The organism is Sanguibacteroides sp. AM78-02pH3A (assembly GCF_027666085.1).
GTDB lineage: Bacteria > Bacteroidota > Bacteroidia > Bacteroidales > Marinifilaceae > Gabonibacter > Gabonibacter massiliensis.
Window position 1 is genome coordinate 115,747 of the sequence record NZ_JAQEHX010000001.1, and the last position, 57,671, is coordinate 173,417.

Annotated in this window: 48 protein-coding genes (2 of these 48 only partly in view); 36 read left to right on the forward strand and 12 right to left on the reverse strand. The window is 42.8% G+C overall.

Features of this window, described 5'->3' with window-relative positions; translation table 11 throughout:
* The 3 genes from proS to PGR74_RS00455 form a co-directional block, all read left to right on the forward strand.
* Window positions 1-1,377, forward strand: the 3' portion of a protein-coding gene (gene proS / locus PGR74_RS00445; RefSeq protein WP_041503942.1) for a proline--tRNA ligase. Its footprint begins 99 nt before the window's first position; 1,377 of the gene's 1,476 nt are visible here — the last part of the coding sequence; its start codon lies off the left edge, out of view; it ends in the stop codon at window positions 1,375-1,377.
* A 104-nt stretch (window positions 1,378-1,481) separates the two neighbouring features.
* On the forward strand, window positions 1,482-2,705 hold the full coding sequence (gene pepT / locus PGR74_RS00450) for a peptidase T (protein ID WP_041503941.1): 1,224 nt from the start codon (window positions 1,482-1,484) through the stop codon (window positions 2,703-2,705).
* 154 nt (window positions 2,706-2,859) lie between these two features.
* Complete coding sequence (locus PGR74_RS00455; RefSeq protein ID WP_041503940.1) at window positions 2,860-3,738, forward strand: DUF3078 domain-containing protein; 879 nt, start codon at window positions 2,860-2,862, stop codon at window positions 3,736-3,738.
* Between the two features lie 66 nt (window positions 3,739-3,804).
* Here PGR74_RS00455 and PGR74_RS00460 read toward each other — a convergent pair whose 3' ends face one another.
* The 3 genes from PGR74_RS00460 to PGR74_RS00470 form a co-directional block, all read right to left on the reverse strand.
* The gene (locus tag PGR74_RS00460) at window positions 3,805-4,653 is read right to left on the reverse strand and encodes an energy transducer TonB (RefSeq protein ID WP_041503939.1); all 849 of its coding nucleotides are present in this window, start codon (window positions 4,651-4,653) and stop codon (window positions 3,805-3,807) included.
* Between the two features lie 240 nt (window positions 4,654-4,893).
* On the reverse strand, window positions 4,894-6,633 hold the full coding sequence (locus PGR74_RS00465; RefSeq protein ID WP_041503937.1) for a peptide MFS transporter: 1,740 nt from the start codon (window positions 6,631-6,633) through the stop codon (window positions 4,894-4,896).
* A gap of 94 nt (window positions 6,634-6,727) precedes the next feature.
* A complete protein-coding gene (locus PGR74_RS00470) occupies window positions 6,728-8,287 on the reverse strand; it encodes a peptide MFS transporter (protein WP_041503936.1) in 1,560 nt (519 codons plus the stop codon).
* Window positions 8,288-8,398: 111 nt separating this feature from the next.
* On the opposite strand from PGR74_RS00470, the gene PGR74_RS00475 reads away from it, so the two are divergent.
* The 14 genes from PGR74_RS00475 to PGR74_RS00540 all read left to right on the forward strand — a co-directional run bounded on the left by PGR74_RS00475 (window position 8,399) and on the right by PGR74_RS00540 (window position 25,491).
* Window positions 8,399-9,922: an NAD(P)H-hydrate dehydratase gene (locus tag PGR74_RS00475; RefSeq protein WP_041503935.1), complete on the forward strand. Its 1,524-nt coding sequence runs from the start codon at window positions 8,399-8,401 to the stop codon at window positions 9,920-9,922.
* A 55-nt stretch (window positions 9,923-9,977) separates the two neighbouring features.
* Window positions 9,978-11,099, forward strand: coding sequence for a DUF4831 family protein (locus PGR74_RS00480; RefSeq protein ID WP_041503934.1), 1,122 nt, complete (start codon window positions 9,978-9,980; stop codon window positions 11,097-11,099).
* 13 nt (window positions 11,100-11,112) lie between these two features.
* Window positions 11,113-12,903: a chloride channel protein gene (locus tag PGR74_RS00485; protein ID WP_041503933.1), complete on the forward strand. Its 1,791-nt coding sequence runs from the start codon at window positions 11,113-11,115 to the stop codon at window positions 12,901-12,903.
* Window positions 12,904-13,059: 156 nt separating this feature from the next.
* Window positions 13,060-13,281: a DUF2795 domain-containing protein gene (locus PGR74_RS00490; protein WP_009135471.1), complete on the forward strand. Its 222-nt coding sequence runs from the start codon at window positions 13,060-13,062 to the stop codon at window positions 13,279-13,281.
* 401 nt (window positions 13,282-13,682) lie between these two features.
* Entirely contained in the window at window positions 13,683-13,883 is a 201-nt protein-coding gene (locus PGR74_RS00495) for a hypothetical protein (RefSeq protein ID WP_041503931.1), read from the forward strand.
* A gap of 183 nt (window positions 13,884-14,066) precedes the next feature.
* Window positions 14,067-14,606 carry an RNA polymerase sigma-70 factor gene (locus tag PGR74_RS00500; protein ID WP_160289148.1) on the forward strand — a complete coding sequence of 180 codons (540 nt, stop codon included), beginning with the start codon at window positions 14,067-14,069 and terminating at the stop codon, window positions 14,604-14,606.
* Between the two features lie 57 nt (window positions 14,607-14,663).
* On the forward strand, window positions 14,664-15,833 hold the full coding sequence (locus PGR74_RS00505; protein ID WP_270516583.1) for a FecR family protein: 1,170 nt from the start codon (window positions 14,664-14,666) through the stop codon (window positions 15,831-15,833).
* A 28-nt stretch (window positions 15,834-15,861) separates the two neighbouring features.
* Window positions 15,862-19,170 carry a SusC/RagA family TonB-linked outer membrane protein gene (locus PGR74_RS00510; RefSeq protein WP_052634725.1) on the forward strand — a complete coding sequence of 1,103 codons (3,309 nt, stop codon included), beginning with the start codon at window positions 15,862-15,864 and terminating at the stop codon, window positions 19,168-19,170.
* A gap of 26 nt (window positions 19,171-19,196) precedes the next feature.
* Window positions 19,197-20,624 (forward strand): RagB/SusD family nutrient uptake outer membrane protein, encoded by a 1,428-nt coding sequence (locus tag PGR74_RS00515; protein ID WP_041504980.1) that lies wholly within the window; start codon window positions 19,197-19,199, stop codon window positions 20,622-20,624.
* A gap of 24 nt (window positions 20,625-20,648) precedes the next feature.
* Window positions 20,649-21,413, forward strand: coding sequence for a DUF4843 domain-containing protein (locus PGR74_RS00520; RefSeq protein WP_041504979.1), 765 nt, complete (start codon window positions 20,649-20,651; stop codon window positions 21,411-21,413).
* 19 nt (window positions 21,414-21,432) lie between these two features.
* The gene (locus PGR74_RS00525) at window positions 21,433-22,956 is read left to right on the forward strand and encodes a PKD-like family lipoprotein (protein WP_041504978.1); all 1,524 of its coding nucleotides are present in this window, start codon (window positions 21,433-21,435) and stop codon (window positions 22,954-22,956) included.
* A gap of 34 nt (window positions 22,957-22,990) precedes the next feature.
* Window positions 22,991-23,545, forward strand: a complete 555-nt coding sequence (locus PGR74_RS00530) for a TlpA family protein disulfide reductase (protein WP_235375086.1) — start codon at window positions 22,991-22,993, stop codon at window positions 23,543-23,545.
* A 162-nt stretch (window positions 23,546-23,707) separates the two neighbouring features.
* Complete coding sequence (locus PGR74_RS00535) at window positions 23,708-25,261, forward strand: hypothetical protein (protein ID WP_270516584.1); 1,554 nt, start codon at window positions 23,708-23,710, stop codon at window positions 25,259-25,261.
* Between the two features lie 14 nt (window positions 25,262-25,275).
* Window positions 25,276-25,491 carry a hypothetical protein gene (locus PGR74_RS00540; RefSeq protein WP_052634720.1) on the forward strand — a complete coding sequence of 72 codons (216 nt, stop codon included), beginning with the start codon at window positions 25,276-25,278 and terminating at the stop codon, window positions 25,489-25,491.
* A gap of 112 nt (window positions 25,492-25,603) precedes the next feature.
* Here PGR74_RS00540 and PGR74_RS00545 read toward each other — a convergent pair whose 3' ends face one another.
* From PGR74_RS00545 to nadB, 8 genes are all read right to left on the reverse strand, one after another.
* Complete coding sequence (locus PGR74_RS00545) at window positions 25,604-28,291, reverse strand: hypothetical protein (protein WP_041504977.1); 2,688 nt, start codon at window positions 28,289-28,291, stop codon at window positions 25,604-25,606.
* 15 nt (window positions 28,292-28,306) lie between these two features.
* A complete protein-coding gene (locus PGR74_RS00550) occupies window positions 28,307-28,990 on the reverse strand; it encodes a hypothetical protein (RefSeq protein WP_110688362.1) in 684 nt (227 codons plus the stop codon).
* 89 nt (window positions 28,991-29,079) lie between these two features.
* Window positions 29,080-29,415: a carboxypeptidase-like regulatory domain-containing protein gene (locus tag PGR74_RS00555; protein ID WP_041503923.1), complete on the reverse strand. Its 336-nt coding sequence runs from the start codon at window positions 29,413-29,415 to the stop codon at window positions 29,080-29,082.
* A 591-nt stretch (window positions 29,416-30,006) separates the two neighbouring features.
* Window positions 30,007-30,528: an NUDIX hydrolase gene (locus PGR74_RS00560; RefSeq protein WP_041504093.1), complete on the reverse strand. Its 522-nt coding sequence runs from the start codon at window positions 30,526-30,528 to the stop codon at window positions 30,007-30,009.
* A gap of 583 nt (window positions 30,529-31,111) precedes the next feature.
* The gene (pheT, locus tag PGR74_RS00565) at window positions 31,112-33,562 is read right to left on the reverse strand and encodes a phenylalanine--tRNA ligase subunit beta (RefSeq protein ID WP_110688363.1); all 2,451 of its coding nucleotides are present in this window, start codon (window positions 33,560-33,562) and stop codon (window positions 31,112-31,114) included.
* 67 nt (window positions 33,563-33,629) lie between these two features.
* Window positions 33,630-34,556 (reverse strand): quinolinate synthase NadA, encoded by a 927-nt coding sequence (gene nadA, locus PGR74_RS00570; protein ID WP_041503921.1) that lies wholly within the window; start codon window positions 34,554-34,556, stop codon window positions 33,630-33,632.
* 33 nt (window positions 34,557-34,589) lie between these two features.
* Window positions 34,590-35,435, reverse strand: a complete 846-nt coding sequence (nadC, locus tag PGR74_RS00575; protein WP_041503920.1) for a carboxylating nicotinate-nucleotide diphosphorylase — start codon at window positions 35,433-35,435, stop codon at window positions 34,590-34,592.
* Window positions 35,436-35,443: 8 nt separating this feature from the next.
* Window positions 35,444-37,018, reverse strand: a complete 1,575-nt coding sequence (gene nadB, locus PGR74_RS00580) for an L-aspartate oxidase (protein ID WP_041503919.1) — start codon at window positions 37,016-37,018, stop codon at window positions 35,444-35,446.
* Between the two features lie 362 nt (window positions 37,019-37,380).
* On the opposite strand from nadB, the gene PGR74_RS00585 reads away from it, so the two are divergent.
* The 9 genes from PGR74_RS00585 (at window position 37,381) to PGR74_RS00625 (ending at window position 45,713) form a co-directional block, all read left to right on the forward strand.
* On the forward strand, window positions 37,381-38,577 hold the full coding sequence (locus PGR74_RS00585) for an OmpA family protein (protein WP_041503918.1): 1,197 nt from the start codon (window positions 37,381-37,383) through the stop codon (window positions 38,575-38,577).
* Between the two features lie 189 nt (window positions 38,578-38,766).
* The gene (locus PGR74_RS00590; RefSeq protein WP_041503917.1) at window positions 38,767-39,315 is read left to right on the forward strand and encodes an FKBP-type peptidyl-prolyl cis-trans isomerase; all 549 of its coding nucleotides are present in this window, start codon (window positions 38,767-38,769) and stop codon (window positions 39,313-39,315) included.
* A gap of 82 nt (window positions 39,316-39,397) precedes the next feature.
* Window positions 39,398-40,486, forward strand: coding sequence for a chorismate synthase (gene aroC / locus PGR74_RS00595; protein WP_041503916.1), 1,089 nt, complete (start codon window positions 39,398-39,400; stop codon window positions 40,484-40,486).
* A 56-nt stretch (window positions 40,487-40,542) separates the two neighbouring features.
* A complete protein-coding gene (locus tag PGR74_RS00600; protein ID WP_041503915.1) occupies window positions 40,543-40,830 on the forward strand; it encodes a hypothetical protein in 288 nt (95 codons plus the stop codon).
* 86 nt (window positions 40,831-40,916) lie between these two features.
* Window positions 40,917-41,627 (forward strand): M48 family metallopeptidase, encoded by a 711-nt coding sequence (locus tag PGR74_RS00605; protein WP_041503914.1) that lies wholly within the window; start codon window positions 40,917-40,919, stop codon window positions 41,625-41,627.
* 6 nt (window positions 41,628-41,633) lie between these two features.
* Entirely contained in the window at window positions 41,634-42,653 is a 1,020-nt protein-coding gene (aroB, locus tag PGR74_RS00610) for a 3-dehydroquinate synthase (protein ID WP_041503913.1), read from the forward strand.
* Window positions 42,654-42,657: 4 nt separating this feature from the next.
* Window positions 42,658-43,950 carry a shikimate kinase gene (locus PGR74_RS00615; protein WP_041503912.1) on the forward strand — a complete coding sequence of 431 codons (1,293 nt, stop codon included), beginning with the start codon at window positions 42,658-42,660 and terminating at the stop codon, window positions 43,948-43,950.
* On the forward strand, window positions 43,925-45,178 hold the full coding sequence (gene aroA / locus PGR74_RS00620) for a 3-phosphoshikimate 1-carboxyvinyltransferase (protein ID WP_041503911.1): 1,254 nt from the start codon (window positions 43,925-43,927) through the stop codon (window positions 45,176-45,178). The genes PGR74_RS00615 and aroA overlap by 26 nt, the downstream gene beginning before the upstream one ends.
* Window positions 45,179-45,401: 223 nt before the next feature.
* Window positions 45,402-45,713 carry a hypothetical protein gene (locus tag PGR74_RS00625; protein ID WP_041503910.1) on the forward strand — a complete coding sequence of 104 codons (312 nt, stop codon included), beginning with the start codon at window positions 45,402-45,404 and terminating at the stop codon, window positions 45,711-45,713.
* A gap of 34 nt (window positions 45,714-45,747) precedes the next feature.
* Here PGR74_RS00625 and PGR74_RS00630 read toward each other — a convergent pair whose 3' ends face one another.
* Window positions 45,748-46,284 carry a hypothetical protein gene (locus PGR74_RS00630; protein WP_041503909.1) on the reverse strand — a complete coding sequence of 179 codons (537 nt, stop codon included), beginning with the start codon at window positions 46,282-46,284 and terminating at the stop codon, window positions 45,748-45,750.
* A 237-nt stretch (window positions 46,285-46,521) separates the two neighbouring features.
* On the opposite strand from PGR74_RS00630, the gene PGR74_RS00635 reads away from it, so the two are divergent.
* The 10 genes from PGR74_RS00635 to PGR74_RS00680 all read left to right on the forward strand — a co-directional run.
* Window positions 46,522-47,073, forward strand: coding sequence for an NUDIX domain-containing protein (locus PGR74_RS00635; RefSeq protein WP_041503908.1), 552 nt, complete (start codon window positions 46,522-46,524; stop codon window positions 47,071-47,073).
* A gap of 6 nt (window positions 47,074-47,079) precedes the next feature.
* A complete protein-coding gene (locus tag PGR74_RS00640) occupies window positions 47,080-47,583 on the forward strand; it encodes an O-acetyl-ADP-ribose deacetylase (protein ID WP_041503907.1) in 504 nt (167 codons plus the stop codon).
* Between the two features lie 206 nt (window positions 47,584-47,789).
* Entirely contained in the window at window positions 47,790-48,872 is a 1,083-nt protein-coding gene (locus PGR74_RS00645) for an Mrp/NBP35 family ATP-binding protein (protein WP_110688364.1), read from the forward strand.
* Window positions 48,873-48,934: 62 nt separating this feature from the next.
* Window positions 48,935-49,354: a tRNA (adenosine(37)-N6)-threonylcarbamoyltransferase complex ATPase subunit type 1 TsaE gene (gene tsaE, locus PGR74_RS00650; RefSeq protein WP_041504092.1), complete on the forward strand. Its 420-nt coding sequence runs from the start codon at window positions 48,935-48,937 to the stop codon at window positions 49,352-49,354.
* Window positions 49,355-49,373: 19 nt separating this feature from the next.
* On the forward strand, window positions 49,374-50,594 hold the full coding sequence (locus tag PGR74_RS00655; RefSeq protein ID WP_041503905.1) for an alanine dehydrogenase: 1,221 nt from the start codon (window positions 49,374-49,376) through the stop codon (window positions 50,592-50,594).
* Window positions 50,595-51,050: 456 nt separating this feature from the next.
* The gene (locus PGR74_RS00660; RefSeq protein ID WP_082027488.1) at window positions 51,051-54,464 is read left to right on the forward strand and encodes a SusC/RagA family TonB-linked outer membrane protein; all 3,414 of its coding nucleotides are present in this window, start codon (window positions 51,051-51,053) and stop codon (window positions 54,462-54,464) included.
* Between the two features lie 18 nt (window positions 54,465-54,482).
* Window positions 54,483-55,856 carry a RagB/SusD family nutrient uptake outer membrane protein gene (locus tag PGR74_RS00665; RefSeq protein WP_041503903.1) on the forward strand — a complete coding sequence of 458 codons (1,374 nt, stop codon included), beginning with the start codon at window positions 54,483-54,485 and terminating at the stop codon, window positions 55,854-55,856.
* A 16-nt stretch (window positions 55,857-55,872) separates the two neighbouring features.
* On the forward strand, window positions 55,873-56,076 hold the full coding sequence (locus PGR74_RS00670) for a hypothetical protein (RefSeq protein WP_041503902.1): 204 nt from the start codon (window positions 55,873-55,875) through the stop codon (window positions 56,074-56,076).
* A gap of 21 nt (window positions 56,077-56,097) precedes the next feature.
* Window positions 56,098-57,381, forward strand: a complete 1,284-nt coding sequence (locus PGR74_RS00675) for a hypothetical protein (protein WP_041503901.1) — start codon at window positions 56,098-56,100, stop codon at window positions 57,379-57,381.
* Window positions 57,382-57,569: 188 nt separating this feature from the next.
* Window positions 57,570-57,671, forward strand: partial view of an IS1182 family transposase gene (locus PGR74_RS00680; protein ID WP_235375085.1) — the 5' end (the start) only. It continues 1,518 nt past the right edge of the window; the window shows 102 of its 1,620 coding nt (coding positions 1-102); it begins with the start codon at window positions 57,570-57,572; its stop codon lies beyond the right edge, outside the window.

Below are 57,671 nucleotides of genomic sequence, written 5' to 3' on the forward strand. Positions count from 1 at the left end.
TGTATGGTGATCAAACCTTACGGTTATGCCATATGGGAGAAGATGCAGCAACAATTGGATAAGATGTTTAAAGATACGGGACATTATAATGCTTATTTCCCATTATTGATTCCCAAGTCTTTTTTTTCAAAAGAGGCTGATCATGTGGAGGGGTTTGCGAAAGAGTGTGCAGTTGTAACTCATTATCGTTTAAAGAACGATCCGGACGGGAACGGCATTGTCGTTGATCCGGATGCGAAATTGGAGGAAGAATTTATTATTCGGCCCACTTCGGAGACCATTATATGGAATACTTATAAGAATTGGATTCAATCCTACAGGGATCTTCCGATTTTATGTAATCAATGGGCTAACGTGATGCGTTGGGAGATGAGGACCCGTATGTTTTTGCGTACGGCTGAGTTTTTGTGGCAGGAAGGTCATACGGCCCACGCGACGAAAGAGGAAGCCATGGAGGAAGCGGATAAGATGGTTCGGGTATATGCCGAATTTGCGGAAAAATGGATGGCTGTACCCGTAATTATGGGACATAAGAGCGAAACGGAACGTTTCGCGGGAGCTTTGGATACCTTGACTATCGAAGCCTTGATGCAAGACGGTAAGGCTTTGCAAGCAGGGACATCTCATTTTCTGGGGCAAAATTTTGCGAAAGCTTTTGATGTGACATTTGCTTCGAAAGAGGGTAAGCAGGAGTATGTTTGGGCTACTTCGTGGGGAGTTTCCACTCGCTTGATGGGTGCTTTGATTATGTGTCATTCGGATGATAACGGATTGGTGTTGCCTCCGAGATTAGCTCCTTTGCAGGTGGTTATTGTGCCGATATACAAGGGAAAGGAGGGCCTTGAAAAGATCAGGGAGAAAGTTAACGGAATAATAGGCAAGCTTCAACAATTGGGTATCAGTGTGAAATTTGACGATCGTGATACGCAAAAACCGGGATGGAAATTTGCCGATTACGAGCTGAAAGGAGTTCCGGTGCGTTTAGCAATGGGAGAGAGGGACTTGGAAAACGGTACCATTGAAGTAGCCCGTCGCGATACACTGACGAAAGAGACTCTACCTTTGGAGGGAATAGAACAATATATTATCAGGTTATTGGATGATATTCAAGAAAACGTGTATAAGAAAGCCTTGGATTTCCGGAGTAAAATGATCACGAAGGTAGATTCGTACGAGGAGTTCAAAACGCTTTTGGATGAGAAGGGAGGATTTTTCCTTTGTCATTGGGATGGAACTCCAGAAACGGAGGCCCGCATTAAGGAAGAAACGAAAGCGACGATACGTTGTATTCCCTTCGATGCTGAAGAAGAAGAGGGAAAATGTATGGTGACGGGAAAGCCTTCTCATCGTAGAGTATTAATTGCAAGAGCTTATTAATTTAAATAGAGAAGATTCTGTGATTAGGTAATGAGTGATCGTGCGATTTTTATCGCGAAAACCGAATCTCTTAATCGAAAACCTTTGAATCATAAATTGAATATATGTTGCCAGTTGTCGAGCGTTTTATTAAATACGCAAAAATACATACCCAGTCTGACCGGGAAACCGGATTGAATCCCAGCACACCGGGGCAATTAGAATTTGCCTATCTTCTTTGTGATGAGATGAGGGAGATCGGTATGGAGAATGTATCGGTAGATGAGAATGGCTATGTGATGGGATTTGTTCCTTCTAATATGGAGAGGGAGAGTGTTTCTATTGGATTTATTGCCCATATGGATACGAGTCCGGATATGAGTGGTAAACATGTGAAACCGCAGATCATTGAGAAATATACTGGCGTGGATATCTTATTAAGCAAAGAGAAAGGGTATACTTTATCCCCGGATGATTTTCCGGAGCTTATGAATTATGTGGGAAGCGATCTGATCGTGACGGATGGAAACACATTATTGGGGGCAGACGATAAAGCCGGTATAGCCGAGATTTTAACGGCGATGGAATACCTGATTCAACACCCGGAAGTAAAACACGGGACCATTGCTGTCTGTTTTACTCCGGATGAGGAGATCGGCGAGGGGCCCGATCATTTCGATTTGAAGAAATTCGGGGCAAAGTTCGCGTATACTTTGGACGGAGGGGAGGTCGGTGAGTTGGAGTATGAAAATTTCAATGCCGCGATGGTTAGATTGGTTTTTAAAGGAAGGAATTTTCATCCTGGATATGCCAAAAATAAAATGGTCAATTCAATGAAAGTCGCCTATGAATTCATATCCAGTTTGCCCAAACGGGAAGTTCCGGAGTTGACATCGGGCTACGAGGGCTTTTTCCATCTTTACTCTATAAAAGGGACAGTGGAAGAGACGACGGTAGAGATTTTGATACGTGACTTTGACCGGGAAAATTTTGAGTGGAGAAAAGGGGTGATAGAGAATGGCGTGCGAGATTTCTCCCGGAAATATGAATTACCGATTTTATTGGAGTTAAAAGATCAATACGCGAATATGCGGGAAAAACTGGAACCGCTTCACTATATTGTAGATATTGCCAAACAGGCCATGAATGAGTTGGAAATAAAGCCTTTGATTGTCCCTATTCGGGGAGGTACAAACGGTTCACGCTTGTCTTTCATGGGACTGCCGACTCCGAATCTTTCCAATGGAGCACATAATTCGCATGGACGTTACGAGTATATTCCCGTTTCCTCCATGATAAAAGTGGTAAATCTGCTTGTTCGGATATCGGAACTTTGTACAAAAATTTGAAATTGATATGGTTGATGTGGAAATTTATCGGGATTCATCTCTATAATTTCCACATCAACCATAACTGTTTGTCCTGTTTTTTCGTTTCACATGGAAATGATTACTTTTGTAAAAAAATAAATACCTGTAATTACGAATAATAAAAAATTAGAAAATGGTAAAAGGATATGTATTTTTGATTTTCCTATTGCTTATAGGAGGATCTTTGCATGCAGCAGAGGGACCTGTTCGTGACTCTTCCTGGAAGAATGCCGGTTTTTTTGGACTAAAGATGACACAGGTCAGTTTAAGTAATTGGGCCGCCGGAGGTGAGTCTGCATTAGCTTTCGATGCCCAGCTCACGTATAGTGCCGATTATAAAAAAGATCGGAATTTATGGCAAAATCGGTTGGAGTTGGGATACGGGTTAACCAAGAACGATGGGAAAAGTGCCAGGAAAACCAATGATAAAATCTATTTGGCTTCAACTTATGGTTATCAGTTGTATAAGTCTTTGTATTGGAGTATGTTGCTGAATTTTAACACCCAATTTGCCAAAGGATATGATTACTCCGACGAGGATGCAAGTTTTATTTCTAAATTTATGGCTCCTGCTTATATCGTGGTCGGTACCGGTTTGACGTGGACTCCCAAATCTTATTTTACGGCCACGCTGACTCCGGTTTCATGGAGAGGAACTGTTGTTGCCGATTCCCGTTTGTCCGATGAAGGGGCCTTCGGTGTTAAGGAGGGAAAGCATCTTTTATCGGAATTCGGTGCTAATTTAAGGGCTGAGGTAACTTATGAATTTTGGGAGAATATGAAAATATATTCCCGTTTGGAGTTGTTTTCCGATTATTTAAGAAAGCCGCAAAATGTGGATGTACGTTGGGAGGTTCAATTGAATATGACCGTCAATAAATGGATTTCAGCTACAATTTCTACCAATATGTTGTATGACGATGACGTGAAGGTTGCTCAAAAAGACGGAACCGCGGGCCCTCGTTTGCAATTTAAGGAGGTATTGGGAGTCGGTTTGCAATTTAGTTTTTGATTACGGGGGAGCGTGTTTATTATAGCTCATGATTAAAAAAACGAGACCTTCTGAAGGTCTCGTTTTTTAATCGTGAATCAGATAACAGTCGTATTCGTAAACTTTTTTATCGAAATCGATAGTTGTCATAATTTTTATGCTTACAGGACGATTGGCAAGCCTGCCCGGTTCCCATCGGGTATCTTTAGATGATAAACCGTTGTTAGGGAAGCGGAGAGCGGAGGATAAACCGTGTTTTTCCTCCAAAAGGGTAAAATGCCCGTTTTTATCGATGACAAAACTCAACTCGAGTTTTCCGTGAGTACTGTCGTTTTTGTGTGAATGCAGGGTGGTGGCTACATCGTAAATGTAATTGGAAATAGTGGCTCCTTTCCCCGGATTGTTTCGAGAAATACTCTTGAAGTATAGTGGGTTTTTATCTAATTTTACGGGACTCCCTTTTAAATCGAAGATAAGGGAAGTTCTGATACGGGTGTCCACTTTGCGTTTGTCATGGTATCCGGCGTTCCACTTCGGAGATTGGGTTAATACTCTGGCTACTTCTTCTTCAAGGAGCGGGTAATTTGTTTTCTCTATATCTATATCGCCTACTTTTCCGTTGCTCTTTACCGTAAATGTGACTTCTATTTTGTGATATATCCCTGAAGAATCATTAAATATGAAAAGATTGTACGGGGATGCTCCTTCTGAAGGTTTACCTTGGAAAGATAGTTCTCTGTGGGTAATTTGATTGACTATCCATTGGGAGAAGGAAATGTTTTGCTCGGTCTTTAATGACGGTTTGACGTCTACTTCTTTGTAGGAAAACAGATTGTTTTTGGAAAAATCCTGTGAAAAAAGAGGATGGGTAAAACTTGTCATAAACACAAACGGGGTAGTTAGTAACCATTTGAACAACGTGTTGCTTCGTGCCATATTTGTCTTGTTTTATTTAATAATAACCATATAAACCATCGAATGATTTACATGGTTATAATAATTGAATCTCTCTATTCGAAATATAAAAGCCAAGTACAATCGAAAAAACTGTTTTCGGATAATTGCCGGACGCTTTCTATATCTTACAAATATAGTTAATATTTTGGGAAATACGATTCCGGATTTGAATAAAAAAGCGAGGTCGGAAAACCTCGCTTTATTTTATGTGGAAAAAGATTAATTTTCTTTTTGTTTGGCAGCGGCCTCGGCAGCGGCTAATTGTTCCTCTGATTCGCGGGTTACTTTTTCGAGACGTCCCATGATAGAGAAGATAAAGATCGCAGAGAGGGCACAACAACCGATAAGGATGCCCCAAAGAGCGACTAAGCTTACTTTTTCCCAGAAATATCCGATGATACCTACTAAGTAATTACCGATAGCAGTGGCGGCAAACCATCCTCCCTGCATTAAACCTTTGTACTTTGGAGGAGCGACTTTCGACACGAAGGAGATACCCATCGGGCTTAAAAACAGCTCGGCACAAGTTAAAACAAGGTATGTATTGATCAACCAGTAGGGAGAAACCATATCGCTTTCCGACATCGGGTTGGCTTGTAGATCGGCAGGAGCCGTTAATCCGAACGAACCGAACATGAGTACTAAGAAACCTAATGCCGCGATGATCATACCGATTCCGATTTTACGAGGGGCGGACGGCTCTTTTTTCTTGCTGTTTAACCAGCTGAACAGGCCCACGAACACGGGTGTCAATATGATGATGAACATCGGGTTAAATTGCTGGAAGATTTGCGGAGTGATCGGTGTTTCGACACCGGCAAATTTGGTTTGGTAAACGAAATAGAGTACTAAAATAAACACGACGGACATAATTCCTCCAATGGGTTTCACTTTTTTCTCTCCGGTAATAACCATGAATAGTCCGTAGAATAATAATATGATAGGTACTAAACCGTAAAGAGAGAACAGAAGACTGGAGTAACCGGTTACATGCGAAACCGTGTAATCACGAGCAAAAAGTGTCATGGTCAAACCGTTCTGGTGGAATGACATCCAGAAGAAAATAACCACGGCGAAAACCAATCCTAAAGCAATCAAACGTTCTTTAGTTTGTTTGGGGGTCAGTTCTATGACAACAGCGTCTTTAGCTCCTTTACCCTGCGCTTTTTCTTTTTCGGTAGCATCAGCAGATTTATAAAATTTACGGAAGCCTAAAAATATGGCTAATGATACGATCAAACTGATACAAGCCACACCGAAACCGTAGTTATAGGATTGGCATAGCACGTCGATGTAGTTTTGAGCAAAAGCCTTTAATCCGTCTAAGCTGCTAATGGTTTGTCCCTGAGAGGCAGCGAAGTTAACCAATTCGGTATATCCGGCAGAAGCCTGATTAATGGTTCCGTCGATTAACTGATGTGCTAATGCCGGTATTTTCCCTGAATATTCCAGACCGGATTTTCCCATGATGGAGTTCGTGATGGCCTCGGCCATACTGGGAGCGAAGAAAGCACCGATGTTAATGCACATGTAAAAAATACTGAACGCTAAATCCCGGTTTTTGCTGTATTTGGGCGAATCATAGAGATTACCCACCAGAACTTGTAAGTTCCCCTTAAAGAATCCGGTACCGAGAGCTATAAGGCCTAACGATACGAACATACTGGCCAGACCGCTTCCGAATGCGAGTAAAGCATAACCGAAAAACATGATGACTGTACCGAGTGTAATCGTTTTACCGTAGCCTAAATATTTATCGGCGATAAATCCTCCGAATACGGGTAGAAAATAAACAGCAGCGAGGAAGCCACCGAAAACTTGTCCTGTGGCTGCAGATGTCCAACCATAGCGAGCTTGAAGATACAATGTAAAGATAGCCAACATGGTGTAGTAACCGAAGCGTTCTCCCATATTAGCAAATGCCAATACAAATAATCCTCTTGGATGATCTTTTAACATACAACGTTATTTTAAAATTAATATTATAGTTTGCTGTCGCAAAGATATAAAAAAAGCGAGGCTTTCACCTCGCTTTTGAAATATTATGCTTTATTTATTTTGCGACTCTTTCAAGCCATTTCACCATAGAGAGCATGACAATCATGGAAGCCGCCGTTGCACAAACAAATACTAACCAACAAGCCCATATGGGTACGGAGGTATAAAGGAGTCCTCCGATGAATAACAGTGAGTTTCCTACAGCCGTGGCCGCTAACCAACAACCTTGCATTAAGCCTTGTAAATGCGGAGGTGCTACTTTGGAAACGAAAGACAATCCGAGAGGAGAGATGAATAACTCTGCAACGGTAAGGATGAAATAGAGTCCCACCATGATCCAGGGAGTAACGCGAATGGCACTGATTTGTGCTTCCGTCATCGTGCTTAAGGTCTCTTTTGCCGGTAACACGAAAGAGAAGATCATTAGGAAAATGTAGGCAAGTGCCGCGATTCCCATACCGATAGCAATTTTCATCGGGGTGGAAGGTTCTCTTCTTTGTCTCTTCAAATATCCGAATAACCACATGATCAGCGGTGTTAAGGTTACCACGAAGAAAGGATTCACGCATTGGAATATTTCGGCTCCTTTGATTCTGGTGAATCCCAAGTTGATATCGATGACGCTCAAATCCACGTAATCGCGGGCGAAATACGTCAGGGAGTAACCGTTTTGATGGAACGAGAGCCAGAAAAAGATAACGACGCCGAATACGGCGAACAGGGCGTATATGCGTTGTCTGATCTCTTGCGCATTCATGGTAATCTCTTCCCTGCTTATTTGGGGAGCGCCTTTGACGTTCGATACGGCTTTTTTGGCAGGATCCGGGAATTTTTGTTTGTTGACGATGTAGATCACCAGTGAGATCAACATGGCCACGATTGCAGCCATAAAGGCATATTGGAAACCGCGATTGAAAACATCCAGGTAGCTGTTTACAAAAGTGGGTAGATCTGACATGGAACCGCTCAGGTAAGCGGTATTGGCATACTCCGTCAAACGGGTTAAAGATTCCGCGGGCATGGAACTACCTTGTTCGAGGTATTGGTGGCATAATTCCGGTAGGCCGGCATTGTAATCGAAGTTATTCACTTTCAACCACCAGTTTCTGACGCCGATTGCGATCCAGGGAGCGAAGAATCCTCCGATATTGATAAACATATAGAATATCTGGAAACCGGAATCCCTTTTATCGGAATATTCTTTGTTGTCGTACATCTGACCGACTAAAGCCTGTAAATTTCCTTTGAATAAACCGTTACCGAAAGCAATAACCAAAAGTCCAACGCAGGTAATCGTTAGATAAAGTCCCATACTTGGAACGGGAGTCGGGGTCGGTATGGCTATGATCAGATAGCCGACGGCCATCAGAACCAACCCGATAAGTATTGTACCTTTATAATTTTTTGTTTTATCGGCAATGACTCCTCCGACTAATGCCAGTAGATAAATAGAAGCATAAAAAGCCGAGTAGACATATCCGGTTGTGGTCTCGGATAGACCGAATTTTGCAGAGATGAACAACGTAAGAATTGCCATCATAATGTAAAAACCAAAGCGTTCTCCCATATTAGCAAGGGCAGCCGCCAATAGTCCTTTGGGGTGTTTTTTAAACATGATTTTGATATTTATAAATTAATAATGATTTAACTTTGTTCGCACTCCAACCTCGCAAATATAGGATAATTTTTTATCTTTAAAACACGAAAACGTTTGAACTTAGAACCTATGAAAAAGTATAATAAGATTTTTAAAACATCTGATTTAAAAGAAATTGATAGATATACCGTTGAGCATGAGCCGATAAGTTCGTCTCTATTAATGAAGAGAGCGGCTGAAGCTATTGCCTGTCGGCTTTTGAAAATTTTTCCGAATAATTCTATTTTTAACATAGTTTCAGGAGTCGGGAATAATGGGGGAGACGGTTTTGCCCTTGCCGGAATCTTATTGGAAAAAGGGTACGAGGTTGTGGTGTATCACGTGTGGACGGGAGCGTGTTTGTCCGCTGACTGCAAGAAGTATCGGGAAGATTATCTGGCTCGTTCCGGAAGTTGTGTTGATGTTCGGGAGATTTCCGACTTCGATGCGGAATCCGTGGAGGGAATATGGATCGATGCTTTGTTCGGAGCCGGATTGAGTCGTCCGGTAACAGGATGGTGTGCCGGAGTGATAGATAGGATAAATCGCTCCGTTTTGCCCGTTGTTGCGGTGGATATTCCTTCCGGTTTATTGGGAGAGGATAACGCGAAAAATACCGGAAGTATAATGGAAGCCGATTACACGCTTACTTTCCAGTTTCCCAAATTGTCTTTTATGTTCCCCGAAAATTATCGTTATGTGGGAGATTTTGAAGTTTTGGACATAGGTTTGCATCCGGAAATATTACGGGATCTGTTTTCCTCTTATTTTTATTTGACGCCGGATGTGCTTGCAGCCCGTTTGCCGAAGGTCGGAAAGTTCACTCATAAAGGGGAGATGGGGCATGCTTTGTTGATAGCCGGCTCTTATGGGATGATGGGAGCTGCGATACTGGCAGCCGAAGGGGCTTTGCATTCGGGAGTGGGTTTGCTGACCCTTCACCTCCCTCGTTCTTTGAAAAAAATAGTACATCTTGCCGTACCGGAGGTTTTGATCGAAGAAGACGTGAATGAAAATTGCTTTTCCCGTATTTTCGATTGCTCAAAATACCGGGTCGTGGGTATCGGGCCGGGAATAGGAACGTCGACGGAAACAGCTTTCGGGTTGGAGCGTTTGTTGAAAGATTGGAAAGGAAGAATGTTACTGGATGCGGATGCCTTGAATTTACTTGCCGCTGATGCCCGTTTATTGAAATTATTACCTGAAAGTGCGGTTTTGACACCCCATCCCAAAGAATTTGAAAGATTAGCAGGAAAAAGTGAAAATGATTTTGATAGATTAAATAAATTGAGCATTTTTGCAGAAAAATACAATGTATATGTTGTGTTAAAAGGTGCTCATTCTGTGGTAGCTACACCGGAGGGGAAATGTTATTTTAACATGAGTGGTAATCCGGGAATGGCCAAAGGCGGAGCGGGAGATGTTTTGACGGGGATTATTACAGGACTGTTGGCAAGCGGTATGCCTGTACCGGATGCGGTATTAACGGGAGTTTTTGTTCATGGAATGGCCGGCGATTTGGCGAGAGAGGAGATGGGAGTACGCGGTATGAAATCCGGAGATATTATTGCTTTTCTTGGAAAAGCATGGAGAAAATTGGAAACGTTGGTTTAAAGGGTAGGAAAAGAGTGTGTAAGGATTCTTTTTAAAATAATTTAGGAAAAAGATCATGAAAAAGATTTGTTTTATATGGATATTGATCGGATGTCTCTCCTTGTCGGTTTTAGGACAGAAGAAGAGAGAGTTGTCCACCCCGGTTTCGGTGAGTTATATGCTCCCTAAAATAAGCTTTAAAGTGGAAGTAACCATGGAGCGTGTGAAATTAATACCGGGTCCTTTCCGTCAGTATGCCGAACAGCAGTTGGGGATCGGACCGGATATAAATGCGGCGGGGGAAGAGTGGGAACTTAAGGATATACGTATTATTCCCCAGGCTCTTCCCGATACTAAAAATATCTATTCAGTGACAACCACGGGAGAGTATGCCGGAATTTGTTTAAACTTGACGCCGGAGGGTTTTTTGTCCGGGGTGAACGGTAGCCAAAATAGTGCGGATGCGGAAAAAGAGGTGTTCTATATCGTACCTAAAGATAATAAGGAGCAGAAGATTGATTACGTTCGTTTCGGGGTACGTTCTACTTTAAAAGAGGTATTGGATTCTAATTTTTCCATGATAGAGGTCGAGGGGGAGATGCGTCGGGTATGGGACCCGATTGAACGGTACGTGTTGAAAGAGGAGAAGGATTATGTAAAGGAGATCACGGACGAAATTTTTAATATCCGTAAAAAAAGATTGGATTTATTGTCCGGTGTAAGTAGCTCCGGACCTGCTACTCGGGAAGCATTGAAAGAGTTGGACGCTTTGGAAAAAGATTATCTGAGTCTTTTTATGGGTAAAAAGGTGAAAGAGCGGGTGAAACGAGAGTTTGTCTATGTTCCGCAAAAAGAGGATGAATCGGTAACGCTCTTCCGTTTTTCGAAGACAAGCGGTATTACCGCTAAAAATAACGTATCAGCCGAACCCTATGTGATTGAAGTGAAGAATGTAATTTTACCTCCGAAAGAGAACGATTCTGCACATAAACCCGTAATTGGGGTGACTTATCGGGTTCCGGCCGTTGCCGATTTGGTTTTAACTTGCGGCAATAAAAGTGTGATAACGGAACGGTGTATTATTCCTCAATTAGGGTATACGAAGATATTTCCTTTGGATGTGATCAATAACGAGGGAATAAGTATAGACTTTTATCCCCGGTACGGTTCGTTAAAAAGCGTGAAGAAGAACCGATAAAAGGAATTGAAATATGGCTGAGTCAACTGGAGAGAAGGGGTTTCTTGGAAAATTTTTAATGTGGCGTGTGCGTAATATCAAGGAGAAGCAATTTATCGTGATATTAAGTATATTAGTCGGGATTGTGACGGGACTTGCGGGAGTTTTGTTGAAAAATATGGTACATTATACGCATGTGTTTTTCACGGAGAGAATGCAGGTCGATAGCGGGAGTCTCCTTTTTTTTGTATATCCTTTTATCGGTATATTGTTGACCACCTTATTCGTGAAATATTTTGTCAAAGAGGATATCAGTCATGGGGTAACTAAGGTCTTGTATGCCATATCCCGGAGGAATAGTATGATTAAACCTCATAATAACTATTCTTCGATGATTGCCAGTACGCTCACCATCGGTTTCGGAGGTTCGGTGGGAACGGAGGCCACGATTGTTTTAACGGGAGCTTCCATCGGTTCTAACTTAGCCCGTCTCTTCCGTATGAACTACAAGGTCATGACGTTGATGATCGGATGCGGTGCGGCGGGAGCCATTGCGGGAATTTTTAAAGCTCCCATTGCCGGCATCGTTTTCACGATGGAGGTGTTGATGTTGGATTTGACGATGGCTTCGCTCGTCCCCTTGATGTTTACGGCTATTACTTCTTACGTGATCGCTTTCTTTTTTATGGGTGACGGTTTTCTGTTTTCTTACCAGATTACGGATAAGTTCGCCATGGGGAATTTTCCTTATTATGTGTTATTGGGAGTAGGTACGGGACTTCTTTCCGTCTATTTTATCCGGATGAATCTCCGGGTGGAACATTTTCTGAATAAGATCAAACACCCGTTTAAGAAGATGGCTATCGGAGGAGCGTTGTTGGGTGTTATTATTTTTATTTTTCCTCCTTTGTACGGTGAGGGATATACAGCTTTGGATACGATGATGGGAGGGCAGCCGGATAAGTTGTTGAATAATACTTATTTCTTCGATTTTAGGGACAAGATATGGATACTGCCGCTTTTTGTTATCGGTATGGTGTTTATAAAAGTTATAGCCACGGCATTGACTAATGGTAGCGGCGGTGTCGGCGGTGTTTTTGCTCCGAGTCTGTTTACGGGAGGGGTTGCAGGTTACCTGTTAGCCATGTTGATCAATTTGAGCGGTATTCGCGAGGTGCCGGAGAGTCATTTCGTTTTGGCAGGCATGGCCGGGGTAATGTCCGGAGTAATGAATGCCCCCTTGACAGCCATGTTCCTGATCGCTGAAATATCGGGCGGTTACGCGTTACTTCTGCCGTTGATGTTGACATCGGTTATGGCTTATCTGACGAGCCGGGGAATGGAGCCTTACTCGATCTATGCCCGTCGGTTGGCGATGCAGGGCGATCTGTTGACTCATAATAAAGACAAGGCCGTTCTGACGTTGATGAAATTGAATAAAGTGGTGGAAACGGATTTCAAAACCATCGGGATCGATTCGACCTTGGGCGATTTGGTTAAAATCGTTTCCAAATCGAGTCGTAATCTCTTTCCCGTATTGGATAACGACGGCCATTTATTGGGAATCGTTTTGTTGGATGATATCCGTAAAATAATGTTCAATCAGGAAATGTATTCCAAAACCTATGTCCGAGATTTTATGATAGCTCCTTCCGTCGTTATAGATATAGAAGATTCGATGGAAAAAGTGATGAAGAAATTTGAAGAGTCGGGTGCATGGAATCTGCCTGTTATTCAGGATCATAAATACTTGGGATTCGTGTCTAAGGCAAAGATATTCAATACTTATCGTAAAGTGTTGATCCATTTCTCGGATGATGAGTAACGAAAATAGAAACTTTAGTGCTATTTGGTTAGGAATAAGGAGTATTTTATTTGTATTAATTCTAAATAACTTCTTATTCCGCGAATAGAGTTGTATTTTTAGAAATAAAACATATATTCGCGGCAAAATATAGAATTTACTCTAAAACGATATATCATGTATTGGACACTGGAACTTGCCTCTAAATTGGAAGATGCACCTTGGCCTGCATCAAAAGATGAGTTGATAGACTATGCCATTCGTTCAGGGGCGCCTATGGAAGTTATTGAGAATCTTCAGGATATTGAAGACGACGAAGAGATATTCGAAAGTATCGAGGATATTTGGCCGGATTATCCGAGTAAAGATGATTTCTTCTTCAACGAAGATGAGTATTAGTTGATATAATGATTTAAGTAATTAAATACCAGTGCGATAAGCAATTTTTCATTGTTTATCGCACTGGTGTTTTATGGTCTTTGATGGTGTAGTTTGTTTGTCTAAAATCTCTATTTTGGCGTATTCTCATGGATAACGACAAATACGCGAGCGATACAATAGGAGGAATAAAGAGGTTTATCCGATTCGTCAGAAAGAGGAGTAAAGATGTGAATGATATATCATTGATATCCATAATTATATATAATAAACTTATTGATATTGGGAAGTTACTCAAAAAGGTGGCAGATCACAAGAAACATCTCTGTAAAGGTGAATATTTGAATAAAATTCGTTTTTCTAAAAGTGTTATCTGAATAATGCCGATTGGATGTATACACTCTTCGTAAATCTCGGAAGGGATGATGCGTGAAACATTCTTCGTTAATCAATTTGGAGCAGTTACGACTCTGACAATGTCCGAGCAAAGTAATTTCATGGCCGACGGTAAATATTTGTTTGAAGTAGGCGGAAACCGCAAGACGTTCAATCAGATTGCAAATCTGCCGAGCAGCTATTTTGCTATCGACGACATTGTAATCAGCAATAGAATACCGTTTTGAATGTTTGGGTGTTTGTATTAAAGCAACACGAAAAGTATTGCCATGATTATGACGCAAGCGAAAATTATTTGCTAATTATAAGTTCACGATATTCAATGTTCCATTATTGTTATATTTTTCTGTCGTTATCGTGTATTTATTGAAAAAATAAGTATGTTTGTTTGCGATAAAGAAGTTTGTATCGTGAATAAGAAAAATAGGATAGAGACGTTTGAATCGTTATTTAATGCTCATTATGTTGGCCTTTATAGTCATGCGTTAAGTTTTGTTCGTGACGAGGAGGAGGCTAAAGATATCGTTATGGATACTTACGAGTACCTTTGGAATAATTTATACAAAATTGATCTATCCGATACCCTCCGTCCTTTTCTGTATACTTTGGTATACAATCGTTGTATTGATTTTTTACGCCGGAAGAAGAGTAGAGAACGTTATCTGCGGTATTCTTACGAGTCGGTAAAAACAACGGAGGATTATAGAGGATACGAGGAGTTGATACAGAAGGTGATGTCGGCGATAGATCAGTTGGCGCCGCAGACATCCGTGGTATTTAAGAAATGTTTTATTGAACGGAAAAAGTACAGAGAAGTAAGCGAAGAGTTGAATATCTCTGTAAATACCGTTAAATGGCATATCGTCAAAGGACTCGGTGAATTGAGGAATCGATTGTCGGATACGGAATTGTTTTTGCTTTTAATTCTTTTCAAAAAAAATGCTGTTTAATACCTACCCGTTTTTAGCTTTATTACGTGTTTATAACAAAAAACGCTGAATAGAGTTATGGAGGTAAAAGATCGATTGGATTTCGTACTGGAAATAGTGAATCATCCCGAATTACAACAGGATGATTCCGTGCGGAAATGGTTAAAAGATAAGGAAAATCGAAGATTGTACGATTCTTGTCGTTTGTATATAGAAGTCGGAATACGAAGAGGCAATCGTTTTTCTAACGGTCCGAAAGTGGCGTTTCGGGAATTTAAAGAGAGGATGAGACGTAAAGGCAGGCGAAGATTTTTATTGCGTTTTTCGGTAGCGGCTTCAGTCTTTGTGATTACCGGATTGTTCGGATTGTGGCAATACGGGAGGGATGTTTATGAAAAGGATGGAGGTGTGCGTGGGCACGATGTAAGCGTGTTGCCTTCATTCTTACCCGGAAAAGCGTGTGCCGTACTCGTAACGGAGTCTGGAAAAAGTATCGTTTTGGATCGGCAGAGGGCGAAGAACATACAAGTGGGGGAAGGTATTGAGATCGGTTACGATAGTTTGCAGCGTATGCATTATACTCTGTCAGGAAAGGAAGAGGTACACTATCACGTGTTACGGGTGCCTAAGGGAGGAGAGTATAAATTGGTCTTGGACGACGGAACAGTCGTGTGGTTGAATTCCGAATCGGAATTCCGTTATCCTACAGTTTTTCGGGATAGTGTGCGTGGGGTCGAATTGAAAGGCGAAGGGTATTTTTCTGTTGTGAAAAATTCAAGGCTTCCATTTGTTGTCTCTTCTTCCGGAATAAGAACAAAGGTGTATGGCACGGAGTTTAACGTGCGATCTTATAGCGGAGAACCTGTTAATGTCACGCTTGTAAAGGGAAGTATTTCGGTGACGAATGAAAAAGAGGGAGAGGAATACGGGTTGGTCCCGGGTGAGAATGCCTGTTTCGAAAAGGAACGACCGAAAATTTCCCGGATAGACGTGCGTCGTTTTACGGCTTGGAAATCGGGAAGTTTCTATTACAAAAACGAAAGTTTAGAGAAGATCATGAGTGACTTGCAACGGTGGTATAATTTTAAGACCGTGTATGTGGATAAGGAATTGAAAAATTTTCGGTTTGAGTTATGGGTCGATCGGAATTGCGATTTTCGGACCATTGTCGATCTGTTAATGGCAACGAATAAGATTGCGATAAAGATGGAAGAACGAGAGATTATAGTATCAGAGATAAAGAAGTAACTAATTACTCGACCTAAATTTAAAGTGTATGATGACAAATTATGGAGGTGTCGGTACGACTCCCCCCGGGGATTGTTGTATCGTAAAAAAAATCGGATGTTTCTGTTTTCTGTGTTGCGTATTCTTTTTTGCGGGTATGCATACCGGGATTTCACAGGTGAAAGTCGAAAACTTGGTGTTTAAGGATACTCCTTTGGGAGAGGCTTTAACCCGGTTGAGCGAACGGACGAACAGTAAGTTCATATTCAATTATGACGATCTGAATCGCTACAAGGTAACCGTGACCTTGAAAGATAAGACGGTGGAGGAAAGTTTGGATGTTTTGTTGGCGGACAAGCCGTTTAAGTACGAGTTGAAAGGAGATTCGTACGTGATTTCTTTTCGGGACAAAAGGGTACTTAATCTGTACGAGCAGACGGGAACAGTCCGGGATAAAAATGGGGATGTTTTACCGGGAATAACGGTCGTGTTGAGAACGAATAAAGGGGAGATCCCTATAGGGACAACTACGGATAAAAACGGAAAATTCAGATTGATGTTGCCTAAAGCTCCGGGAAACGTGTTGATCTTTTCGTTTATAGGTATGAAAAAGCAGGAAATTGCACTGAAGGATGAAAAGCCGTTGAACGTGGTTATGGAAGAGAAGGTGGAGTTGATAGAGGAGGTGGTGGTCAACGGTATGTTTACCCAGAGTCGGAATAGTTATACGGGAGCCGTGACGACCATCAGATCGGAAGATATTCTGAAGATGTCTCAGACCAATTTGGTACAGGCTTTGGCTACATTGGTTCCGGGTATGCGTATCGTGGAAAATAACGAACAAGGTGCCAATCCGAACCATATTCCGGAGATTATTATTCGAGGAACCTCCTCACTTTCGGCCAGTGGGCAGATAGGGTTGAATCGCCCGCTGATCATGTTGGACGGAGTGGAGATCTCTCTGGAGCAATTGTACGACATGGACATGTTTGAGATTGATCGGGTGGATGTTTTGAAAGATGCCTCTGCCACGGCGATGTACGGGGATAGGGCTGCCAACGGAGTAATCGTGGTAAACAGGAAAAAGGTAACAGACAGTAGATTGAGGGTGCGGTATAATTTTGTTCCGAACGTACAATTCCCGGATGTTTCTTCTTTCAACCTCTGTAATTCGGCACAAAAACTGGAGTTGGAAAAACGATACGGATTATATAAATCTGTGACGGGAGAATACGATGAAATCTATTACGAGAGATTGAAACGAGTGAATGCGGGCGTGAATACGGACTGGATTTCCAAACCTCTGCGCAATAGTTGGTCTTTCAATCATTCTTTAAATATGACCGGGCGCGGGGGAGGCATCGATTATAGCGTGAATCTTCGTTACGGGGATACTCGGGGGGTGATGAGAGGAGATTTCCGGCAGAATTATAGCCTCGGTTTTTATTTTTCGTATCGTTACAATGATAAATTATCGGTAAGTTTCCGTTCGGACTGGTCGAAAATGGATTCGAAGACCTCCCCGTACGGGAGTTTCTCCGATTTTGCTGTCATAAATCCTTACGATGTACCGAAAGACGAGTACGGGGAATGGAATAAATTGTTGTCGTATGATAGACGAAATCCGTTGTACGATGCGACAACCAATAGTTTTGCCAATGAGATGTCGAAACGTTTCAGTAATAGCGTGAGTGTAAGATGGGACGTATTTAAAGGATTATATTTGAACGGGACTTTCTCTTATGATTGGACAGATTCGCAAAACGAAAAATTTGACTCTCCGGAATTATCGATGTTTTATAAAGAGTTCGACCCTTTACGTAAAGGAAGTTATGCAATCAGCGGAAGTCGGGGGCAAAACTGGAATTTCAACGGGACGGTCAATTACAATTTGTCTTTGAACGAGGAGGGTTCTTCACTTTTAACGGTGAATCTGGGAGCCAATATTTCTAAAAACCGGACGAATAATTTCTCTTTTGTCGGTATCGGATTTTTGCGTCCGGCATTGAATGACATTAATTTTGCCGCCCGCTATCCGGACGGAGCGCCTTCGGGAGGCGAGCAGATCAATGCCAATCTCGGTTTGTATGGAAACATGACCCTTACCGTGAAAAACCGCTATTTTGTGAACGGTTTGTACCGGATTACGGGGAATTCCAATTACGGGGCGAAAGATTTGTACGCTCCCTACTGGAGCGTCGGAGCCGGGTGGAATGTGCATAACGAGAATTTTTTGAAAGACTCCTGGGTAAATCTGTTTCGGATACGGGGAAGTCTCGGTTACCTTGGGAACGGCAATTTTGCGAATATCAGACCTTATAATATGTATAAATACTCCATTGAGTACGCGTATTACGGAACGATGGGAGCTCACGTGGTCTCCATGGGAAACGACCAGCTGAAGGCGGAACGGGTGCTGGACTGGAACCTGGGAACGGATATTTCTTTGTTCAACGAGCGTCTGGATATCTCACTTAACCTGTACCGGCAGAACACGAAGGACATGATGCTCTCCATCAATCTTCCCCCTTCCGTCGGCATGGAAAACACGATGGACAACCTGGGAGAGAAGGTAAACCAAGGGTATGAAGTATCGGTTTCCGCACAAATAATCCGCACGAACGATGTGGCCTGGCGGGTTTCCGTCAACAATAGTCGTACCTGGGATAAGATCAAGAAGATCAGTAATGCTTTGAAACGGAATAACGACGTTAATAGGGATTCTACGGGCCTCGTGGCTCCTAAAATTCAATTGGAAGAGGGAGAATCGTCGGAAGCTATTTATGCGGTACGTTCATTGGGTATAGATCCGGCAACCGGTCAGGAGATCTTTATCAAAAAGGACGGAACCCGTACCTTTGAATACGACCCGCGGGACAAGGTGGCGCTGGGAAGTGCGATTCCAAAATTCGAGGGAAGTCTCAGTACTTACTTCACCTATAAACGGGTCTCCTTGAACATGGCGATGAATTTTACCTTCGGCGGATACATATACAATACAACCCGGGCAGGTAAAATCGAGAATATCGATCCGAGAGGAAACGTCGATAAACGAACTTTCACCCTGCGGTGGGAACAGCCGGGTGATATCGTGGATTATGCAAGAATTGACGATGTATCCCGGAATACGTTCATACACTCGGAACGGTTCGTGGAGAAGAAAAATGAAGTTTATATCTCTTCTTTGGGAATTATGTATGATATCAATCCGAAATGGGTAAAAAGAGTCGGGTTGCAAAAACTATTGGTCGGGGTAACGTTTTCCGATGTTTTGCGAATTTCCAGCGTGAAATATGAACGGGGAACCGCCTATCCTTATATGCGGGGATTCAATTTCACGATCAGCCCGACGTTTTAATGAATGTAACAATAAAAAAGATGATCATGAAAAGATATATAGTATTGTTTTGGACGACATGTCTGTTCCTTTGCGGATGTGAAGATTTTCTGACCGTGAAACCCAAATCGGATATCAAAGATGTCGATCTGTTTTCTACTGCCGAGGGATGCGAGGATGCCTTGTACGGTTCTTATGCCGAAATCGGGGGACAAAATATGTACGGGAGGCAGATGCGTTACTTTGTCCCGGAGTTATTGACTCATGCCTGGCAAGTAAACCAAACCGATCTGAATTCGGGTTCCGGGCAAATCAACAACTACATGCACGAAGGTAAAGGAGCGCGGGATGAGTATGCTGTTATTTGGAAATCCACCTATGCCGCAATTGCACAAATTAATGATATTTTGACGAATCTGCAAAAAGCGGCTCCCGGAAAATATCGCTATTTCGATTATTACCGGGGAGAAGCCTTAGGCATACGCGCTTTCCTTCATTTCGACCTATTGCGTTTGTTTGCCCCGCATATCGGGTCGAAGCCGGAGGCACGGGCAATACCGTACGTGACGACCTGGGGAAACCGGGTGACACCTTTCAGTACCGTGGGACAGGTATACAAAGCCGTTCTTTCGGATTTGAAAAAAGCGGAACTTTCGTTAGAAAAGGCGGAGAAATTGGAGGATGACGGTAAAACAACTTTTTTAAAAAATAGACAACTGCATTTCAATTTGGATGCGGCACGGGCGACACTCGCACGCGTGTACTGGATGAGGGGAGACCTTGATAGTGCTTGTCTTTACGCGGAGAAAGTGATTGAAACGAAAAAATACAAGGTAGTTTCCCAAATGAATGTAAAGAACATGTTGGCGAGTATCGTGGCGCAAGATGAGACAATATGGGGTATATACCAAAGAATGCCTTTCGGAAGTATGGGAGAGGATTTTTACAAGAACTCGGGTTTGTTGCCTCGTGCGGATGCTTTGGATTTTTACGAATCGAGCGGTAGTGTTATGGACTTGAGGCGAAATTGGTTTCGAGAGAAAAAATACAGGCCAAGTTGGGAGACTCCCAATACTTACTTTCTGAAATTTCTTGACGAGGATGCATACAACAATCAAGGAGCTCCCGAATTCGGAGGAATAACCGGATTCTCTTTGATCCGGATGCCGGAAATGTACTATATCGCCGCAGAAGCTTTGCTGGAGAAAGATCCGGAAAAAGCGAGAGCCTATTTCAATCTGGTGATCGAGAATCGCGGAAGAGTAGGCTTGCAGGCCGGACAACGATTGACCCTTCAAGAGCTGAATGAAGAGCGGTTCCGGGAGTTTTTCGGCGAAGGATACGAGTGGTACAACATGAAGCGTCAGAACCGGGACCTTTATCTGCCTGCCAGCGCCGAAACGGTAAAAGGATCGGACGAGCGGTATACGCTTACGATACCGAACGAGGAGTTTGATTACCGGCAAGAAGAGTAGTAAAAATAATAAATAATAAAGATTATGAATACAAACAGATTATGGGGCAAGCTTAAATGGTTGGGGATACTGTGGATACTCTGGCATTGTGCGGGGTGCGACCGGGAGTATTTGCAATACGACACGGGAAAGAAAGACAACATCTACATGAATAGCGGAGATTCCGCCTACTATAGTTTTATCTCCGGGGCTCCCGAGGAGAAGTACGATTATCCGCTCTACCTACAGGTGATGGGAATGCCGAAACCCTACGTGCGTTCTTACCGGATAGAGGTTATCGACAGTCTGACGACTGCCCGTGTTGACATTCACTATCGATTGAGAGAAATCGATACATTCCCTCGGGATGAGATCAGGAGTACACGTTATATCACTTTGTTTAAAAACAAAGATCCCGAACTACGGGAACGTCCGGTCGTGTTGGCATTCAAGTTGGTGGAAACGGATGATTTCAGTGTTGTTCCCATTGAAAAACGCTACACGAAAATGTTGCTTTTCATCAGTATCACGGCAACTCCGAAACCCTGGTGGTGGAGCGATAGTGATTTGGGAAATTACACGGAACAGGCAGCTTATATGTTTATGCATTTTTTTCATGAAGTGAAACAGAAGAATCCTGTCATGTACGAGCGTTTGACAACGCAATTCGGACCAAATCTTGAATGGAGTGGCTATCAGTTTTGGTATAATAACAAAATTGCAATTCACAAATATATTATCCGTCCTTTGTACGATTATTATCAGGAGCATCCGGATGCCGATGTAAATATACCCGAACCTCAATATTAATTAAAAAGATTTTAAGCGTATGAAATATATATTACAATGTTTATCGTTATCCGTTTTGTCCATTTATCTGTTAAACGGGTGTATCGACGACAAGTCCGAGGGGGCTTATATTCCCTTATCGGAGATTAATTTTGAGGTGGGTCAGGACTCTTTTTACACGGATTACGGTTCGCAAACCGTAATTCCGGCACCCAAGATTACACAGACCATGGGTGAAAAAGAGTTGACCTACGAATGGAGGGCGTCTCTTCAGAAAGGTAGTAATGAAGATTCCCTGAAATACATCTCTTACGATCCCGAATTACAATATACTTTCCGCGAGTTGGGCGAGTACCGGGTTCGACTGCGGGTGAGTAACGGTGACGTCAGCAAGATGTATAATTATCGGGTTTTCGTGAGAACTGCGTTTATCGAGGGATTATTTGTATTGAGTGCCGACGAGCACGGAAAAGGAAGGACTTCATTCTTGCGTACGAGCCAGGAGAGTGATGTTTGGCAAGGAGTGGAATCGGAATTTAAAACGCGAGCAGTAGAGGCTGTCAATCCTGAGATCGAGCTCGACGATCCGACTGATGCTACTTCGGGGAATATGAGGAGCGGATCCGTATTGTATTTAACTTGTCGCAAAAGTCAAAAGATATACCAGTTCGACAACAAAACATTCGACTTGCTTTACATATTCGATGTCAAGCAAGAACTTCCCCGGATAAAACCGGTGGCTGTTGTAACGGGATTCAAGGGGCCCTATCCGGGGGATCCTGCAACACTTTATGTGATGCCGGATTGCGGAAATGCAGCAGGACTTAATCCTTTGAATTACTTTCTCTACGAGGATTCTCAGATTTTTCCTGCCGAGGCGGTTTATGACAAATGGGCAATAGCGCTACCTCCGGGAAACTTGAATGCATTTTTATACTTTATGGATAATCGGCGTGAGCGAATGGATTGTATATTTTCGATGTTCTTTGGGATGATGACGTTTACGTCAAATTCCAGAGATATTTTCAAAGGATATCACGTCTTGAATCTGACCGGAAGGACTTCTGAGGAACGTGGCGGTATGTCTGAGTTGTGGACGGTTGCGACGGATAAAACCAATGTTTCACGGGTCAGAATTACAAAATTTATGGAAAGCGGGATGAGTTTTACCGCTTTCGACGATCCGAAAGAAAAATCGTATGAGATATCAGATCCGTTGACTCTGACGGGGCAGTCGACAATGGTTATGGCACATAATAATTTAGGCGTATGTTTTTACAATAACGGTTCGAAATTATATCGGTGGAAATACGTCGAGGGGAATGCGGAAGTTCAACCGTTGCCAGTAGAAGCGGATGCAGTGTTATCTGTAGAAGGAGAGATAACTTCACTTGAAGCAAGTACGAACCGACTTTACCTCTATATCGGCGTGTGGAACCCCCGGGCTATCGGAGAATTGAAAGGGAGTGTGCTGGTATATGATATCGTGAATCAAAAAGTAGTGAAAAGTTACCCGAATGTGGCAGATAGACCCGTGAAGGTTTTTTATAAATCAGCCGGATGATGTTGATTGTATTGTATGTAAATTTAAATGGTATATGATGAAAATGAAAAATGTATTCATGTTGATTTGTTGTCTGACGATGGGTGTACAAGCATACGTTATGGCAGGAAAGGGTACTGTGTCCTCAGGACAGGAAAATAGAAAAGCGGAGATCTCGGGAAAATTGAAACCGGGAGATCCTTCTCCGGAGTTCAGGGCAATAGATGTAAATGGGAAACCGCTCTCGTTGAAGAGCCTGAAAGGAAAATATGTCTATATTGATCTGTGGGCGACTTGGTGCGGCCCTTGCTTGGGAGAAGTTCCCCACTTGCAGGCGTTGGAGAAAAAAATGCACGGGAAAAAAATTGTTTTCGTGAGTATCTCCACGGATACGGATTTCAAATTATGGAAGGAATTCGTGAAAAAGAGCGGCATGACCGGAATACAGTTGAATTTTGATGGCAACAAGCGTTTTTTGGAATTATACGGGGTGACTTCTATTCCCCGATTTATCCTGTTGGATAAAAAAGGGCACATTATCAATATGAATATGACACGTCCTTCCGATCCGGAAACGGAAAAAACGCTAAAATCATTGAAAGGAATATGAGAGTGTCCTATCGGATTACCGGATTTATAAAGTGAATAGTCATGCTTCACAAGTGGATTCGGTTATCGATGAAAAGAGAAAAGTATACCGTGTTCCGGAAATATATCAATCGGAGTACATGGATAATGTGGTTAAAATAAAGAGGATATAAACGTATTGAATATGAAAAGAGTTGTGTATATTATTGTTTCTTTTGTGATATTATCGTTGGGGCATGATTTATCGATCGCTCAAACAAAGCAGGCAAGTCCGAATGAATATGCCGTGGTGGTCAACCGTGCATTGGCACAAGATAGTGAATGGATGAATGTTATTAATGAATTAAAAGAGAAACACCATGCGGAAGTTGTTATTTTCGAAGAACATCCGGAAGAGGTGGCGGAACAATTGAAAATGATTTTTCCCCGGTACGTGGCGTTGGTGGAGAAACCGGAAAAGATTACCCGGGAATATGTTCAAAGAATGCATAAATTGAGTCGTGGGATGGATGATGATGTGTTTCAGGATTTTTTGTGGGGGATTGTTACCGGCTATGATGCGGAAGGTGCTTTGCAATTAATTCGGAATGCGGAGAAGCCTTTGACCGTTAAGACAGCCATGAGTATCGGGGCGAAAATTGAAAAGTATTCCTGTTTTGAACGTAGCGTATATATTGACGATTTCTTCTGGGGAAAGTTGATAAAGGATGAGTATGGTCGTGAAAAAGCAGGGACTTTTTATTCTACATGGACGGATAGACAAAGAGAGAATACGATAAAGATTGATACCGTACCTTTTGAGGATGTTTCATGTAAATTTGCGGAGAAATATCGGAATTTGAATCCGGGTTTTATTGTTAGTACCTCAAATTTTCAAAACGGAGATTTGAGGTTTTGTTATCATTATTTGAGAGGGAGTGAAGGGCGTCTCTATGTCGGATTTGAAAAACAGAGAGAGAAGGATATCCGCCTTTCGGATTTAAAGGCTTGTCGGGTGTTTTTAGGAATGGGCTCTTATAGCGGAGCGATGTCTGAAGCTGCTGATGTAATATTGGCTTGCTTAAAAGACGGAGATGTGAGTGGTTGGGCCGGTTATGTCTATTCCCGTTGGCACGGTCAGGCTGCTTGGGGAACTTGGAAACTCTGGATGGCCAATCCGGGAAGATTCTCTTTTAGCGAAGCTGTCTATCTGAACCAACAATTTATCTTGAGTAGTTTGCGGGATAACACGCCTAAACTTGTAGAGATCGACTATCCTTTGACGGAAAATGTGACGAAGGATTATTTGGAACAAAAAGAGCAGGTGATGCGGGAGATCGGACAGGGAATCAGTTTGGATCAGATGGGCTACCTGAATGAACGGGATATCTTCGTCTATTACGGGGATCCGAAATGGGAAGCCAAACTGGATGGAAAACCGGAAGACGTGCACTACACGGTGAATACCGTGAAAAAGGGTAAAAGATATATTATTACCGTACGGACGGATGAACATTACAAACGACAGGAGATGGAGGGGGCTCGTTTCCAAGAGGATCCGGGTATGTTTAATAAACAAATAGTCGGACGTTTACCGTTTATTTATTTCTTCCCCAAACGGTTGAAAAATCCCCGTTTGGCTAAAGAGTTGGATTTTGACGGAGATATCGAATTGGATGAAAATTTCATCTTTATTTATAGGACCTATTGGGAGCCGGATCAAACGTATACGATCGTGCTTTCTACGGATAAAGATTAAAAGAAGATTGCAGTATGAAGAATTTTATTTTTATGGTTAGCTTTTTGGTGGGTGGAGTTGTTGCTTTCGGGCAGGGAGTGAACTTCGAGCATTTGACTTTTGATGAGGTTATGGCAAAAGCGAAGGTGGAGAAGAAAGTGGTGTTTATGGACTGTTATACCTTCTGGTGTGGTCCGTGTAAGTATATGACAGATAATATTTTCCGCTGGAAAAAATGGGAGATTTTTTAATTCTAAATTTGTTTGCGTGAAGTACGATATGGAGAAAGGGGAGGGGCTGGCGTTAAAAAAAATTAGGCGTACGGGTTTATCTTACTTTTGTACTCGTGAATCCGGAGAGGACCTATTCTATAAAAACATATTTGAATGAAAATATCAGGTAGCGTCCCGCACGATAGTCGTCCGTACGCGAAATATAATCGTTGTACATTCTCAGGCCGAGTTTTGATCCGGAATCCAAAAGATTGTATGCGCCTATAACGATAGATCCTTTTTTACCGAGCTTGCGGGTTAAAGTGGCATTCAGTTCCTGGTAATCTATTTTTTGTCCGTATCCTTTTTTGTCTTTCTGGTAGGAGTAATTATAGAGGGCTGTAAGACGATACTTTTTAGTTATGTCTGCCCGTATGCTGTTTTGAGTGTTCCATCCTACCAGTTTGCTATTATTGCCCGTAGAATTTTCTTGTAAGTTTAAAGAACCGCCGCCTCCTATTGTGATTTCTACGCGTCGGGAAAAATTGGATTTTAGGGAAATGTTCAGTCTGCCCGATTTGGTTTCTATGTCATTGCGTTTTTCTTGACTTATTTGGGGTATATTTAAGTATTCACAGTTTAATGATACATTTAAGTTTGATTGCAGTAATTTGAGAAGTTTGTTGTAAAAAGCCCTTAGGTAAAGACGTGATTCCGTACCGACATTAGTCGGGGTGTAAAGTGTAGCTCCTTTGAGAGCCGTGTAGTCGTATTTCGGGAGATAGGTGTTCTCCGTGAAGTATTGGCTCGATGATGTGATGGGGTTGTGGGTAACATTGCTTTCTATTTGTAAACTTATCGAACTTGCTGCCCGAATGTTCATACTATTCAAGGTAAATCTAACGGAATGGGCTGTCGGTGTTTTCAAATTAGGATCGCCTGCCTGAAGAATTAAAGGATTTGCATTGTCGATAGTACCTCGTATGTTTTCGATGGATGGCATATTGTGGTTTAAGAAATATTCTATTTTCACGTTGGTCGTGTTGGAGAAACGATAGCTAAAGTGAAATTGGGGTTCGAAAAAACAGTAATTCTGGGGTGTTTCAATTGTTTGAGGGAAATGTTCGTTGTGTGTACGATGAAAGAATGAGACGCCTGGCGATAAGGAAACCGATGTCTTTTTTCCTTGATAAGTAAGAAATGTCGCTATATTTTGTTTTAGCGTGTGTATCGTGTAGTCAAAGGTGTTTGTGGAATCGATATTTTCGGTGAATAAATCTATTGCGGTACGGCATGCACTGATATCGGTATAACGAATGGAATAATTCAATTGTGTATTTATAAGAGGGAAAAGTCGTCCCATAATCATAATACTTCCGTTAACGTGGGTATTGCGTTCTTTACCGTAATTGTCGATGTAAATTCGGTTCGTTGATGATAGTAAAGTATCCATTCGCCAGCCGTTTGCGTCTTTGGGAAAGAGGTCGAATTGTAAAGTCGGAGTAATAAAAATTCTTTTAGATTTTCCGACACGTATTTCAGCTATCCTTATTTTACCGGAGAAATTGGAACCTTGTATTTTGTTATAATCTTTAACAGAGGTGCTTGCCACCGTATTTGCGTCGAGTATTACCGTTGAGTTATTGTATTTTCTCATGCGACTGTTCGAAAATTCATAGGCGAATTCACCTTCACACGAAATATCTCCTATGGTTAAGTTTATCCTGTGTTTTGTTTTTCCCGAAGAAAGGAAGTGTTTGTCGCGTTGTGCATTGTTGAATGTACGCGAATTAAAATCTTTAGTGGGAAAATACTCTTGAGTCGTGGATTTTATATTGTATTTCTCGTCGTTATGAAATGTGTTTGTCGTATAGTACTTCAGTTTTTTGTTTTTTTCATTTTCATAGGTAAAGTAGACGGTACTAAGTTGTGACTCCGATGGTGCGTCGGCTATTTTCCGGGGAAGGTTATTATGGAGTCCGTCTAATTTGAATCGTTCTTTTTCGTAAAAATAGTGATAACGACCTTGGATATCCCATTTCGTTTTGTAAAGTGAGTGTCCTTTGGAAAGATTTTGACCTGAACCTGCTGTGATATCACTATTACGATAAATATCAGCCTTGTTTTTAGTCTTAACATTCATCTCTTTGTGTTTTCGCGGATTTTTCATCCCGATTTTTTTATCTTCTTCGTTTTCGATATCGTATACTTGGATGTGTTCTACGTTGTCTGCTTTGATGTTTGTCAATGCGTCGATACCGGACTCTCCGAATATGGCCTTACCGTCTATGCGTATGCGAACGGGTTCTCCGTTGAATTTTAATCCCTCTTTGTCTAATTTTAATCCCGGCATTTTTTTTATTAACGATTCGAGCCAATCGGATTCCAATGTCTTGAATGCTGTTGCGTTATACTGAATCGTATCTCCTTTGGAGATTATTGCAATCGTGTTGCCGGTAACGACTACCGTGTTGATTTCTTGAACGTCGATTTCCATGACGATCGAAATACGGATACCTTGTTTTTTAGGATAATATTTTGTGTTTACCGGTTTGTATCCTATACAGGTAACCCGGATTTCCATCTCGTCCGTAATTCGTCCTTCGTAAATAAATTGGCCGCGTTGATTAGCAGCCATTCGCGTAGTATCTTTTCCTGAAATAAAAGTAAGATGGGCAAAAGGTATGAAAGCGTGATTTGCCGTGTCGACCACATTACCACTAACTTGAAAGGTTCTTGCGTAAGAGAAGTTTCCCGCTGCGGTTCCGTTACTGATAATTTGTGCTTGGGAGGAAATTGATATTAGCCATATAATGATAAATAGCAGCAGTTGTCTCATGATTTTGCGGCAGGGTTAATTTGATCTTTTCCTTTTTCTTAACTTGTAGATTTCATATTCATAGTTTCCCGAATTTCCGTTAATTATAATATTGCGGATATATGCTCCGTTGTAATATAACTCGTATTCCCACTCTTCTTTTCCGGGTTTAATATTGATTTCAGGCATTTGGGAAAGTATCGCTATCGTGTTTGAGGAGGTATCGAATTTTCCCGGTTTCCGGTAGGTGTCCATCTTAAAAGCCGTGATTTTATTGTTTATGGAGATTTCTATTTTGTTGTTTAATGTGTTGATATAGTTTACAGTGTCTCCCTCTTTCGTCATATAGATTTGAAATATGCCTAACAACGGTTGGGAACTATCGGTATACAGTTTTTTGTAGAAATTATATTTTGCGGGTTTGTAACCCGGGTGTTTGACTTCGATAACCATGCTGTCGGGAATATAATCGATGTCATACTTGCTATTGTATTTGTCGAATTTGCATTTGTGTTTTTCTCCGTCAATGGTTAACCATACTTCGGTTGCGGGTGAGTGCAATCGTTTGTCTGATGTGCGTTGGGCATCCGTAACGGTAACGGCTATTCTGCGGATCGTAACGGGAATATTGTAGTTTGGTCCTGCCTTCAAGACAATCAGCTGTGCCGAGATATTTGCGGTAGCCAACCAGAACATCAGCAAGAATAGTATCTTTTTCATACTTTCGATATCTTTGGATTAAACAAGGGTTCGACGAAAAAGAATGACGTTTTGTTTTGTCAGAAGATTTCGTCGAACACTTCTCGTTTTTATACTTGATTTAATATGACGACTATGACGTTGTCATTTTCATTGGCAGTTACGGTAAAACCCGTGGTCGCCTTGTGATATCCCTCTTTTTCTACTTCAATGGATACATTTGCTCCTATCCTCATCTCTTCCATAACTTCTCCGCTGGTGTCACTTGTATGAAGGATATCATTTATCCATACGGTGGCACCTTCAATTGGGTTCGATTGGTTATCGACAACAAGGACTGTTATCATTACCGATTTAGCTCTTTCTATTGATTTTTCTGACGAAGTGAAAGACATACCTGTAAACAGAATTGTTACAAGAACCAAGTTTTTCAGAAATTTTCTCATAAATTGATTTTTTAGGTTTAGTAAATATTGATTTATTTGGGACTTGAATGATTGTACTCTTCATTTTCTATCTATTAAAAGATGAAACGCCTGGCATACGCCTGTTTATGGCGGATCGAATTTTATATTATCTGTGCTGTCTTTTGTTGTTTTAAACAATTTAATGTGTATAAATTTTACTAATACAAAATATTATGTAAATATGGTGTTATTTTTTTGAATTTAATAATAATGAAAGTTAATTTATATTTATATAATATAAATATTAGATGAATATATTATTTGTTATAGAGATTTTTCAAGGGAATGACCGTATGACAAAACGGAAGTGTTTATTTTTTATTCATGTTATATTCTGTAAGGTTTTTACGATTATTCGACTTTTACCCATTTTACTGCGTTTGCGTACATGTATTGATAGCGATCGGGACCTTGTCCGGACAAGGTGATTTTTGCCTTTTCGGCACGAAACTGATATGTTTCGAGCGATACCCAACCGTGTTCAGCCTCCAACAAGGCGACTTCAACTTCTTTTTCTCCTTTGGTATGGGTAAAGCGGTATCTTTGTGTCCTGGCTACTGATTCTCAGGATTATGCCGGACAGTTCTTTAGCATTCGGGAATATTCGTGAATAAAGTTCGGCGTGAAAATGTTGTTTTGCAGGTTGTTTTCTATCTCTTGACGGCTCCAATAACGGCCCTCTTCTACTTCATCGTTATGGATGTCGATCGGGTCATGTGAGGTGGAAAGAAAGGAGAAAACCAATTCTCGTTCTTGTAGGGATTCCCACACGTAGGAACCTAAAAATCTTGCTTTGAACTGGCGAATTCCCAACTCTTCGAATGTTTCCCGTTTTAGAGCCTCTTCTATTTTTTCGCCGAATCCCACGTGGCCTCCTACGGCCGAATCCCACATCCCCGGGAGAAGGTCTTTTTTCCGGCTCCGTTTTTGCAAAAAGAGGTCTCCTTTCGAATTGATCAGATGAAGGTGAACGACAGGATGGAGTAATTTGGAACCGGAATGGCAGCTGCGCCTAGTGGCTTTGCCGGTTACCTCCCCTTTTTCATTTACCACGGGTAGCCACTCTTCGTAACGGGCCGCTTTGGCAAGTATTCTGTTTTTGACAAACAGGGTAATGAAAAACAATCCGATCAACAGGTACAATAACGGGCCGTTAATGAATGAATAGACTGATTCGGAGACTGTAAAGGCTGAGACAAATACAATTGAAGTGTGTATTCCTAATAGATAAAACAGGAATTTGATCATGCGGCGCATGGCATCTTGTTGTTCCGGGGTAATTTGTACGGAACGTCTATAGGGGGCTGGTAGGGTGTGCGTGAGATCGGCCTTGGAAAAGGCAAATATACCCAATAAAAGGGTTAGGGCTACCTCGACAATGGCCGGTTGCAACTTTTCTAAGGAACTTCCTTCAGAGAGTACGGACAAAATTCCCAATACTATGAATAGAACGGTATTCCACAGAATAGGTTTGTCAACCCTTTTGTCCTTCAATAAAGCATACAAAAATTCGCCTCCTCCCAATACGATGGCCGCGAGCAATCCGATCTTAGGGCCGAAGAATTCGTCTGCAATAAAATAAGCGACGATTAAAAGAAAGGAGGGAAGCAATGATTTGTATGTAGCCATGATCAAATAATTGAAAAAAACGGCAGGGATTTCCCTGCCGTGTAGGTTATCGAATCTCAGCGTTAAACTGATGTTTGTAGGCACCGATCAATTTGTTCATGATTTTATCAATCTGTTTATCCGTGAGCGTTTTCTCTTCGTCTAATAAAGTGAAGCTGACAGCGTATGATTTTTTGCCGTTTCCTAATTTTTCACCCTCGTATACATCGAAGAGCGTGACTGATTTCAGTAAAGATTTCTCTGTCCGTAAAGCCAACTCTTTAACCTCTTTAAAACTGACCTGTTTATCCAATAACAAGGCCAAGTCGCGTTTCACCGATGGAAATTTAGGCATGGGGACGAAGGTGATCTTATGGTTTTTCAGGGCTTTTAAAATATTTTCCCACGAGAATTCGGCATAATAGACCTCCTGGTTTACATCGGTTTTTTTCAGAGGCAGTTTGCTAAGTATTCCCATGGAGACGATAGGTTTGTCTCCCATCTTGTAAATCAATCCCTCTTTGAAGATATCTTTGTCGGTCTCTTCCGTTTTCAGGTGATCCGGGTGGATCCCCAATCGATTCAGGATCATTTCGCAATACCCTTTCAGATAGAAAAAGTCCGTTTTTGTCTCTTTGGCGTTCCAATTCAGGTTATTTTTATTACCGGTAATAAACAAAGCCAACAGGTCTTCTTCTTTGTATTGTTTCAAAGGATTGTCGATCCCCTCTTTTTTATGGAAGGTGTATGACTTGCCGAATTCGAATAATTTCAGATTGTTGTTTTTGCGGTTGATGTTGTAGCTTATGTTTTCCAGTCCGCCGAAAAGTAAAGTCTGACGCATCGCGTTCAGGTCTGAGCTGAGCGGATTGTACAGCATGACGGTGTGTTCCGGTTGATAAGTTTCCGTTTCTTCGAAATAGCTCGCCTTAGTCAGGGAGTTATTCATCACCTCGTTGAATCCGTTGGCTGCCAATAGATCGGATATCAGATTTTTTAACCGGAAATCGTCCGGTTTTTCCGAATAGCTGAGCGTGGAATTTACCTTTGCGGGAACTTCCACGTTATTGAACCCGTAAATCCTCAGGATATCTTCGATGACGTCGGCTTCTCTTCTCACGTCTACCCGGTAAGGAGGAACATTTAACAACACTCCTTCTTCCTCTTCTTTTACGATTTTGATTTCTAATGCCCGCAATATCTTTTTTATTTTTTCATGTTCGATCTTTTTACCGATCAAACGGTCTACGTGGGCATATTTTATGCTTACCTCGAAATCTTTTACCGGTTCGGGATAAATATCGATGATCTCGGAGGTGATTTCCCCTCCGGCTACCTCTTTGATCAGTAAGGCGGCTAATTTTAAAGCATAAATCACGATGTTGGGATCTGTTCCTCTCTCGTACCGGAAAGAGGCATCCGTATTCAAACCGTGACGACGGGCTGTTTTACGAACGAAAACAGGATCAAAACAGGCGCTTTCCAAGAATACACCGGTAGTAGATTCCGAAATACCGCTTTCCAAACCACCGAAAACTCCGGCGATGCACATGGGCTCTTCCCGGTTACAGATCATCAGGTCGTCTTCATGCAACTCTCTTTCCACTCCGTCTAACGTGATGAATTTAGTGCCTTTCGCAACGCTTTTGACAATGACCTCGTCTCCTTTGATTTTAGCCTTGTCGAAAGAGTGAAGTGGTTGTCCCAAACCGAAGAGAATGTAGTTGGTGACGTCTACGATGTTATTGATCGGATGTAAGCCGATCGCCTTCATCCTGTTCTGTAACCACTCCGGAGAGGGCTTTACCGTTACCCCTTCTATGCAAATTCCCGCGTAACGCCGGCAAGCTTCAGGGCGTTCAAGACGTATTGAAATAGAAGAATCCGTACGGTCTGCCTTAAAGGCATCTACGGAGGGCAAGGTGTAACGGATCTCTTCCGTTTGTTGCAGGTAGGCTGCCAGGTCGCGGGCGACTCCAAGGTGGGAAGCTCCGTCAATTCGGTTGGGCGTAATGTCTATTTCTATCGTGGTATCGCGGTAAATATTAAAATAGTCGGCGGCAGGTATGCCTACGGGAGTATCTTCCGGAAGGACCATAATACCTGCGTGATCCGTGCCGACGCCGATTTCATCTTCGGCGCATATCATACCGTTGGAAGAGATCCCTCTGATTTTTGATTTCTTTATGACAAACTCTTCGTCATCCTTGTACAGGGTTGTACCGACGGTTGCAACGACCACTTTCTGGCCGGCCGCCACGTTTGGGGCCCCGCATACGATTTGTTCCGGTTCTCCATGTCCGAGATCGACCGTGGTCACGTGAAGATGGTCAGAATCCGGATGCGCCTCACACGTCAGTACGTGTCCCACGACTAATCCTTTCAAACCTCCTTTTATCGCTTCGAATTCTTCGTAGCCTCCTACTTCCAGGCCGATACTTGTCAGAATCTTACAAATCTCCTCCGTGTTGCGGTTGATTTTCAAATAGTCTTTCAACCAGTTCAGTGATATATTCATGTTGCCATTTTGTGTTTAAGTTATTAAATGCTTGAGTGATCGTATCGGGATCACGAACTCTTTTGCGTTATCCAATCTCCAGCATGCGCTGGATGGGTAACCAGGCTTTTTCCCTTAACTCATCCGGGACCCGTACCTCGAACTGCTCTTTTTCCAATGCTTCCCAAACGCTTTCTAAAGTCACTTTCTTCATTTGTCCGCAAATGGTTTTGGGATGGATCGGGATAAATTCTTTCGTCGGATTATCTTGTTGTAACTTGTGTATGGTTTCCAATTCGGTAGCGATGATGAATTGCTGTTTGGGCGATTCTTTTGCGTGCTTGATAATACCTGCCGTGGAGTACATGTATGCCCGCGGATGGTCCAGAATACGATCGTCGGCCGAGCAGGAAGATTCCGGATGAATCAATACGTCGGCTTCCGGGTATTGTTCTAATTTTTCCAATACCATATCCGCGTCTATCTTATCGTGGACACAGCAGTCTCCGTTCCAGATTTCCATCTCTCTTCCGGTTACTTTTTGAATGTAAGCTCCTAAATTTTTGTCCGGGACGAAAAGAATCTTTTTATCTTTTGGGAGGCTTTGCACGACTTTTAACGCGTTGGATGAAGTACAGCAATAATCCGTATAGGCTTTTACCTCTGCCGTCGTGTTCACGTAACTGACTACCAAGCCGTCGGGATTTGCCTTTTTCCATTGTAGAAGGTCATAACCTGTCACGCTTTCAGCCAAAGAACATCCTGCTCCTTTGGCAGGAATTAATACCTTTTTATCCGGCGAGATGATAGAGGCTGTTTCTGCCATAAAGTGAACTCCGCAGAAAACAATAAGGTCGGCGTCCGTATTCCCTGCCATGCGGGATAAGCCGAGGGAGTCTCCCAGATAATCGGCAATATCCTGAACTTCGGGCCGGGTATAGTAATGTGCCAGAATAATAGCGTTTTTTTCTGCTTTTAGCTGCTTTATTTTGTCGATGATCTCTGTCGTTGTCATAATTTTTCCTTTTGAGAATCAAAGATAATGAAATTATTTTTGATCGCCGATGATATTCATGCTGATATCCAAAGCCGTTACCGAATGGGTCAGGGCTCCGACACTGATATAATCCACACCTGTCGCAGCCACCTCTTTCAACCGGGGAATGCTCATGTTTCCGGAGGCCTCCGTTTTGGCTCTTCCGGCAATCATTTTTACGGCTTTGGCCATCATCTCGTTGCTCATATTATCGAGCATGATGAGATCGACTTCGCAATCGATGGCCTGTTGTACTTCCTCTAAGTTGGTCGTTTCCACTTCCAATTTGACACTTAGCGGTAGATTGGCTCGCACCTGTTTTACGGCGTTGGGGATTCCTCCCGCTACTTTGATGTGATTGTCCTTCAACATGATCATATCGTAAAGCCCCATCCGGTGATTGGTTCCGCCACCTTGATGAACGGCCATTTTATCCAATAGTCTTAATCCGGGAGCCGTCTTTCGGGTATCTAATAATTGGGTGTGCGTTCCGGATAACTCCTTCATGTATCGTGCTGTTGCGGTGGCGATTCCGGACATCCGTTGCAGGATATTCAAAGAGAGACGTTCTCCGCATAGCAGGGTGCGATAACTGGCTTTAATGCGCAGGATGATGTCTCCTTTTTTCACGGGGGTGCCGTCGCTTACCAACGGCTTCCAAACGATATCTTTTTCAAATCGTTCGAATACCCTTCGGGCTATCTCCAACCCGGAAACGATTCCGTCTGCTTTTGCCTTCATTTCGGCAGTAGCCTTGGAGTGACTCGGAATAATGGCATTGGTCGTGATATCTCCCGTGGAGATGTCTTCTTCGATGGCGAGATCGATTAATCGTTCAATGAGGCTATCGTTTTGCATATGTTTAGTTATTTCATGTTTAAGTTTACGGGAGATTTTTTAATCTCGCGATTCAATTGTTGAATGATGTGACACGCGTAGGTGTGGTCGTTCTGAGCGGGATAGTCTGCCCTGAAGTGACCTCCGCGGCTCTCTTTGCGGTATAAAGCCGATTGTATGATCAATTTGGCAACATAGATCAGATTCTTACTCACTGTCGAATAGTATTCGTTCTTTTCGAAAGTTTGCGCCGACAGCCATTCGTTTAAATCGTCGAGTCCTTGTCGTAATCCTGATTCGGTCCGGATAATACCTGCATTTCGGGTCATGATGTCGGCGATCTTGTTTTTCAGTTCCAGGTAAGCATTCTGCTTTTCCGGCAATAATTTAAAATGAGAAGTGATGACCGGGAAGGGGTGTACTCTTTTGTTCATTATCGAATCTTCCACGGCCCGTTTGCCGAATACGAGGCATTCGATCAGGGAGTTGGAAGCCAATCTGTTTGCTCCCATGATTCCCGATGAAGCTAATTCTCCGCAGCAGTAGAGATGGGGGATATTCGTACGTCCCGCCACGTCCGTCCTTACTCCTCCGACCGTGTAATGGGCTGCCGGAGCTACGGGTATGCGATCGGTCATGTCTATCCCCAATTCGGTACACTTTTCGAATATGTTCGGAAAACGTCTTTTTATTTTTTGAGGATCTAAATGTTTCAAAGACAGGTACACGAATTCCTGATGATGCTTCTGCATCTGCTCGAATATGGATTGGGCCACGATATCTCGGGGAGCCAGTTCGGCCAATTCATGTTTACCCACCATAAATCTTTCTCCTTGTTGATTGAGCAAATGGGCTCCCTCGCCGCGGACGGCTTCACTTACGAGGTAAGCTTCTCCCGTGGGCGTATATATGGCAGAGGGGTGAAATTGAATGAACTCCATGTCGGCAATTTCACATCCGGCGAAATAGGCGAGAGCCAACCCGTCTCCGATCGTCGAGTGGGGATTGGTGGTACGCTTGTAGATGGCAGAGGCTCCTCCGGAGGTTAAAAAGATATTGTCTCCGGTAAAGATTTCCTCCCGGTTCGCGTTGAAATCCCAACAACGTACTCCATAGCATCCGTGTTCATCTATCAGTAAATCGATTGCGGCATGATTGTCGAAAACGGTTACGTTCTGACAATGCTCTACTTTGTCGATGACGAAATTCGTGATCATTTTTCCCGTGGCATCTCCTCCCGCGTGTAAAATCCGTTTTTGGTGATGTCCTCCTTCCAAGCCGAGAGCCAAGGTTCCGTTCTCCGTATCGAAATGCATCCCCTCGTCGATAAGTTCCTGTATTCTCCGGGGGCCTTCGTTTACCAGAATATTAACGGCGGGATAGTCACAAAGTCCTCTTCCGGCTGTAATCGTATCCTGAAAATGAAAAGACGGGGCGTCGTGTTCGTCTGTTACGGCAGCGATTCCCCCTTGTGCGAAGTATGAATTACTTTCTCTTATATTGGATTTAGTCAATAAGGCTACTTTCCCGTAAAGAGAGGCCCGATAAGCCGTATACAAACCCGCTAAACCACTTCCGACAATGATATAATCGTAACTACACATTTTGATTCATGTAAATTGATGCGAAAGTATTAAATTATTTTGTGTGTAACAAATTAAAATGAGAGCATATTGAAGGAATATCTCTTATTTATTTCAGCGGGCGAAATTAGGAACATGATTTATGGAAGAGTGAAGAGTTTTATCGTTTGGATTAATTCGTGAAATCTTCGGGGTTACTTGTGTTAAAATATGTTTCCTGTTGGGTAATATTAATTAAATTAATTTAAAAACAAGACAAAAAAGTGTTTCTGACACTTCGGTATGTAACATTTAGAGGGTGAAGTTTCGTATTTTTGTTGTTCGAAAGAATGACGGCAGTCAGACTTTGAAAAAATACAAGTTACTAAAATAAATGAAAGAAGATGAAAAAGACTCTATTTATGCTATTGGTTGCAGTTATGCCTTTGATCGCAACTGCACAGGAAGAAGAAGTGAAAGTAAAAGTGAAGGAGAAAGAACAAGCCCCTTCATGGAGTGGATTTGTAACAAATCGGTTCTGGGATAATTGGTTTATCTCTATAAGTGCCGGTGGGCAGGTTTATTTCGGGGAATTTGATTCCAAAGAGGATTTCGGAAGACGGATTACGCCGACTTTTGATTTTTCAATCGGAAAATGGATTGTTCCCACTTTGGGAGCCCGTGTACAAGCCGGAGGATTTACATTGAGAGGATTGACGAATGACCCGAATAATATTTACGCGAAGGGAGTTTCCAATAAAGGCGAAGGACTTTACAAACAAAAGTGGCAGCAGTTCAATATTCATGTGGATGGGTTGTTAAATCTATCTAACTGGATAGGAGGCTATCGTACCGATCGTTTTTATGAGGCCATACCTTTTGCTGGATTCGGTATGATACATGGTTGTAAGTCGGATGGAACGACCGATTTTATGTTTGTTGGCGGTTTGATCAATAAATTCCGTTTATCGGATGCTTTTGATTTCAACGTGGAGATTAAAGGTTCTTTGGTTCCTCAGAAGTTCGACGGTGAGGTCGGCGGTAGCCGGGGAGAAGGAATCCTTGGCGTTTCTGCCGGGTTTACCTATAAGTTTAATCAACGGAAATTCAGAAGAGAGAAAAAGGCTGAAATCATCTCTACCGGAATCTCTCCGGCCGATTTAGCAGCCGTGGAAGCTTTGTTGGCAGAACAGACCGCACGTGCGCAACAGTTGCAGGATGCTTTAGCTCAGGAACGTGCAAAAGCAAGACAGGAAGCCGTACAGGTTGCGAAAGAGAGTAAAGCCGCTCCTTTGGCTATTTTCTTTAAAATCAATAAGGCCAATATTACGGCTAAAGAGATGATCAATTTGAAATATTACGCGGAAATTATCAAAGAAAATCCGAATAAGAAATATAAAGTAACGGGTTATGCGGATAAGGCAACCGGAACGCCTGCTTACAACCAGAAGTTAAGTGAAAAGAGAGCCCGTAATGTAGCCGATGCTTTGATTAAGAAGTTCGGAGTGAATCCGAATCAGTTGGAAGTAATCGGTATGGGTGGCGTTGACGGCTTGTACAATGGCGATATCCAATTGAATCGTGTCGCTATTGTCGAATAACACGATTCGTCGGCCACGACTTTGGACAACGTGAAATATCCGGAAAACATTTGAATACATGGCTTCTATAAATGCTTGTACTGAATGTTTTCCGGATATTTATTATTTTGTAGGATATTAAACGGAATATATATTGTTCTTCAGGTAAAAAATCCTACTTTTGCGAATGAATAATTAAAAAACTATGAGATGATTACAAAAAATAAATTTGTGAGCGTAAGCTATGAGTTGAGAACAGAACCGAATGGGGAGATTTTGGAAATGGCTGATGCTGATACTCCATTGGAATTCATTTGTGGGCAAGGTCAAACGTTAGAATATTTCGAGATGAATCTCTTGGATTTGAATACGGGTAATTCTTTTGATTTCAAAATTCCGGTGGCGAATGCCTATGGTGAAGTGAATCAGGATATGATCGTAGACCTTCCTAAAAATATATTTGCAGAAGTTTCACCGGAGGAGTTGACTGTAGGGAATTCCTTACCTATGATGGATAGTTTGGGACGCCATTTGGAAGGTGTTATTGTCGGAGTGGATGACGAGAACGTGAAGATGGATTTTAATCATCCGTTAGCCGGAAAAGATCTCTATTTTAAAGGAAAGGTATTGGCCGTGAGGGATGCGACGGATGAAGAATTGGAAAAACTGCATTCTTCCAAGTGCGGGGGATGTCACGGATGCGGATCCGAGGGAGGATGCGACTCGGGACACTCTTGTAGTGACGGATGTTGTCATTGATCGTTTAGAAGATATCTGAAATGGAGGGAGAATTGGAAACGATTCTCTCTTTTTTTATATTTGAGACCTTAAAACAAATCGTATGGCTGGGAATACAATCGGTAAATTATACACGTTGACTTCCTTCGGGGAGTCTCACGGAAAAGCGATAGGCGGTGTGGTGGACGGATGTCCTGCCGGAGTGCGTCTGTCTGTCGAGGCAATACAACAAGAGTTGGATCGTCGTCGGCCCGGTCAATCGGACCTGACGACAGGACGGAACGAACGGGATCGGTTAGAGATCCTTTCGGGGATTTGGGAAGGGGTCACGACGGGGATGCCTATCGGCTTTTTAGTTCGTAACGAGGATCAGAGAAGTGAGGATTATGAGGTGTTAAGAGAGGTGTACCGGCCTTCTCACTCCGATTATACCTGGTTGAAAAAATATGGTGTACGGGATTACCGGGGAGGAGGAAGGGCTTCGGCCCGAGAGCATATAGCCCGGGTGGTCGGGGGTGCTATTGCCCGGCAAGTGCTGGCGTTACAGGGGATCTCCATACAGGGGTATACCTCTCGGATCGGTACGGTATGTGTGGAACAGAATTACCGGGAGTTGGATTTGAACCGGGTGATGGAGAGTGCGGTAGGGTGTCCCGATCCTGATGTGTCGGAAAAGATGATTCGGCAAATCCGGGAGGTGAAGCGGGTAAAAGACTCTGTCGGAGGTATCGTATCTTGCGTGGTACGCGGGGTGCCGGTGGGGGTGGGAGAACCGGTTTTCGATCGTTTGCAGGCTCGCTTGGCTTACTATATGTTGAGTATAAACGCGGCGAAAGGATTTGAATACGGAGAGGGATTTAGGGCTGCATCTTTCAGGGGAAGCGAGCATAATGATTTTTTCCGGGAGATAGACGGTGCGGTTCGTACGAAAACAAATCATGCGGGTGGTATTTTAGGGGGTGTTTCAAACGGAGAAGATATCTATTTTAACGTGGCTTTTAAGCCTGCGGCTACAATTGGAATGAGGCAAGACACGGTTAACACGCGGGGAGAAAATACGGTAATAGAGGCAAATGGAAGGCATGATCCTTGTGTAGTTCCCCGGGCGATTCCTGTGGTTGAAGCCATGGCTGCGATGGCGGTGCTGGATTTGATGTTGGAAGGCCATTTGTTGATTAATTTTGAAAAATAGTTTGTAAGAGACGGATTCGTTTCGTACTTTTGATTCAAATTTAAATACATATTGTTATGGCAAGTATAAGAAGATTAAAGAAAGATGTCGATTATTTGACTTTTGCAGTTATCGAAGATTGTATGAATTACAATGCCGTGACCGATGAACACGAGGCAGAAGTTGTTGATATAATACAATCGGTTATCGATTATCGGAATCAAATGAGAAATAAAATCAATACCCGGGAGAAATTTGCGGGTAAGAAAGAGAAGCACGCCTATTTTAAAGGGCTTGCTATCGATTTGTTGAAAACGGTAGACGGACATTTTACCCGTTTGAGTGAAACGATTCGAAAGGGGTAAGCAATAAAAAATACATAAACGTGGACGGTTCTCTATGGCGGATTCTCCGCGACAGAGAATCGTTTTCGTGTATATGAAGGGGGAGGATGAAAGATGAAATAGAGATACCCGGAATCGGAAAAGTCAAAGTGAGACGGGGTTTGCATATTAAGATTTTATCCATAAAGATGGCTCCGGGAAGAGGGGTGTGGGTTAATGTTCCTTATGGGGTGAGTGAAAGGATGGCCAAGGACTTTGTCGTATCCCAGCAAGAATGGATAAAAGAACAATTTTCGAGATTGAAAGTATATGAGAAGGATACGGGAGTCGGCTTAGGAATAAATACGGAGATAAGAACTAAGTTTCATATCTTGAAAGTACGTTCTTGTAGCGAAAGCGTGCCTTCTTACCGGATAGATGGCGATGAGATCCATCTATTTGTTCCGGTTCAGACACCTTATGAGCGGATTGCTCCTTATATCGAAAATTTTCTAATCGAAGTATATAGATTGGAAAGTCGTAGGTATTTGCCCGGCAGGGTACGGGAATTGGCCGATCGTTACGGTTTTAAATACGGTAAACTTTCGTTTCGGAACAATATTTCGAACTGGGGAAGCTGTTCTGGAGAAGACAATATCAGTCTTAATATCAAGTTGATGAAACTACCGGACGTGCTGATTGATTATGTTATTTTGCACGAGTTATGCCATACGATAGAGAAGAATCATTCGGACAGGTTTTGGGCGTTGGTAAAACGGGTCTGTCCTGATTATGGCGAATCGAGAAAACAATTACGAAAATACAATACTAGAATATAATTTAGTATGACAGATATAATATTCATACAGGACTCCCGAATCGTTATCGGAGAACAAATAGTACATTTACGAAAGTATTTACCTCCGGGGCAGAAGGTAATTGTGATTACTGAAGAGTCCGTTTATTCTATTTATCAAAATATTTTACGGGATTATGAAGTGATCCGGATTAGAGGGGGAGAGGTACATAAAAGCTGGGAGACTATAGATAGAATTACCGGAGAGTTGATACGTCTGGAAGCGGATCGAAATACCTTTATCGTGGGATTCGGTGGAGGAATTGTCTGTGATATTACCGGTTTTGTGGCCTCTATCTACATGAGAGGATGTCGTTTCGGTTTTGTGCCCACCACTTTGCTTGCACAGGTGGATGCGAGTGTGGGAGGAAAGAACGGGGTAAATTATCACGGTTATAAAAATATACTCGGTGTCTTTAACCAGCCTGAATTTGTTATCTGCGATCCGGAGGTTTTGGATACTTTGGACGATAGGGAATATGCGGCTGGTTTTTCAGAGATCGTAAAAGCTGCCATGATTGCCGATGCCGGATTATTTTGCTATATGGAAGAACATGTGAAACCGGCATGGAAAAAGGACCGGGCTTGTTTGGAAGTTTTGGTGAAGGCGGCGGTGAACATTAAGGCTTCGATTGTCGAACGAGATATGAAAGAAGGGGGTGTCCGTCGTCTGTTGAACTTAGGACATACTTTTGCACATGCTTTGGAGAAAAACGGTATTCCTCTTCACGGGGAGGCAGTCAGTATCGGATTGTGTATGGCGTCTCGGCTGTCTGTTTGTAAAGGGTATATGTCAGAAGAAGAAGCCGAGCGGGTGAGGCGTTTATTGGAACTTTTTCATTTGCCAATTCGAACTTCGATAGCGGTTTCTCAATTGCTGAATGCCATGCGTAAAGATAAAAAGAGGGATAAAGAGCATATCCATTTGATTCTGCCTATCGGGATAGGACAATGCAAGGAGGAGTTTGTCTCTTTTGCCGAATTGGAAAGTTTGATGGCTCAATTGTAGTACTATGTTTTATTTTGCTGTAACGGGAAGTCCTATTTTACACAGTAAAAGTCCGGAAGTATTTTATGCCGCTTTTGCTGGAAGAAGTGATTTGGCCTATTTCCGGATGGCGGCGGCTTCTGCCGGGGAGGCTATGCGGTTATTTCGGGAATTGGGATTGTCGGGAATGAATATAACCGCCCCTTTTAAAGCTGTAGAAAATTGGGGAGACGCCTCTCAAACGGAGACGGTAAGGATACTTCAGGCTGGAAATACTTTGTGGCGACAGGGTGAGGGATGTGTATTGGCAAATACGGATGTGGATGGAGTGGGCGGGGCTATTGAAGCTCAGGGTATGGATATTGCCGGAGAGAAGTGTTTGGTGATAGGTGCCGGAGGTGCCGGAAGGGCTGCTGCTTATGCTTTACGCGTAAAGGGTGGAGCCGTGGTTATAGCGAATCGAACCTTGGAGAAAGCGAAGGGGGTCGCAGAGATTGTGGGGTGCCGGTATTGCGGATTAGAGGAGTTATCCGGAGAAATGTCGGACGCAAAAATTATAGTGAACACTTTATACGCGGGAATAGAAGTGATAAAGGAGGAGTGGTTACAAGAGGGGCAGGTCGTGTTGGATGCCGTTTATCAGGGTTCTTATTTGAAAAATCTTTCGTTTAAAAGAGGGGTTACTTATATCGACGGACGTTCTTGGTTGTTGTATCAGGGAATTCCGGCCTATCGGCGTTTTGTCGGTACTGATCCGGATATTGACGGAATGAAAAAAGCGTTGGAAAGCAATAGAAAGAAACCCCTGCATATCTCTTTGGTCGGTTTTATGGGAGTAGGGAAAACAACGATAGCTCCTCTGATTTCCGGTCGATTGAATCTTCCTTATGTGGACGTGGACCAAGAGATAGAGAGGCGGAGCGGTTTGACGATACCATCATTAATAAAGCGATATGGGGAGATCCGTTTTAGAGAGATAGAATCCGAAGTGTTGATTGAATTGTTGAAAAGGGAGGAAGCTACTGTTATTTCTTGTGGCGGAGGAGCGGTGTCGTGTCCGGAGAACAGATTGCGTTTACGGGAACTCAGTTGGGTTATATGGCTTTACGCCCGGCCTGAAATTTGTGTCGGAAGGATTGAGGTCCCGACTCGCCCTTTGCTGGCCCGGTATGCTGATCCGGTAAGGGCGGCCGGTGAGTTGTTTGAATCCCGTAAGTCAGATTATGCGCAGGTTGCGGACCTGTTGATATCTACAAATGACCGGAATGTAGAAGAGGTAAGTGAGATTATATATGGAGAAATTAGTAAAGTGTATTGACGTAAACGGAGAGATAGCGGTGCCTGCTTCCAAGAGCATCGCGCAACGGGCAATTATTGCTGCCATGTTGGCCGAAGAGAGCACCTATCTCTGTGATGTTTCCTTGTGCGATGATACGAAGAGGGCCATTGACGTGGCGAAGACATGGGGTGCAGAGGTAAGGGAGATGGGGGCAGATTACCTGATTATCCCGGGAGCAGGAGGCAAGAGGGAGGGTGTATTGACTTTGTTTTGCGGGGAGTCCGGATTATTAACCCGAATGATTGTCCCTGTAGCTGCTTTATTGGACCGGGAGGTGGTAATCATGGGAAGCGGTTCTGTCTTGAAGCGGCCGATGCAGATGTTGGTTTCTCCTTTAAGGGAGTTGGGGGTAAATATACGCACTTGTGCGGGCGGATTACCGATTACTCTTTGCGGTCCTTTACGGGGAGGTGAATGTCGTTTGGACGGAAGCATAAGTTCCCAAATAATCACGGGATTTTTGATGGCGTTGCCTTTGGCGGAAAGAGACAGTATCTTATACGTGGAGAATTTGAAAAGCAAGCCCTATATCGATATGACTTTAAGTGTGCTTGAGGCTTTCGGGATAGAGATCGAACGGGAAGGTTACCGTTGTTTTAAGATACGGGGAAGGCAAGCATATCATTCCTGTATTTTTCCTGTGGAAGGGGATTGGAGTGGTGCTTCCTGTTTTTTGGTGGCTGGAGCTTTAGCCGGTAAGGTGAAGATTACCAATTTGAATATCAATTCGACACAGGCCGATCGTCAAATATTGGAGGTGTTGCGTCAGGTAGGAGCGGAGGTCCTCGTCGAACCCGGAGAAAAATGGGATAGCGTGACGGTTTCCCACAAAGAGTTGCGGCCTTTCGAATGCGAAGCCACGGATAGTCCGGATCTATTTCCTGCTTTAGTCGCCTTGGCTTCCGGATGTACGGGGACGAGTCGAATACGAGGGGCTCATCGATTGGTATACAAAGAGAGTAATCGTATCGAGAGTTTACAGGAAGAATTTGCCAAAATGGGCATTCGAATCGAAGTCGACGATGATACGATGTTGGTTACCGGAGGAGTAATCAAGGGGGGAGAAGTATCTTCCCGAAACGATCATCGCGTGGCTATGGCTTTGGCAACGGCAGCATTACGAAGTTCCGCACCTGTGATTATTGCCGAGGCAGAAGTCGTATCCAAATCTTATCCTACATTTTGGTCTGATTTTCTGAAATTGTAATATTTTGGATTAAAACATTGCTTTGCATTGTAAATGTTGTTATATTGCGTCTAATGTTTATCTATAGATTAGACGCAATGAAGATGTATCGTTTTTTTAAAGTGTTTTTTTGTTGCATTTTTATTCCTCGATGGTTGTGTTTTAAATGATGAGGTGGTAGATTCAAAATCGTTTTATCCTGCAATGTATAAAGATTCAGTTTTTTAGGATTAATGGAGATTTGATGGATAGTCGTACGATATGGGACAATGTAGCTATTTACCTTAAAGCATTATTACGGCTTGAAAGGCATCTAAGGATAGAAAATAACCGTTTTAAATGGGAAGTAAAGGAGGGAGCGGAATTAAGAATGACGCAAAATATATTCGAATATGTTACGGATAGATGGGAAGAGTATAATGACCTTTTGGAGACGGGACGTTATGAGATCGAACAGGAAAAGATGAGTGATCCGTATTATGTGGTTCCAAAGAGTATTTACATAACGAGAGAAAAAGCATATACTCCTTTCTTTAAGAAAGCCTCCCGGGAGTAGTGTTGGACTTCGGGAGGCTTTCGTCGTTTTTCGGTTATTTTTTTACCAGATTGTAAGAGGCGTGAGCCTGTTGCGTCTGGGAAAGAGCATTTTGTAGATTCGGTTCCTGCGTCAATAGGACTACGAACTGCAGAATACTCATGTATGATTTGTCGGTTAGATTTAGTTCGAAATGGGAGGTATAGAAGTCGACGGCGCCCTTGATCTCAAAGGTAACGGTGGGAGAGGCGGCAGCCGTAATCGTCAGTGTGTCTTTTTCGAATGTATAAGGCAATTTCATCGGGAGTTCCACGTCTCCGAAAGTGGCGACCAGCTTAACGGTATCATCGACGAATGTTATTTCGGAGCCCTGTTCGAAGAATGTATAATTGTTGAATACGGTTTCTAATTGCTCCTTGGTCATGGTAGCATTTTCTACCGGGGTAGCAATAGCCACGGCCTGATTTATATTCCAGCTGCCTTGGAGTAAATCCTTTCGTTCGTTTTTATCGTCATCGCTACAAGCGGCTAACCATAAGGATAGTACAATAACAGAACAGGTTAAAAACAGTAGTGTTTCAATCTTTTTCATAATGTGAATTTTAAAATTAAACCTTGATTGACAGAGTAGTATACGAACGGGAGATAAAATGTTTGAAAAAAAGAGTATAATTAAATTGAAAATATATGAAATTGTATCGTTCTGACGCGTGTGTTCGTATCGGAAGGCGGTTTTTTACCGGAAAGAGTTTGCTAATATGAGATTCGATAATTTGTTTATTGGAAAAATTGATTGCTATTTTGCAAGAGAAAGTTAAAAGGTTGAGTTATGGAAGAAGCATATTGTTATCGATATCCTCGTCCGGCAGTAACGACGGATTGTGTGGTTTTTGGATTTGACGGAGAAAAACTGAACGTATTGCTGATACAGCGGGGCAATGAACCCTTTAAAGGAGCCTGGGCTTTTCCCGGGGGATTTTTAAACATGGACGAAACGGCGGAGACCGGAGCTTTGCGTGAATTGGAGGAGGAGACGGGAATGAAGGGGATTTTTGTAGAACAATTCCATACATTTTCCGCCGTGGAACGGGATCCGAGGGGAAGGACCGTCACCATTGCCTTTTATGCTTTGGTCGATCCAGAAGAATACAGGGTAGAGGGAAATGATGATGCGGCGGAGGCCCGTTGGTATCCGGTTGACGATATGCCGCTTCTGGCTTTCGATCACCGGCAAGTATTCGAAGAAGCGTGTAGGTCGTTGGCGTTGAAAATATATATGCAGATGCGGGGATTAGAGCAAAAAGACGACGGTTTGGCTCATTTTGAGCTGGACCGGATATTCGAGATCCTTCCGCAAGAATATAGATTGTATTTAAAATAGGAATTTATGGAGCGATTGGAAATAGTTAAAGCCGATATCACGACTTTGAACGTGGATGCCATCGTGAATGCGGCAAATCGTACCCTGTTAGGAGGGGGTGGGGTGGATGGTGCTATCCACCGGGCTGCCGGGAAAGAGTTACTCGAAGAGTGCCGGACGTTGGGCGGTTGTCCGACGGGAGAAGCGAAAATAACCGGAGGCTATCGTTTGAAGGCTCGTCATGTTATCCATACGGTAGGACCGATATACGCGGACGGAAATCACGGGGAGCCGGAATTATTGGCCGCTTGTTACCGGAACAGTCTGAAGGTCGCCGAAGAGAACTGTTTGAAGACGATCGCATTCCCCTCTATCAGTACGGGGGCTTACGGTTATCCGATAGAACGGGCAGCCCCGATCGCTCTTCGGGAGATCCGGGCTTTTTTAAGTATGCATCCGGATTTTAAAAAAGTATACGTGGTTTGTTTTAGCCTTTCGGATTACGAACTTTACCGGAAGCTTTTGTCATAGTTTGTTTCACCGGATGGAGAGTTGTATCCGGCAAGCGATAAGAATGAGGAATCCGGATATGAGGTTAAAGCTGTTGTATGATCTCTAAATTATATTGTTTAATATGACTTTTTCGTATGACGGGTGATTTTGTGGATTGAAAATGCCGGAAAATGGTTTTATTCCTGTAATTTTGTAGAATACAATTTATATAAACTGATGATGATATGCAAGAGATAGTAAAAGGAATACGGGATGTATTAGCAGAGATCAAATATCCCGGGACATCGAAAAATATCGTTGGTCTGGATATGGTACAAAATATGAAGGCAGATGGAGATCGGGTAAGTTTTCGGTTAGTATTTCAGAAATCAAATGATCCGTTTATCAATGCTATAAAAAATAAATGCGTGCAGTTGTTGAAAGAGAAGTTAGGATATAAGACCGTCGATATAGAGACTGTTTTTGTACATGATTTGGAAAAACCGCTCTCGTTGGAAAAGGTTAAACATATTATAGCCGTTTCGTCGGGCAAGGGAGGGGTCGGTAAATCGACCGTGGCTACCAACATGGCCGTTGCTTTAGCTAAATTGGGATATAAGGTGGGCTTGGTGGATGCTGATATTTTCGGCCCTTCTGTTCCTAAAATGTTCGGATGTGAGGAGGCTCGCCCTTATATGGTAGAGGTCGGGGGAAAAGAGTTGATAGAGCCGGTTGAGAAGTACGGGGTTAAGTTACTGTCTATCGGATTTTTTGTTGATCCCGATGCGGCGACGGTTTGGCGAGGTCCGATGGCCTCCAATGCATTGAAACAGATGGTAGAAGAAGGACATTGGGACGAGTTGGATTTCATGTTGATCGACCTGCCGCCGGGAACGAGTGATATTCACTTGACGTTGGTACAGACGGTGGCTTTAAGCGGTGCCATTGTAGTAAGTACTCCTCAACAAGTGGCATTGGCCGATGCCGTGAAAGGTATCAATATGTTCGAATCTCCCGGAATTGCTGTTCCCGTGTTAGGAATCGTGGAGAATATGTCTTGGTTTACTCCGGCGGAACTGCCAGATAATAAATACTATATTTTCGGAAAGGAAGGGGCTAAATTTTTGGCTGAAAAGAAGGGGTTGCGTTTGTTGGGACAAATACCTATCGTGATGAGTATCATGGAGGGTGGAGAGAGTGGTGTTCCGGTTGCGGCAGATGAAAATACGATTACCGGAGAGGCATTTCTTGATTTGGCTCGTCAGGTAGTTGAGTCCGTGGAAGAGGTCAATCTTACGGCTAAAAGAGTCCGCGTTACGAAAGGATGAATTTTATCCATAAGGGACATTCGAAATTTATTTGTAGGATGTCCCTTGTAAAAATGAAATATATGCGTTGGATAATAAACGGGTTGGAGGATTTAAATCGGGTTGCTGCTGAATTTTTAGAGAGAGCAGGGGACCGTACGTTGTTTGCCTTATATGGTCCCATGGGAGTAGGTAAAACGACTTTTGTAAAAGCTGTTGCCGCCTGTTTGGGAGTGGAAGATGATGTGACTTCGCCTACTTTTGCTATCGTGAATGAATATATTACGGCGGATGAGAAACGGGTGTATCATTTCGATTTTTATCGGGTTAAAAATACGACAGAGGCAATGGATTTTGGCTATGAAGAGTATTTTTATAGTGGAAACCTTTGTTTTATCGAATGGCCGGAAATGATCGAGCCGCTTTTACCTGAAGATGCGGTAATTTGTCGTTTTTCGGAGTTGCCGGACGGACGCCGGGAATTGGCTGTAGAAGGAATGTAATAAATAAATATAACGTACTATGGAAAACTCTGGTAAATTGTCCGGGGCCACGATTGATAGGGAGTGGTTCGTATTTCAGGAAAAAGAGGTGTTTCAGGAGTGGAAGCGGCAGAAATTCGTGATAGGCCTGCCTAATGAAACGGACCGGGATGAAAATCGGATTTGTTTGACTCCGGAGTCTGCCGGGATACTGATAGATGCGGGTCATGCGGTTATCGTGCAAAGAGGGGCGGGTTTTCAGGCAAATTATACGGATCGGGAATATGCGGATGTGGGGGCTCGTGTTGTCGAGACGCCGGAAGAAGTATATGTTGCCGATATCATTATGAAATCAACGCCTGTAAGTCCGAAAGATGCTGAATATATGCGGGAGCGTCAGGTCATTATGTCTCCCTTGAAGCTCTTTGAACTGCGGAGAGATGCGATCATTGAGATGATGCATAAGAAAGTGACGGCCATCGGCTTCGATATTCTGAAAGACGAAGACGGATTTTATCCGGTGGTACGTATCATGAGCGAAATTTGTGGTGGTGCGGCGATCCTGATTGCCAGCGAATATCTGAGTAATTCCCGGAACGGAAAAGGAATTTTTTTAGGCGGAATTACCGGAATCACACCTACGGAAATTGTTATTTTAGGGGCGGGTACCTTAGGTGAATATGCAGCTCGTACGGCTTTGTCATTAGGTGCTGTCGTGAAAGTTTTCGACCATTCGTTGGAACGGTTGCGTCGGTTAAACGCCTGTTTGGAACAACGGGTATTTACTTCCGTTTTCCATAAACCCGTGTTGGATAGAGCTTTGTTGTCCGCAGACGTTGTTATCGGAGCTTTGCGTTATTTTGATGACGATCAAGGTGTTTCTGTTACCGAGGAGCAGGTGAAACTGATGAAACGGGGTGCCGTTATTGTGGATATGTCTATTGATCACGGGGGGTGTTTCGAAACTTCCGGGCCGACGACACACGAAAAACCGGTTTACGTGTATAACGGAGTCATTCATTACTGTGTTCCCAACGTGGCTTCACGGGTAGCCCGGACAGCGTCTATCGCTTATAGTAATATATTTACTCCTTTGATGGAAAAGATCTCTTGTAACGGAGGTTTTCGCAATGCAATAAAAACGGATGCGGGGCTCCGGCACGGCGTATATATATATAATGGCCTGTTGACGCGTAAAATCATTGCCGATAAATTCGGATTGATTTCCCGGGATATCGATTTACTGTTGGCTGCATTCTAATTTATGTGCTTAAAATTATATAAATACTTGTGGATATAAAAATAGTCCGTTTGCAGAGAATGGGCTTAATGTCTTGATCTGAGTGAATCTTTCTACCGTGATGCTATTTTTAGGAGAGAAAGATGAGTATCTTCATTTGATTTTTAAATTTGTATGTAGCATTTTTTAATTGTATAGTTCTGAATATTATATTATTAAGTCTTTGTTGCTTTACTTGTTATAAAATTTACCTGCGAATGGGATTCAGATCTAACCTTCTTTATTTCGTGAATTATATCTTATTTTTTTAGAACGATCCCTACTAAAGGGGATGTTGTGTGGTATAAATCCCCATTTATGGGGATTTATATATCCTGTCATTGTTGTTACTTTTGATGAAAATTTTTAAAAACAATACATGGTATGACGCCGTGTTTGCCGAATCCAGTCTGTTATTTAATTTTATTAATATAAAGTATGAAAAGATGTGATAAGCGAAATGGTCAGTTCAGGTCATGCGGGTTCATGTTGGTCGTGAATTTAGTATGTTTGATGCTATTCCCATTAGGGGAAGTTTTTTCAACAGGAATCTCTTTGAAAACGGGAAATCCGGAAGAAAAAAAAGTTGTTTTGAAAGGACGGGTAATGGATAAAGATTCTCTTGCTTTACCCGGGGTTACCGTCTTGTTGAAGGGAACGATATGGGGAGTGATAACGGATGTTAAAGGAAATTTCGAGTTATCTGTTCCGGAGCAGAAAGAGTGGATGTTGGTATTTTCTTACATCGGAATGGAGCCAAGGGAAGAGAAGATTACAGATTCGAAGGTGAATTTGAAAATTGTATTGAAAGAGAAGGTCGAACAATTGGGAGAGGTGGTTATCACCGGGTACGGAGAAACCACGAAGCGGCGATCGCCAGGATCTGTCGGTGTTCTTACTGGAGAGACTTTTGCTAATAAATCCGTGACGAATTTAGATATGTTGTTGCAAGGACAATTGGCCGGGGTGAGTGTTTCGGCAGTTTCCGGGCGACCGGGTGAATCAGCAAAGATCCGGATCCGGGGAACAAGCACGATTAGCGGTGATGCCGATCCTTTGTGGGTTATTGACGGGATTCCCCTGCAACAGGATGTACCGGAGATATCGACGGGAGAGATAAAATCCGGAAGTTTAAACGAAATTCTTACTCACGGAGTCGGGGGGATTAATCCGAACGATATCGAGAACGTGACCGTTTTGAAGGATGCTTCTGCCGCTGCTATTTACGGTTCCCGTGCTGCCGGTGGCGTAATTGTCGTTACCACGAAGAAAGGAAGGGCGGGAAAGATGCGGGTAAATTACGGCGCAAATTTTTCAATCGGATTAAAACCACAAAGAGATGCCAACCTGATGAATTCTTCTGAAAAACTTGTCTGGGAACAGGAGTTATGGGATGAGTTTTCTGCCGATGCCTACGCGAATAAAGCGAAACATATTCCTGTTGTCGGCATCGTGGGGATGTTACGGTCTAATAAATTGGGAAAAAATGACGTATTTTTTGACGATGTGGAAAATTTTGAACCTATGAGTCAGGCCGAGCAGGATGTTTACATCAGCGAGTTAGGCAAAACAACGACCGACTGGTTTGATGAGATTTTCCGTAATTCGTTCTCTATGTCGCATCACCTCTCTTTTTCAGGGGGAGCGGAGAATGTCCTCTACTATGTCTCATTCGGGTATAATAAGAATAATGGCTTGGTAAAGGAGACGGATTACGAACGTTATAATTTGAGGGCTACATTGAATATAAAGCCGACTAAAAGGGTGGAGGCCGGACTTGGCGTAGATTTGTCCAGGCAGGAGTCTCACGGTTCGTCTATGGACGTGGATCCTTTTGAATACGCTTATTTTGCAAACCCTTACGAGAAACCTTATAATGCGGATGGTAGTTATCGCCCGGATATGACCTATTTCAATTTAGGAGCCTTGAGTGACGGTTATGGGGCGGATGTGCCGCAGCTGCCGACCGGTGGATTTAACATATTGCGGGAGATGCGTGAGACTTCAGGAGACGGAATGAATTCCCGTTCTTCTATCTGGACCAAATTGAAATATAATTTTACGAGTAAGCTGTGGTTCGACGGACAGGTTTCTTACGAGTACACGAATAACCGTAGTACGGATATAAAGAATAAAGATACGTATGCCGCTTATAATGACAGGTTGTACTTTGATAAAAATAAGAGTGGAAGCGACTGGACTCCTTACGGGTCGATTACTCGTTCCGAGGCCAATAGTAATAGCTACGATGTGAAAGGAATGTTTACTTATTCGAATGAATTTTCAGGCGGACATTACATGAAGGTGTTGGCAGGAGCGGAGTTACGCGGAAATAAAAGTGTAGCGACTTATTTCAAACGCTACGGTTATGACGATGTCACTGGAAATTCCACGATGCCTATACCGCCGAATCCGGACGGGGATGATGCTTCGGAGTATGCCGATTTGATGGATCAATTGGCCGGAGAGAACACTAATGAGAGCCGGTTTGCTTCTTTCTTCGCTTCGGGAGAGTATAATTTTATGGATCGTTATTTGTTAAGTCTGACTTTCCGGACGGACGGTTCTAATAATTTCGGAAGCGATGAGCAGTTTAATCCGACCTGGTCGCTTGGTGTATTATGGAATCTGGATCAGGAAAGATTTATGCAGTCGCTACTGCCGTATGTCAATCGCTTGACCTTGCGAGCCGCCATGGGATACACGGGAAACATTGTAAAAGGAGTCAATAAGGAGTTGGTATTAAATTACACCACCCTTTACTGGCAGGGGTTGCGTACAGGTTCGATAGCATCGGCCCCCAATCCTAAATTGAGGTGGGAGAAAACGAAGGACATGAAATTGGCTTTGGATTTCGGTTTGTTTAACGAACGGGTCTCCGGATTAGTAGAGGGTTACTACCGGAAAAGTACCGATCTGGTTTCGAAAGTGGATGTCGTTTCTTCGACGGGATTCGGAAATCAGGCTTTTAATACGTCTACGGTCGTAAATAAAGGTATCGAGATGACCTTGAACGTGAAGGTGCTTAATGGTCGGGACTTCAGATTGTCTTTGGGAGGAAATATCTCGTTAAACCGTAACAAGCTGACTAAATACGACAGGCAAAGCGAATCGTTGATGATGAGTGACGGTATTTTCGAGGGATATCCTTTGGAATCTGTATTTGGTGGAAGGTATACGGGTATAGATCCTCGTGACGGAGTATATACTTACGTGTTACGCCCTGATGCACAAATATACACGGGTAGCGATCTGCAAAATGTCGATAATTATCGTTTTTACCTGGGAACTTCCGTGGCCCCATGGACCGGAGGATTCAATTTACAGGCTTCCTATAGAAATCTTCGTTTAAATGTAGGGGGAACAATCTCGTCGGGAGCGAAAATTATTGATAAGATCAACTCTCCTGCAAGTTATAGTAAAGTGACTTCTTATGTAACGGGAGAAAAACCGCAGACCGCTTACAGCGATTTGTACCGTAATCATTTGAATGTACGGAAAGATATGGTGGACCGTTGGACGGCGGAACGTACGACAGGGGTAAAATATCCCCGGATCATCGATTATTTGGGAGATCGTTTGTTATTGGACGAGTATAATGTTCACGATAGTAAAATTACGGATGCCACCTATCTGGAGAATGTTTCGTTCATGAGAATTCGGAACATCACTCTGGCTTACTCTCTACCCGATAAATGGATACGGAAAGTGCGACTTTCGTCAGTGGATCTCTCTTTGTCGTTGGAGAATTTTTTCACTTTCACGAATTATTCCGGTATAGATCCGGAAACACCAGGGACAACCTACCCGGTGACGCGTTCTGTATCGTGGGGAATCAGTGTAGGATTTTAATAGATTAAAAATGAAAATATGAGAAGGATTAATTTATATATTACGGGTATATTACTTCTGGGAATGCTTTCGTGTACGGAATATCTGGATGTGAAAAAAAAGAGCGAGGTGATTCCCGAAACAGCGGAAGAATTTTCTTCTTTGATACATTATTATTTGCGTAATCTGGATGAGGCCAGTGATTACTATGTGTTCGGAGAGTATACGAAGACCTTGTCTTTCGAGTGCTATTCGGATAACCTGGACGGGGATTTGAGTTTATCTTCCCGGTTGCAGGTTTACGTGGGAACGGATATCAATTCGATGACAAGCCGATACAAATATATTTACGAGAAAATTCGGGATTGTAATATTATTTTGGGTGAGATGGAAGATAAGTCTTCCGAATTAGGAAAAAAGGTTGCGGCTGCGGCGTATACTTTACGAGGGATGTGTTATTATAATCTGATGCGGGAATTTTGTGAACCTTTTGATAAAGCGAAAGCCTCCGGGATGAATGGAGTCCCGCTCGTGGAAAAATTTGACATGGAAGCAAAACCTGCGCGGGCGACCTTGAGAGAAACCTTTGATTTTATAGTGAGGGACCTGAAAGCGGCAATCGATATGAATCAAACGGATAAGAAGTATCGATTGGATGTGAATGTAGCCAAGTTTTATTTGGCCAGAACCTATTTCTGGGCACAGGAATGGGACTTGGCGATTCCTATCGCCAAAGAGATATTGGAAACTTTTCCTTTGATCAAAGGGGAAGCGTATAAAGAGATGATGAAGAGTGAGGTGGCACAGGCCGGTAATGAACTGTTACGGGCCGGAACTTCAAAGACAAAAGGTTACACGGATTTAAATTTCGGTTATTCTCAAACTCGTCCCGTTGCTGAAGATTTAATCAACCTGTTTACGGAGAAAGAGAATGATGTACGTTATAATCTTTTTTTCACGAACAAATTGTTAAACAATAAAACACTCCGATCCGCCATCCGAAGTGCCGAGATGTGTTTGGTGATAGCCGAGTGTTATGCTCATTTGGGAGACAATGATAATGCGTTGCATTACCTGAACCTTTTGCGGGAAAACCGGATTGAACCTTACGTGGCCTACACGATGAGTAATTTGCCGGCAGTAGATGCGGCGGCCCGTATACAAGTAGACGCCATGGGGAAAGCGTTAACTCCTCTTATGGCTGCCATCCTGAACGAGCGGAGAAAAGAACTGTACATGGAGAACGGCGACCGTTGGTACGAATTGAAACGGAACGGACGTCCCGAGTTTTGGTGGGGAGTTAGCGGTGTGAAATACGAGACGTTGAAATTCCTTTATACTTTTCCGATTCCGAAGTCGGATATTGTCTTAAATCCTGCTATTATTCAAAATCCGGAATACAGTAAATATTAATTTAAAGCACAACACGATGAAAAAAATGAAATATATATTAATTCTGATGGCGGTAAGTTTATCTTTTGCGGCCTGTGGCGATGATGCGGAAGATATGCCCGAGAGACTGAGTGACGTTAGTAATGAATTTGTTTTGCCCACTCCTGCCAAATTGACGAACGCGGAACGGGATGCGATTCAGGCTAAGCGGGAGATTTACAATGAAACTTATGGTGATTAAACTAAAAAACAATACAGGTGTATGCGAAGAATATTATTATATAATCTGATTTTGTTCTTGTCACTGTTAAGTTGCAAGAATGACGATAACGATTTGCCGACATTGAGTTTCGGCCGGCCGATTTATATTTTAAAGGCTGAAACTCCGTTGGCCGTGGAGTTAATAGCATCGACTCCGGCTAAGGAGACTGTCGTGATTCCCTTTACGATTTCTGGAACAGCGGTTTTAGATGAGGATTATACGATAGAGACGAAGGAATTTACGCTTCAACCCGGAGAATCGATAGATACGGTATGGATTATGCCGAAAGAGAATGTGACTCCCCAGCGAGAGATTCGTTTGGCCTTAAACGGAGCGGAGGGATATGAATTATGGAATAATCGGGTGACGATGATTCCCGTGGAGATAAGGGATGTTTTCAGTTGTTCCTTTAATGCGACTTCTTGCGACTTGAAAGCCGAGAAAGAGATAGCCGTCAGCCTGAAGGTCGGGGGAAACGATTATATGTATAAAAAAACGGAGGTTTATGTTCCTTTCGAAATAGATCCCGCGTCGACGGCTGTATTAAACGAACATTATGAGATTGTCGGGGGAAAACAGGAGTTATATATGGGGACGATGAAAGCCTATGCGGTCGTAACGCTTCGTTTTTTGAAGAAGGAGGAAGGAAAAGATAAGGTTATTTTGAGAATAAAGGAGGGAGGTCTTATCGAGGCGGGAGGTAATGCTTCTACAACAATAACGGTTAGCGGGCCTACACAATTTAAAGATATCGAAGGGGAATGGAGGTTTAACGGTTTCACGGATGAGGCTTTTGTCCGTCGAATGGCAGGCTATGAGGATAAAACGGGAGCAGATTGTGAACATCTGCCTGTGAATAATAATGCTACGGATGTGATTCGCTTGTCTGCCGGTCCCGGAGGGAATACCTTGAACGTGGACGGCGTGACGGGAGATTTGGCCCACTACTTGCGGAATTGCTCCGTTGAGATTATAAAAGAGGAGTCTACTCGTCTGAACGAGACGGCAACGATGAGTTATGAGGACGTGATGACCGTGAAATTCGGAAAGGTAAATAAAAGTTACTCGGCCGCGAATGTAAACGAAGAGGAAGGAGTTGTCGGAATGCGTCTCTTGCGTAAGGGGAAAGTATTGGAACTCCGTATTTACGATTATGTTCCGACGGACTTTTTAACAAAATGTTATTATGTTGCGACGCACCCGGAATATCCGTGGCAAGTTGTCGGAGAGTATCCGATGTCGGATTATTATACCTTAGTATTCCAGTTTACCAAAGTCGAGTAAAGTTATCGGTTGGTTTGGCAATAGATATTTGACTTGCAAAAAATGGGGCTGTCTAACAAGTTTAGATGGTCCCCATTTGTATAAAAAATAAGGCTTTTCGACTGATAATCAGAAGAAAAGCCTTTGTTATATGAAAAGTATTTTGTATATTTGTTTTGCACAACCAACTACAAATCAATCATATAACGATGGCGAAGTTAGCAATAAAACCAGAGAATCAAAAACAAAGTCTGTTATTTCCTCCCAGCTTGGATGAATTAATACCAAAGACTCATGTTGTAAGAGTGGTG

Excerpts from the sequence above, each read along its gene's own strand:
- PGR74_RS00615 (WP_041503912.1), top strand. The coding sequence starts at position 42,658 with ATGTTTTATTTTGCTGTAACGGGAAGTCCTATTTTACACAGTAAAAGT.
- PGR74_RS00480 (WP_041503934.1), top strand. The coding sequence starts at position 9,978 with ATGAAAAAGATTTGTTTTATATGGATATTGATCGGATGTCTCTCCTTG.
- PGR74_RS00525 (WP_041504978.1), top strand. The coding sequence starts at position 21,433 with ATGAAATATATATTACAATGTTTATCGTTATCCGTTTTGTCCATTTAT.
- PGR74_RS00505 (WP_270516583.1), top strand. The coding sequence starts at position 14,664 with ATGGAGGTAAAAGATCGATTGGATTTCGTACTGGAAATAGTGAATCAT.
- PGR74_RS00475 (WP_041503935.1), top strand. The coding sequence starts at position 8,399 with ATGAAAAAGTATAATAAGATTTTTAAAACATCTGATTTAAAAGAAATT.
- tsaE (WP_041504092.1), top strand. The coding sequence starts at position 48,935 with ATGCGTTGGATAATAAACGGGTTGGAGGATTTAAATCGGGTTGCTGCT.
- PGR74_RS00670 (WP_041503902.1), top strand. The coding sequence starts at position 55,873 with ATGAAAAAAATGAAATATATATTAATTCTGATGGCGGTAAGTTTATCT.
- PGR74_RS00555 (WP_041503923.1), bottom strand. The coding sequence starts at position 29,415 with ATGAGAAAATTTCTGAAAAACTTGGTTCTTGTAACAATTCTGTTTACA.
- PGR74_RS00455 (WP_041503940.1), top strand. The coding sequence starts at position 2,860 with ATGGTAAAAGGATATGTATTTTTGATTTTCCTATTGCTTATAGGAGGA.
- aroB (WP_041503913.1), top strand. The coding sequence starts at position 41,634 with ATGACAGATATAATATTCATACAGGACTCCCGAATCGTTATCGGAGAA.
- PGR74_RS00605 (WP_041503914.1), top strand. The coding sequence starts at position 40,917 with ATGAAAGATGAAATAGAGATACCCGGAATCGGAAAAGTCAAAGTGAGA.
- PGR74_RS00625 (WP_041503910.1), top strand. The coding sequence starts at position 45,402 with ATGGATAGTCGTACGATATGGGACAATGTAGCTATTTACCTTAAAGCA.
- PGR74_RS00515 (WP_041504980.1), top strand. The coding sequence starts at position 19,197 with ATGAAAAGATATATAGTATTGTTTTGGACGACATGTCTGTTCCTTTGC.
- PGR74_RS00490 (WP_009135471.1), top strand. The coding sequence starts at position 13,060 with ATGTATTGGACACTGGAACTTGCCTCTAAATTGGAAGATGCACCTTGG.
- PGR74_RS00630 (WP_041503909.1), bottom strand. The coding sequence starts at position 46,284 with ATGAAAAAGATTGAAACACTACTGTTTTTAACCTGTTCTGTTATTGTA.
- PGR74_RS00470 (WP_041503936.1), bottom strand. The coding sequence starts at position 8,287 with ATGTTTAAAAAACACCCCAAAGGACTATTGGCGGCTGCCCTTGCTAAT.
- nadC (WP_041503920.1), bottom strand. The coding sequence starts at position 35,435 with ATGCAAAACGATAGCCTCATTGAACGATTAATCGATCTCGCCATCGAA.
- PGR74_RS00640 (WP_041503907.1), top strand. The coding sequence starts at position 47,080 with ATGGAGCGATTGGAAATAGTTAAAGCCGATATCACGACTTTGAACGTG.
- PGR74_RS00535 (WP_270516584.1), top strand. The coding sequence starts at position 23,708 with ATGAAAAGAGTTGTGTATATTATTGTTTCTTTTGTGATATTATCGTTG.
- PGR74_RS00495 (WP_041503931.1), top strand. The coding sequence starts at position 13,683 with ATGATGCGTGAAACATTCTTCGTTAATCAATTTGGAGCAGTTACGACT.
- PGR74_RS00675 (WP_041503901.1), top strand. The coding sequence starts at position 56,098 with ATGCGAAGAATATTATTATATAATCTGATTTTGTTCTTGTCACTGTTA.
- PGR74_RS00590 (WP_041503917.1), top strand. The coding sequence starts at position 38,767 with ATGATTACAAAAAATAAATTTGTGAGCGTAAGCTATGAGTTGAGAACA.
- PGR74_RS00550 (WP_110688362.1), bottom strand. The coding sequence starts at position 28,990 with ATGAAAAAGATACTATTCTTGCTGATGTTCTGGTTGGCTACCGCAAAT.
- pepT (WP_041503941.1), top strand. The coding sequence starts at position 1,482 with ATGTTGCCAGTTGTCGAGCGTTTTATTAAATACGCAAAAATACATACC.
- PGR74_RS00655 (WP_041503905.1), top strand. The coding sequence starts at position 49,374 with ATGGAAAACTCTGGTAAATTGTCCGGGGCCACGATTGATAGGGAGTGG.
- PGR74_RS00585 (WP_041503918.1), top strand. The coding sequence starts at position 37,381 with ATGAAAAAGACTCTATTTATGCTATTGGTTGCAGTTATGCCTTTGATC.
- PGR74_RS00545 (WP_041504977.1), bottom strand. The coding sequence starts at position 28,291 with ATGAGACAACTGCTGCTATTTATCATTATATGGCTAATATCAATTTCC.
- PGR74_RS00660 (WP_082027488.1), top strand. The coding sequence starts at position 51,051 with ATGAAAAGATGTGATAAGCGAAATGGTCAGTTCAGGTCATGCGGGTTC.
- PGR74_RS00635 (WP_041503908.1), top strand. The coding sequence starts at position 46,522 with ATGGAAGAAGCATATTGTTATCGATATCCTCGTCCGGCAGTAACGACG.
- PGR74_RS00530 (WP_235375086.1), top strand. The coding sequence starts at position 22,991 with ATGATGAAAATGAAAAATGTATTCATGTTGATTTGTTGTCTGACGATG.
- PGR74_RS00665 (WP_041503903.1), top strand. The coding sequence starts at position 54,483 with ATGAGAAGGATTAATTTATATATTACGGGTATATTACTTCTGGGAATG.
- nadA (WP_041503921.1), bottom strand. The coding sequence starts at position 34,556 with ATGACAACGACAGAGATCATCGACAAAATAAAGCAGCTAAAAGCAGAA.
- pheT (WP_110688363.1), bottom strand. The coding sequence starts at position 33,562 with ATGAATATATCACTGAACTGGTTGAAAGACTATTTGAAAATCAACCGC.
- PGR74_RS00600 (WP_041503915.1), top strand. The coding sequence starts at position 40,543 with ATGGCAAGTATAAGAAGATTAAAGAAAGATGTCGATTATTTGACTTTT.
- PGR74_RS00485 (WP_041503933.1), top strand. The coding sequence starts at position 11,113 with ATGGCTGAGTCAACTGGAGAGAAGGGGTTTCTTGGAAAATTTTTAATG.
- PGR74_RS00540 (WP_052634720.1), top strand. The coding sequence starts at position 25,276 with ATGAAGAATTTTATTTTTATGGTTAGCTTTTTGGTGGGTGGAGTTGTT.
- PGR74_RS00465 (WP_041503937.1), bottom strand. The coding sequence starts at position 6,633 with ATGTTAAAAGATCATCCAAGAGGATTATTTGTATTGGCATTTGCTAAT.
- aroA (WP_041503911.1), top strand. The coding sequence starts at position 43,925 with ATGGAGAAATTAGTAAAGTGTATTGACGTAAACGGAGAGATAGCGGTG.
- PGR74_RS00520 (WP_041504979.1), top strand. The coding sequence starts at position 20,649 with ATGAATACAAACAGATTATGGGGCAAGCTTAAATGGTTGGGGATACTG.
- aroC (WP_041503916.1), top strand. The coding sequence starts at position 39,398 with ATGGCTGGGAATACAATCGGTAAATTATACACGTTGACTTCCTTCGGG.
- PGR74_RS00510 (WP_052634725.1), top strand. The coding sequence starts at position 15,862 with ATGATGACAAATTATGGAGGTGTCGGTACGACTCCCCCCGGGGATTGT.
- nadB (WP_041503919.1), bottom strand. The coding sequence starts at position 37,018 with ATGTGTAGTTACGATTATATCATTGTCGGAAGTGGTTTAGCGGGTTTG.
- PGR74_RS00645 (WP_110688364.1), top strand. The coding sequence starts at position 47,790 with ATGCAAGAGATAGTAAAAGGAATACGGGATGTATTAGCAGAGATCAAA.
- PGR74_RS00460 (WP_041503939.1), bottom strand. The coding sequence starts at position 4,653 with ATGGCACGAAGCAACACGTTGTTCAAATGGTTACTAACTACCCCGTTT.